Below are 54,008 nucleotides of genomic sequence, written 5' to 3' on the forward strand. Positions count from 1 at the left end.
CTCCCGGCGCGCGCGGAGTTCGACACGAAGGGAGACAATCAGGCTTGCCGCGATAACGGCGCCGATTACACCCAGTGTCATCGCGAGGGCGGTCCAATTTGGCCAGTGCGAGTGCTGGGTAGCGAGGGTCGCGAGATTCCAGACGAAGAGGGCTGCGCAGATGATCGTGCCGAGAATGGCGCCGTTTTCAACAGGACTAAACATAGGTTGCTGATCCGGTTTAAACAATGACTTCGATATCGTCGTCCGAGCCGCGCCAGAAAGAGCCGTCGTCGACGTCCATCACAATGACGATCCCTGCCTGCTCATCGTGCGCCGTTACGATTCCTTCGCCGAAGCTCGTCACATCGGTCCGATAGATGACGCGACGTCGATACAGTGGCGATGTGGTGTTCGGATGATCCGCGGCTTGCGACATAAGATCTGGTTCCTTAACGCGCGGACAGGCGCGCATGTCATTGTCGATCGCGCGTCGAGTGTGGTGTCATCCGAAAGCTGGCCGGTTGCGGCAAGCTTTTGATCTGCGCGGTCGAATGGCCAAAAGCTGTATGGATTTCTGGAGCTTTCTGGGTTAGGTACCTGAGCCGGCTCGGGTGACTCTTTGGTGCCGCTGTCGCGGGCAAACCCGATCAACGCCTCTAGACGCGCAGGCTGCAACGAACTAGTCCACAGGGTTATCCAGAAAATCTGTGGATAAGGTTGCCCGGATATCAGATCACGATCCCGGCAAAAGCCGTACGAATCACGCGCCCATTTCCCGTTGAGCAGGTGTCTGGGGGCGCTAAGATGGTTTCATCAATCGCGTCCATGACGCATCGACCGAACGCCTGCACATGCAGGCGTTTTTATTTACCCCGACGGGTCCCACACCCGACGGGCGTGCTCCCGTCATCTTGACTGGAAGCACACCATGAACAGACAACGCATTCTTCGATTCGGCCTGATGGTCTGGCAGACCTATGGCTTGCCTCATGAGCAGTTGCTGCGGATCGTCAGGGCGAAGAAGCGCCACTCCGCGTATTTCCGTGCGGCAGCGCTTCGTCACCTCGTAGCAGGAGCACCTCTCTCGGTTACTGGCGGCCGCCCGTTTGCCGAGCGCCGCCGGCGGGTGCGTCGGTATTACGGCATCTGAACAGCACCTTCTACCTTCCCATCGGGGCCCGCCCCGCTGGGGGACGCGCCCCGGATCACATTTGGAATCCGGCATGTTTAATCACTTCATCCAAACTTTTATTGATGCACAGACGGCTGCATGGCGTCACTACAGCGCTGTTGCCGCAACCGAAAAGCGTTTGTTCGGCGAGACTCCCGATCCTGCGGTACGCGTTGCTTCAACCGACCAGGTGATCGGCGAACTGCGCCGTACGTATCAGACGCTGGCCACCCGAATCATCTGGAAGGCCCGTGATGAGTTCGCCGCCGGATCGGTGCGACCCGTCGTGGATCGCGCCGCGATATTCCAGCTGGCTGGCTTTGACGTAGAGCGTTCACTGGCGCTGGGAGAGGTACCTGATTTCGACCGGCTGTACGCGGTTCTTCAGGCCCATTTCGGCGCCGGGGAGGATCTGCGGTGAGCCGAAAAGCTGCGCAACGCAAGCATGATCTGACCGCGGACTCTGCACAGAAGGAACTCGTCAAGCTCATCCAGTCGTTTTCCTATGGCCACCATCTGCATACGGTGTTTTCCGAGTTTGTCGAAATAAGCGCGCTGGCGATCAGTAACAGCGTCGATCGCGCGCAGTTCGATGCGCGCGAAAAGCGCTACCTCGAGATCGTCGGGAAATACAAGCGGGAGGAAGTGGAGCGCTTCCCGCAGATGCTCGGTTTTCTCGTTGAATCGTTCGAGCGACGCGTGGCGGTGGTCCGCAAGGAATCCGCAGACGGTCTGCCAGTTAGTGGCGGCCTGACCGATGTCCTCGGCGAAACGTACATGATGTTAGGCCTCGGCAATGAACGGGCAGGGCAGTTCTTCACGCCCTACAGCGTGTCCCGCATGATGTCGATGATGTTGATGGGGGACGTCGGTGCGGAGGTTGAGCGCCGTGGTTTTCTCCGGATGCATGAACCGGCCTGCGGCGCTGGCGGCATGGTGATCGCCGCAGCGGATTCAATCCTCGCTGCAGGTCACAATTTTCAGCAGACGATGCACGCAACCTGCATCGATATAGATCCTTGCTGCGTCCACATGACGTACGTCCAGTTGTTATGTTGATTGTGTGGGCGTCAACACTGGTCCTTTCGCGCTAACCGATCGGGTTTCAGGCCTATCTGCGTAGAATATTCTGTCTCTGTGGTTGGTTCCAGCTTTGCAACGCAGCAGTCGCGGTGAGGCGTGATTGATAGTCCAAGGACGCTGCCCGGCCACGTTGCGGACGTTCGACGTGGGCCCTCAAATCGTCGACAATCTCGAAACCAAGCGTCAAACGGTTCGCGCGACAATCGACGATCAACGAGGGGGCATCCATGCAACGCATCCTTGCCATAGGCGGTGGCGGCTTCATGATGGAAGACTCGCCATCGCCAATCGACACGCATATCACTCGCCTCACAGGAAAGGCGCGGCCGCGTATGTGTTATCTCGCCACGCCCAGCGGAGACCTACCCGCTCACCTCGACAAGTTCGACGCCGCCTACGGCAGTATGGGTTGTAAAACATCTCATCTTGCATTCTTTCGGCAACCCGACTCGAGGTCGATTCTTGTCTCCGACTTCCGCCCAAGACTGCTTGAGCAGGATGCCATTTATGTAGGTGGCGGGAATACCCGATCTGCACTTGCCGTCTGGCGCGAGTGGGGGCTTGATACGACTTTGCGAGAGGCGTGGGAAAGCGGCGTATTGCTGGCGGGCATGAGTGCAGGCGCAATGTGTTGGTTCGAGGCTGGCCTTACAGATTCGTTCTGGGGCTCGGCTCATCGTCCGCTCGATTGCCTGGGATTACTGCCCGGCGGCTGTGCTGTTCATTACAGCAGTGATCCAAAGAGACGCGAAACATTACATGCCGCGCAGCAAGCCTGTACGATCCCACCTTCGATTGCCATTGATGACTTTGCGGCCGCCATGTATTTGGGCACTTCCCTCGACAGAGTGTTTTCGTGGCGAACGGGATCGACCGCGTATCAAGCTTATCGCGACGGCGGCACGGTGATTGAAACACCGTTACCGGCCGAACAAATTGGCCAGTGAGACCAACGATTCAGAGTCCGTTGGGGAAGTCCGAAGGATCAATCGGGCTTGGTCGCTGCCTGCACCGTCGGTCGGCCGTCAACCAGGGCGAAACATTCGGGATCAACTTTCAATTTTGAAATGGAACCGCTCGTCCAATGAACGTTTCGTCATCGTTCGAACACGAGATTCGCCCCGCAACGACCGCTGACGCCAAAGGGGTAGCCACGGTTCACGTGGACACGTGGCGAGAAGCCTACAAGGACATCGTGCCACGCGAATACCTCGCTGCTCTCGATGTGGTCACCCGGGCCGAGAGGTGGCTGAAAACGTTGACGGCTGGAACGCCATGCGTGCTCGTCGCTGTAGTGGATGACGCGGTAGTCGGCTGGATCGCATACGGCCCATCCCGTGATGACGACGTTGAATCGTGTTGCGCAGAGATCGAAGCGATTTACGTGGCACCGGCCTTCTGGAACCGTGGCATCGGGACGGCGTTAATGAGCGAAGCTTCAGAAGGACTCTATGCCGAGGGCTATTCCGAAGTCACGCTATGGGTGTTGAAAGATAACAAGTCGGCGCAGTCCTTCTACGTTCAGCGCGGATTTCGGACCGACGGCTCAGCCAAGGTCATCGAGATTGGTGGCGCTCCCCTGACGGAAGTGCGTCTCAAGAGGCGTATCGCTGTCCGACTGGAAAACGCTCCCAGATGACTGACTGCTATTTTGAAGACTGTCTGTCGGCAATGGGTGGATTATGCCTTTTGCATGAAATCCCGTGCCCGCGACGATCGCTGCACTCGGTCGTCGGACGCTGGTCGGCCAAAAGGCGACCCACGTTTGTTTGAGTACAATCGTCAACAATCGGCAAGGCTGCCCATTGCCGTTTCCGCTCGGCGAGGAGAAAGATGAAGGTAACCATCGCATATATCGAAGAGCCGCCATTCGGATGGACAGATGCGAACGGGGCGGCTACAGGAGCAGACCTTGATTTGGCGGACGCGATCCTTCGTGCGATCGGCGTTACCAGGATCGAGCATCGCATAACCACTTTCAGCGAATTGTTGCCCGGGGTAGCGGCTGGCCGCTGGGACATGAATGTCCCGCTGTTCGTCACCCCGGAACGCGCGCGTCTGGTCGCGTTCAGCATGCCGGTATGGGCGATCAGGGATGGTTTCCTTGTGCGAACAGGAAACTCAAGAGCACTTGATAGCTACGCGCTATTCGCGAAAAGCCGCGACGCGCGCCTCGGCATCATTGCCGGGCAGGTGCAACACGAGTCGGCAAAGGCGGCAGGAGTGCGCGATGAGCAGATAGTCATTTTCGATCAACAGGCCGACGCAATCGAAGCCGTTCGGTCAGGGGCGGTCGACGCTTATGCGAGTACCGCCTTGGGAAACCGCATACTGGCCGATCGAATCGGGGCGCCTTTAGCAGCGGTAGATCACCGACACGAAGCCAACGAAGCGGAGCAACTACCGATCGGGGCATTTTCGTTTAACAGGAACAACCGAGATCTGCTGGTCTCGGTAAACGAGCAGCTTCGCATCTATTTGGGATCCCCCGATCATCGCAGTCGCATGGCGAAGTTTGGATTGACGCCGAAGGAACTCGATCCTGTACTTGTCCGCTGAACTGGGCCACGCCCCCGCTGGGGTCCCGTAGCTTGGCATGCCGGAACCGGCTATGAAGAGACTTTCAAGCTTGTCACTCAAATGAGCGCTTGCTGCAAGCTTTCGGTGAAGGTCGCTGTGCTGCTGTCGTAGGCCTATTCCAGTGACACTTGCCGGGGGATTGTCGGAAGTATCAGCGCGGACGCTGCAAATCCGATTGCACCGACGCTACCGAATATCGTCCATGTTTCGAGCGACGTTCTGTTCAAAATAAGCCAACTACCGGTGTAGTAACCAGCGGCGCCACCCAGTGCCCCTGCGGCACTCAGCATCCCGAAGAACGTTCCTTGGCTTCCGTCGATGGCTAACGATGCTGTCATAGTTTCAAGTGCCGGGAGCATGATTGTTTCGATGATCGTGTATCCGGCGATAAATAAAAGGAACCAACCGAGACTGAGCACAGATCGTCGACGATCCTTAGCCATCGGTTCACAAATCAAATTTAATCTGTCAATATGGCTAGCATGGAACTCCGTAACGTCCCGAACCAATCTCGTCATCATCACGGTCGTCACCAGACGCGCCGTGGTTCGTTACGTCCATAACAGGACATCTGGGATTGCAGTTCCCCTTCCTGTACAAACGACCAAGGCGCCTACGGCGCCTTTTTTTATTTTTGCCCTGAGAGGACTCTCATGACCATGATTCGCGGAACTCGCTTCATCGTTGGCAAGGAAGCCGCACAAATTCGCGCTCTGGAAACCCAATTCCGGAGCTATCTTCATTAACGTTGGAGCAGAGGAGGCGATTGTCCCCGCGCTGTGGTCGCAAGATACATTCATTCAAAAAGCCGGCGGCAGCGAGATCATCGACCAGATGTGGGCCTTTCCCGATAAGAAGGGACGCGCTTGCTGCCTGATTCCTGAGGCAACGGCACTGTTTCAGGAGCGATGCAGTGAGCTGCTGGGCCGACAACGGGAGCGGATGTTGTTTTATATCGCGCGATGCTATCGCTACGAACGACCTCAAGCCGGCCGCTACCGCGAATTCTCCCAGCTTGGATTTGAGTATTTATGCCCCAACCCAGAATTCGCGGTCAAGCGCAGCCAGGAGGTTGCGATCGGCTTCTTCGAATCACTCGGCCTTCGCTATGAAATCGACAATTCGGCCAGCAGAGGCCTCAGCTATTATCTGAACGGTCAGGGCTTCGAAATGCGCTGTACCGAACTCGGAGCACAACAGCAAGTAGTAGGTGGCGGCGCCTATCAAGAGGGAGCCGGTTTCGGCATCGGCGCTGAACGCCTGCTGTTAGCGATGACCGCCCAAGGGCTTGTATAGCGAACTCCAATGCCGACGCGACTTGCGGCTTGAGAGAGTCGCAAGCTCCATATCGCCCGTTACACGTAGCCAAGCGATGGCGCGAACGTCCGCTTTCCGCAGTCTCGACTGTCCCTTGTGGGTCGTCTTATGCCGATTGCATGACGCAGACGCCTGGAACGATTGCAGCGCGTGGTCGTGGGACGCAGTGCGGCCACTTTCGGACGTCGGACGTTGATCCCTAGATTGCTGACAATTGCAGAGTGGCTGGACTCAAAGTCTGCTCTTGGGTGCCGTTATCAACGTAAACAGCCTTGACATCCACTGGATGGATCAGTCAGTCGCAATCAACAATTCCAAAACAATGAAGCTTCCAATCGTTTGCGTGCTTTCGACCCTTCTCGTCGCTGGATGCCAGACTGTCAGCCGACCAATTCGTGGCCAAGATCCGCTATCAGCCATTCCCGCCGACCCGCATCAGATAACTTCTCCACATTGGGTTACTGCGGACAATGCGAAACCCAACCCTTATTTGCCGAAAGAGATGGCTGGCGATGCTTGGATGATCGATGTCAGCTCGATCAGATCCGAATATGGTTGGATATGGGTGTGGGAGCGATTCATCCCGTCACCCGGAATGGCAGCTGCTATTGGCATACAGGTTGCCGACACGTATCGGGGATTTAATTGTGAGACGCGGGAGACAACAGAACGGCTCCATCGCTATCGGAAAATTGACGGAACCCTTATCAGAGAAGGTGAAGCAAATGGAGATTGGGATTTGCACAAGACGCCGGCGGGGACGGCAGGTCCGAAGTCAAGGGAAATCGATATCGTGTGTCAACGTCAGCAACGATCTCCGACGTAACTAGTGAGCGCCTGTCATTTCCGAGTCGACCCGAGCTAGCCGCATCAGACACGAGTCGGCCAACAGCGGCCATCGGGCTCGCGGCCAAAATCGGCGACAATCCAGCTCATGTCAACCATTCAAGGCGCCGAGGATGCTAAAGATCGTTTCTCTAACGCCTGCCGACTTCACGCGTTGGGCAGAACATCTGAACAGGCAGATTGCGGAATCGGGGCGCTGTGGACGCCCGTTCTTCTCGCCGATGGAAGGCGTTGACTTCGCGTCAACGGAGCGTCGCGCTCGCTTCGAAAAAGGTTTGGCAACCCCTTTGCCTCAGCCAACGTGGATGAAAGTGTGGGCGGCGGAAAGTCCCGATTCACGCTTCGTCGCACATCTTGACCTGACCGGCTCCAGCATACCGTCAGAGAAACATCGAGCCAGTCTCGGCATCGGCGTCGAGGAGAGCTTTTATCGGAGAGGCTTGGGGCGGCGGTTGATGCAGGGAGCCATAGAATTCGCTGCGCGTAACAACATCGAATGGATAGATCTATCTGTCTTCAGCGACAACAATGCTGCGATCGGCCTCTATCGATCCTTGGGCTTTGAAGAAGTTGGACGACGCAATGACAGGTTTCGTCTTTCCGGGCGCTCAGTTGACGACCTCACGATGACGTTACGAATCAAGGACTAGCCAGCGGACCGCCGTCAGCCAGATCCGGTCACGTTTTAACGCCTGCCAATCGGCGAACAACATTCCGTTCGGTTTAGCTCGCCATAGAGATATTTGAACACCGTTGACAATGGTTTCCACAATATGCGGATGCATATCAGAATCGCCCGGCCCGTTAGTAATCTTGTCCGCGCTGAACGCATGTACTGCGCAGCGTTCAACTTGGCCGTGCTGGCAAACTTTCAGAATCATCAAGGGTTCGACGGAGTGATGCTTGGACGTCCCGGTATGGACTATCACTTTGAGTTCACCCACTGCGCCGAACATCCAGTGGTGCCGAGCCCAACGAACGAGGACTTGCTGGTGTTCTACATTCCAGATCGACAAGAGTGGCAGCTAACATGTGATCGCATTGTCGACAATGGATTTGTGCACGTGCCGTCGCTTAATCCTTATTGGGAGGTGTCGGGCCGGACGTTCGAGGATCCCGACGGCTACCGAGTCGTCTTGCAAAATGCGGCGTGGAGACCGTAACGGACGCACACAAGCGTCGGCTTTCGGGCGGTCCGAACGTATTTGATGGGTCGCGCGTCGTCAATCGGCACGAAGGAGCAGCGGGCCGCCGAGGCGTTTCGCATTAGACGGCAAGCGGCCAGGAGCGGATCTCCGGGATGGACGCGTGGATTGGTACCAATCGATTCGCGGCGTTATTATTGGCGGCGCCGCATGACCGTTGTCCGGAAGCCGCCCTTCCATGAACATCACCTATTGCCTTACGGCGCAGTCCAATGCCGAAACACTAGTTGCCGTTCGTATCGCCGTTATCGCCGCGATGCGTGAGAGCCTGGAGCGCATCGGTCGTTTCGACCCTCGGCGCGCGCGGGAGCGATTTCTAACGTCGTTCGATCCAGCGTTGTGTCGATTCATCGAGGTCAATAGTGTTCGCTCTGGCTTCATTCTGATTCGCCCGCAAGCAGACCACTGGTTAATCGATCACTTTTATATTTTGCCGGAGCATCAGGGAAAGGGTATCGGCGCGGCCGTCCTACGCGATGTCTTCACGAGCGCGGATGCGCGCAAGGCATGCCGGGCCGTCTCGGCGCCTTGCGCGGCAGTGATTCGAACCGCTTTTACAGACGCCACGCCTTCGTACAGACTAGTGAAGAAGAGTGGGACATCTACTATGCTCGTCAACCGGTGGAGCGAAAGGCAAGCAGCAAGGCTCCATTCATCTTCATAGGGACAGGGGTGGTTTGATCGCGCTAACGGAGCTCTCTGCAAAGCCCCTCCCCCGCACTGAGATTCCCCTTCTCGGTCGCGGCGCACCGACGAGCAGCTCGATAAAGTTGGTCTGAAATCCGACCGACAAACGCCGACGCGTTAGCCACCGCCGCCCATGCCGGCCCAGGCAAGCCTCTGCGAGCGCATCTTGATGTATTCCGGATCAGACGACAACGTCGGGGACAGTTGACTCCAGGTCAACGCGGTGGGTGGTCCAAGATAAAGGATGGCGTCAAACTGCTCCTGCATCACAGGAGAGCGGATAGGGTCGACATAGATCTCTTCGATGCCGTCGTCATGCCTGGTGAAAATGGGGTGCGGATAATATGAGCGAAAGCTCGCCTCCCCGAGCGGCGTGCCGCGAATATGCGCGAGGCTGGGAGTCGGCCAAGAGGTAACGTCGGCCTGTAGGGTTGCCAGATCAACAAATACTGGAACCCAGACAGAAAAAACTTCGATGCCCTGGCTTTGCAGCAACGAAACGATGCCATCGGGTAGTGGGTTAAATTGGTGGTTCACTAGCTCTTGGTTTTTCGCTTGCCAGTAGAGGTTCTTACGCAACAAATGCATGCCACCGTAGATGACCAACGCGCGGCGCCGTTTCGCCAGCACTTCACGTTGGATAATTCTTACTGGCCAGCTATCGCGGTCGCCAGCGGCATTCCGAGCTTCAACGAGATCCTCGGCGCTGCTGATCTTCGACCAATCGATCGGCGGATCTCCCAACAAGATTCGAATCTGACGGTCTTTCGGGAGTGAGGTATTCACTTCGCGGACTTCACGAAAAAGCCCCTCAAAGACAGGCCGATCCCACACGTCGTGGGGTTGTGTCGTGTTTTGCCATGCTTGGCGGAGTGTATCTTCGGGGACGTCTTCCCCTGCAACGAACCGGTCCATCATCTCCTGATAAAGAGAATTGCCACTTTCAACCACGATGTCGTTCACCATGTGAGCAAATCGGGCGTCCCGGATCAGCGAAATCCGAAACGCATAAGCTTGTTCACATCCGTGACCGCCATCGCAAATCGCGACAACGTCGTGGGATGCAAAAGCTTCAAGGACACCGGTGATTGGATCGATAGGACTTGCAGCTGTTGTCATCGTGCGAGCTCCATTGTCTGGTGGCCAATATACAATCCTTGACGACCAAGTCAATTTTCGAAGATCAGACAGACGGTAGTCTTCTACGTGCTTCGTCTTTGAATGTCCGCTTCGTAGAAAGCTGATCGCCCGTTGTGGGTCGCCTGTCGTCGATCAGAACCAACGGACGGGAAGCCGACGATGCGTTTTGCATGAGGCAGTGCGCGGCCACGAACGGTCGGTCGTCGCCGACGCCTAGATCGTGGACAATTTCCGTGTCCGTCTCTTGATGAGCGAGTGGTGAGATAAGGGAAAGCTGATGGGACACAAGTTGGCCGATGATGAACTGGAACTGTACCGACGAGTGGACGAAGTTCTGTTCTATGTTTGGGACCCGATTGGTGTCGCGAACAGCCCGACGGCACGCGAGGAATATTATGGGTACCTCCCCATCGCTTTCTCAATGCTGCAGGATGAGGGAGCGAATGCGTCGATAATCGCGGCATACCTTGACACCATCGCGAGCGAGCGAATGGGGCTGGATGCGAATCCTGAACATTCCAACTGCGTCGCCCAGTTGCTGCTCGACTGGAAAACCGAAGTCCGAACAATTTTTGCACGGCCGAAGTGAGCTCCCGGACCAACTCAAGCCCTCAGCGTCAATGAGACTCAGCTTCCACAAACGGCCTAAACGGTCACTCGACGTCAGTATCTGAATCGGTGACAATCGGGTCGCAGGCTTACGCTACGCATGACTTGGAACGGTGCAAGATCGATAAATGGCTACGAACCGTACAAAAACTCGGCTGGCTGGCGAGCTCAATCGCTTCGTGCAGCAGTACGCGCGCAAGGCTCAGGCCTCAGAGCCAAACGACCGGCAATACGATCGCAAGCTCGAAAGGAAAATGAAGCGCCTCTCCCCGTCCAAGCTATCCGCCCTTCTGTCTCAAGAAGACCAAGAGTTGGATGAGCCGGGGCATGAGAAAGGGTGAGAACGGCCACAACCGGTCGATCGACATCGATGCACGAATAGTCAACAATTCAGGTTACCCCGGCATTCGACAATTACAAGGGAGTTGGTCAATCTATCGATATGCAAAGCGAAAAACAGAGGATCGTTCAGCGTTTCGTAAAGGGATATCTATCGCTACTCGCGATGATGCTGTTTATTTTGACCGTATCGTTGGTCAAGGGCGCGGGCTGGAAAGTTCTTCTGGTTGGTGCGCCTCTCTTTGTTACGCTGTTTATCGGTATAACGTATCAACTAGCCAAAGAAGTGCGCACGCTCAAGCGACAGAATTCAGTGCTTCCGAAGTAGCCGATCTGTACGCGCGATTCCTTCGTCCAGCGTCCGCTTTGGAGATGCCTGAAGGTCGCCTACGGGTCGATCAGGGACGCTCGCGGCGCACGCCCCGAGCGCCTGCCGTACGAGAAATCCCCTTATTGAATGCACCCCTACTCACGCCGCGGGACTATTCTTGGCTTGACTCCACGGCGCAGGTTAGAAAGTTCTCGTTCCCGCCGCCGCAGCATTGAACTCGCCTCCTGCCAGGCGGCGAAATAGTGATCCACAAGCGCCGCGAGTTTGCGCACCTGCGATTGCAACCTCTCGTTCTCGCTGCGAAGCTGTTGTAAAGTCTGGCGTGGATTTGCCCGACGTTGATGCAGCCGACGCTGAAGTAAGTGAAGCTCACCCAGGACGTCGACGTGGTATCGGTAAAGCGCGTTACGCGAGACCCCCGCAAGCTCGCAAAGCGCTGTAGCGGTTGGCACCCCTGCACCCTCGAGCGACGCTAGTTCTTGCAGTGCCCGTCGAAGGCGCTGTGCGGCCGTTGCGGCTGCAGGCTCAGCGTTTGCGCTTGGCATCCTTGACCTCCTTGGGAGCGTCGATCGCACGGACGAGCGAGCGTGCCTCTTCCATCCGTTCGCGGACGACGTGCAGCGTCTGTCGGGGCAATGCGACTTCGTTGAGGAGCTCTTCATGCCGGTGAACCTGTTCGACCCAGTAGGACCGATGCTGATCTGAAACCGCGAAGTTCTTGCAGCGCGCGCAGGTCGATGGCTCTCTGCGCGCGGGGTTGGGGCCGATGGCATTGCCCAGGCAGGCGCTGTGATCCTCACGATAGACGCAGTAGCCCCAGTCACATATTCCGAGAGCGAGACCAGCGTCCACCAGCAAGCGGGCGTAGCTTTTAACGTCCTGCTTGATTCGAGTGCCCCGAAAACGTGGCCGCTTGGCCGTGATCTCAACTCCGGCGCGCCCACCCAGACCCGGCGTGACAAGCATGTGTTCCCACGCCGCGACCGACTGCTCAAGGATCTCAGATTCGATCTCCCGGTTGAGGTGATAGTCGGTGCCTGCATAACCGCTGTCGGTGACAGCGCGCTCGCGGTGTCCGAGATGTTGAGCGAGCGCGAGCAATGCTGATCCATCGCGCAATGCGGCGAATCGTGCAAAGGTCTTGCGGCCTTGATGTGTGGTCAGTAACCAGGCTTTGCCCTCATGCTTTGGCAACATGAGTCGCGCCGCGAAGCGCTGCAGCAGCGAGACTATTCGGGTAGACGAGATGATCTTCAGTGATCCGGGGCACGACAATTGCCATTCGGTGGCACCCGCTGCCTTGCTGCGGCGGAGCCACAGCTTTGGGCTTCCTGTCTGCGCGCGATGTCCTTCCGACAAGGCTTCGAGAACGGCGATGGTGGCGACAACGGGGGGTGGTGCGACCCACTCGTGCGGCCGCCCGTTGTACCCGGCCTCGCCCTTGAAGACGGAGCCGACGATCACAGTGATCTCTTCGTCGACCGCACTGCCGACGCGCCGACGTTGCACGCACCCAGCCTCAAGGTGCAGGATCTCGCTCGCCCGGGGCCCAACCAGGTAGGAAATCACAACAAAGCACGCCGCGTAAAGCGCGTCGATTGACCGCCTGAGGTCGTAGACAGACAGAATCGGGCCCTGCTGACCAGGAACCTCAATGCACGCATCTCGCAACGCGCGAGTCGCCGCAACCGTGCAGGTGTCGAGCTCATAGCCGCGCCGATTGGATGCGGACATGGCCTGCGTATAGACGTCCCTGGCTTGCAGGATGAGCGCTGAGCCGCTGGCTACCAGATCAATGGCGCCTTGGATTAGCGGCACTGCCACGACCTCAGGGGTATACGGCCAGTGACGGCCGGTGGTCCCACGCATGCCCATGACGGTGCGCAGATCACGGCCTGGGAAGGGGTCGATTTGCAAACCGTCGTCAAGCTGATCACGAAAACGGTGCAGGTACGAGAGTGCGTCGAGATAGCTCCGGACCGTGGAAGGAGCAAGCGCGTTCCGCTGAACCCCCGGCCGCTGCACGATCGAGCGTTGAAACTGCCACAGCGCTGTTGCGTCGAGATCGGCGAAGCGCTTGTAGCCGGTCTGTTCCATCCAACGCACAAGTGTCCGCAAGCGCATGAAAAGGGCGAAGGTTGTCGTTGCGCGCTGTGTCAGGCCAGTTCCCAGCGAGCGACTGCGGATGATTGCGACGACCTGCTTGCAGCAGTGTAGTAGCTGCGCAAATTGAGGCTCCACAAAGAGCGCGCCGCTCGGAAGCTTGAAGCGCCAGTCGATGCGCACTGGCCTGCGTTCTTCGAGGGCACTCGTCGGTTTGAAGACCCAGACCGGAGCGCGCCAAAGCGAATCAAGAAACCACGGCCGATCATCGTGTGCAAGTGCCTCAGCTTGAATCGCCGGGATCGGGCTGCCGTTCTGAAGGTCTTCCGTAGGACGCATTGGGGAACCTCAACGAAGATCCGGCAGCGGGGGCAACTGCGCCACCAGGGAGTGCGCTGCCGCCAGTTCCGCAGCCGAAAAGCGAGGGAGGATGTCCTCTTCGAGAATCTGCAACTGCGGTGCGTAGATGGACTGCCAGCGCGCCGGATGCAGCACCGCAGAAGCAGCCCGGATGTGATCGCGTGCCTGAATCAGCCGGGCCAGCGTCGATGGATCAGGCGTGATGATGGCATTCGGACAAGTAAAGCAGCCCATGAAGTTAGTGCAAAGTTCGCCGGGGCGGGTTCCCGCAGCGACTCCGGCGAAGGGATCCGTGCAGTTGAAGCCGAACATCGACACCACCTCGCCGGTCGGTACGCTCGATTTATTGCACGCTGGCTTCGACGAGACGCGTTCAGACGCGCTGTTCGAGCGGACTTGCACGATATGGCCGATGAACGCTTGCTGCAAGGCGGCGATGCGGATGCGGTGCTGTGCCTCGACCTCCGGTGTCTGGACGTAGCGAACGGTAGTCGAAAGGTGTGCGTGGTTGGCAATGGCTTTGACGCGGCGCAGATCGCCTGAAACGCGGTAGAAACTTGCGAGGACGCCGGGACGGATCGATACAAGCGTGAAGATCGGCAGGCGATGCCGCTCGCAGAAAGGCTTGATCATCTTCTTGACGGCGTCACTGGTGAGGGCCATCACTCCGTAGTGGCCCTGGTATAGAAACAGACGATCGCGCATGCAAATCGGCGCCAAGGGCCGCAGTCGGTCGTTCCAAGAAAGTATCTCCTTGACAAGCGCAGGCGGACCGAAGGGATCAGCATTATCGAAAGTTAGCCGTTGGGTGCTGTTAGCACGCGGTTTGAACCAAACGAGCGCCTGACGATCTTCGAGCAACGGCAGGGACTGCAAGCAGTTGCGGCCGAGTTCGGCGATGGGCTCGGGGTTGCCGGCCGCGTGGACCATGATGGCCAAGTAATACGGCAACAGGGACTCCGCACGCGGATAGAGGTATGGCTCAACTTGTCTGCGGCCGCCGAGTCGGTACAGAGCGCTTCGAAGTGCGTATTGACCGGGGCGTCTCAGATCATGCGTGTGGGGCAAGACGCCGCATCGGTCAATGTGATCGAGAAGCCAGCCGAGCGTTCCTGGTTCGCCGGCATTGGCAATGCGCTGCGCCGCGGCGGCCTCACGGTCGGCACGTATGCGCGCGATGTCTGTCTCGCAGGCCCGCAGCAACACTCGTAGTTCAGTTGCACGCATCTTGGTCGACGGTTGAGCATCGCGGTTTCGCCACGGGAAAGGGTTGAAGGGATACTCAATGCATGCGATGACGCCGGGCCTGTAGCGCTCGAGCCACTGCAGCATCTTGCGCAGCGTGAGGTAGGTGCCTGCCCGGGTGCCCTTGGTCCACGGTTGCCCGTCTGGTCCGCGCTGGGCGTTCAACCACTCGATATAACGCAGCAACATGCCGCTGTGAATGTCAGCCAGGCCAGTGACGGCGGCGGATTCGCGGACAAACCTAGCGAAAACTTTTATGTGGTGCCAATGCGTCGAGAAGTCATGTCGAGCCATAGCGCCGAAGTGGCACCAGAAGGCCTCGGCGAGGGCCCGAGCGACGTCGACGGGAAGACCGAGCGAACCAAAGTCAACGACAGTTCGGCGCACGAGACGAGGTGCGTCGTAAGAAATGGGTGACCCACCGACATCAATGACTTCTGCATCGTTTGCGAACTTCCTGGGTATCGATTGGCGAGTGGAGGCCATGGTCATCGCGCACCGGACAACAGTGTCTCCAGAACCTGCTTGAACGCGAACGCTTCTACGGCGATGGCGCGCAGGTAGCGGTCTGTCGTCTCGATGTGCTCGTGCCCCAAGAGCACCTTGACGATCATCAGCGGGTTGATTGCGGCGCCCTCACTGGCCAGCCGTTGGAGCCGCGCCAACAGTATGCACGCGAAGGTTGCTCGCAACAGGTGCGTGGTCGCCCTAAATCCGCAAACTTGTCCAGTGCGGCTGATGACACGCTGGTAAGCGTTCTTGCCAACAGGGGAGCCACGTGAGTTGACGAAAAGCGCTAAGGTCTCAGCGGCGCGTCCTCTGCGGCGTGCGCGCAACAACCAGGCTTGTCGAAGCCCGGACAGGTAGGCTTCCGTCTCATCAAGCAAGCATGCGGGCGCAAGCACATAGCTTGGCTTGCGTCCCTTACGTGTTACTTCGATCCTGTACAGCGACGCTGACGATGACGAGCAATTCGTGACGTCATGGACGCGTAGGCTTAACAGTTCGCTGATGCGTAGCCCCGTGAAAAGTTGCCAACGCCCCATAAGGTCGTAAGGTGGCGGCAACCTGGCCAGAAGTTCGACCGCCTGCTCGGACGTAAGCGGCCGCGGCAGGGACTCAAACTGCCGCAGTATGAAAAAGCTGCGCTCAGGCGCCTGAGCTGAGTAAGTTCTGACTGATCGCGTCGGCCTCGTCAATCTGGAAGTGAGAGGGGCGTCAACCAAAATTGAAGCCTGAAGCCAACTCGTTCCTACAGCCCATTTATAGAACCGTAGCACACCGCGTACACGATGGTTGATCGTCGAAATGCGATATGGTTTGCCTGTGTGGGTACTCGGCTGCGTCAACATGCGGTTGCGATAGGCCACCAAGTCGGCTACGTCAGCGTCGTCCCACGGAATGTTGTTCTGTTCAAGCGTCTCGAACCAGTCGTAGAGTATCTCCGCGTAGGTTCTGAGTGTATCGGCCGTGTGCGCCTGTCGCACGGAGTGGTCATGAAGGAAGGCAACCGCCGGCTCGATCAACAGTCCCTGCGCCGTGAACAGAAGTGGAAAACCTTCGGGCCTTGGTTCGCGCAAAGTCATTGTTAGCGCCTGAGTGGCTGCTGGACGCAGACGGTCGATGACTTCAGAGGGCGTTGGCAACGCCGCCTTACGAATGATTCGGACCATGTTGGCCCTCATTGGCGGCAAGGTGTGTGACCGCATCGACGAACGATAGGCCCAGCAGATGCATGGCCAGATCGATCGATCCGCCTCCACCGATCTGTGCTCGTGTGTCGTACCACTTGCTCCCCGTGATGAGGATCTCGAATTCACCGCGCAATGTCTTTACATGCCAGCGTCGGCTGTGCTTGTCCTTCAACGGCAGGTACGTGGTGTCGGTCTTGGCGTGCACGGAAAGGAACTCCAACGCAACGCTTAAAGGCATCGCGCGAAGTCGTGTCAACGTCGCCGCATCGAATGACCTGCGCACCACCATTGCTAGACTCCCCTTAGGATTGCCGCAGGGAAAGGCGGCAATCCCAAGCTACTCGCCTCTGAAAGAGGCATGGGCTGCTCGGGCAGTGCTCAGTGTTCAGCAAATCGCCAGATCACGCAATCCTGTTGACACGTGCGAATTCAACCTAACAGTTGTCGCTGCTGCACGTTCCCGCAACGGTTGTGCACGGCAACGCGCTGTCGATGGAGGTGTGGGGCACCTGGTACACGCCGGCGCACATTCTTGGCGGCTGGACGTTCAAGCTACGGCGCCGACTCGAGGCGGATCTGTTTCGTGAAGCGGTCGCGTTGGAACAGCAGCCTGTCGTTGATGTGGCTGAAACGCCCGATGTCGTGGAGGAAGTCGCAGTCGCAGCGGAGATCGAAACTGCTGACGTGGAGGTGTTGGAACGCGGAACGTCGCGGACCACGCCAGAACCGTTAGGTCGCGGTGCCTCGCTGGCTGAGCTTTTCGAGCAGTCGCTCGCAAGCGGTGCACGAGAACGCACCGTGTTCGATACGATCGACCAGCTAACGCTTTTCTAAACCGGCGCCTTCCCGATAACGGCAGGCCGCCCTTTGTTGATCCCAACGGGAGCCTGCTCCCGTTGGGGGCAGACTCCCACCTTGGAGAATTTGCCGATGCAACCTCACCCTTCCGAAAGCAACACCTGTCTATGCTCGCAGACCGATAACGGCACTCAAGCCAGCGCGCGAGCGGAGCACGAGTTCAAAAACTTCCATCGACTGCTTTGCGAACGTTTCGGCTATGTCCATGACGACCGGGATTGGAAGCGCGATCAGGCGTCCCTCATTGAATGGATCGCTAATCACGCAACCGGTACAACACCTGTCATCGATGCATTGGCGTTCGTATTGAATGTGCTGGAAGCGCCGGCCGACCAGCGCGAAGTCTCGGTAGCGATGCCGCTTGCGAAGATGATCGCACGTCTCGTCCTCGAACAGCGTCAGCGCGATAGCGTCGCACCGTAACGCGACCTTTGAACCAAGGCCCACCATCGCGGTGGGCCTTTTTTCTTAGCGGCATAGATTTGTGCAGCTTTTCGGGGGATCGCCTTATCTCGGAGGCGTATCTTTAATGAATCAACCGCGTCTCTGACGCATCGAACCGCCGGCCCGCCCGGCATCCATCTTTGACCCCATCGGGAACCACTCCCGACAGGGGGCAGGTTCCCTCCTTGGAGAACCTGCAATGCAACAACAACTTACTGCTCCCCTCAAGCGCATCAAGCTTGGCCGCAACCCCCGTACGTACTTCGATCCGAAGGCGATGGCGGAACTGACCGAGTCGATTCGCGCGCACGGCGTCGATACGCCGATCATCGTCCGCCCGGTAACGGAGGACGATTTCGACTACGAGGTGATCGCAGGCGGCCGCCGCTATCGCGGTGCCATGGACGCTCACGGTGAAGATTTCCCGATGCCCATCGTTGTAAAGGACGTCGACGAAGTCGAAGCGCGCCGTATCGCGCTCACCGAAAACATCCAGCGCGATAACCTGTCCCCCGCCGAAGAAGCTCGCGACGCTGCAGAGCTGCTCGGGTTACACGGTGGCGATCGCGATGTGACGGCCAAGATCCTTGGCTGGTCGCGCGCAACGCTGGACAGTCGTCTCGCGCTGCTGAACTGTTCGACGGCGGTGCTCGATGCGTTGAGCGAGCGCAAGATCAACATCGCTCACGCCGAACTGCTGGCTGCGCTCTCGAAAGAGAATCAGGACAAGGTGCTGCCCGTGGTCGTTGCGGAAAAGCGGTCGGCCGCCGACGTGCGCAAGCTGGTGGAATCGGCTTCGTGTGCGCTGGCTTCGGCCATCTTCGACAAGGCGGATTGCGCGGGTTGCCCGCACAACTCGTCGACGCAGGCGCAGATGTTTGGCGAAGCGATCGGAACGGGCAACTGTACGAACCGCACCTGCTTCAACGAGAAAACGGAGAAGCAGCTTGAAGCGACAGCCACAGGCCTGCGCGATGAGTTCCAGACCGTTCGTATCGTACGGGCCGGGGACAACAACACGCGCGTGCAGCTGGCCGTCGACGGGCCGAAGGGCGTTGGCCTTGAACAGGCGCAAGCCTGTCATGCCTGCACGAACTATGGCGCGGCAGTAAGTGGCCTGCCGGATTCGATCGGCAAGGTCTATCGCGGTCAGTGCTTCGACACCGTCTGCAACATGAAAAAGGTGGCGGCTCGCATCCAGGCTGACAAGGCTGCTTCGCAGCCACAGAAGACTGATGGTGCAAAGTCCACGCCAGCGGCGAAGAGCGCGACCGGGGCCGGCAGCAAGGCCGCCAGTGCTCCAGCGTCGACGAATCCCTCGGTCACGGTCGTCGCCGAGTCCGAGCGGGTGAAGGCGTATCGCGTGAAGCTGTGGCGCAAGGCGCTGCGTGTGGACATCGGCATGAATCACGAACTGGCTCGCCAGTATCTGATTGCAATCGTGCTGAGCGGTCATGCCCGTCAGATTGATGATGGCGCGTTCCGCAAGTTCTTCGAGCGGATCGCTGAAAGCGAAGCACCGTTGGCCAATCTGCCGAAGGCTGTCGACGCCGTGCAAGCGACGGACGAAAGCAAACAGGCGGACCTGATGATTGCGATGCTGTTCGCCGCGATCGAAGGTCTGGAGGTGACCAACCTGACCCAGTTGTGCAAGTCGCACAAGCTGGATCTGAGGAAGCACTGGAAGCTCGACAAGGAGCTTCTGGATCTGATCACGAAGTCCGAAATGATGGTACTCGCCGAGGAGCTTGGCATTCGTGCCGCGCTTGGCGACACCTTCAAGAAAGTCTTCGCGAAATCGAAGCCGGAAGTCATTGAGGCGCTGCTCACGGTCGAAGGTTTCGACTACACGGGCAAGTTGCCGAAGGTGCTGAAGTTCTGAAATCGCGGGGCGCGATCTGCGCCCCGTACCTCTCTTATGTATACGCCGCCACTGCGCGGCGTTTCTCTTTTCTGGAGTAATCCCATGTTTCAGCAACTCGAAGCGCTGGTGCGAACCAGCGGGAAGCTGCAACTCACCCTGAAGATGGACAACGATCGCATGGCGGTCGTGGTCGTGCCTCAAGGTGACGGTAAAGAAGCCGCATTGCGTCAGCCGCTCGTGCTGACCGCAACGCCGGCGGAACTCGATGAGGGTTTCGTGGCCGCGGTGATTTCCTATTCGTCGGCGCACGCTTCCCTGTCCGAACAGGTGGCGGCAACGGCGGCGATCCTGCAGGAAGCGGAAAAGAGCCAGGCGTCGAAGGCACAGAAGGCTCTCGCGAAAGGCACAAAGACGGCCCCGGCGAAAGCCGGTCAGTCGAACGCCAGCAGCGAAGACGAGGGTGACGACGACAACGACGATGACGGCCAGTCAGCGTCCACGTCGGCGGCGCCCGCCGCTGCAACGCCTGCGAGTGCCGGGGGTTCCTCCGCCGGTACTGATCTTCTCTCTCTTCTCGGTTGAGGTTCGCCATGTCCATTTCCATCGCACGTCTGGTTCGCGAGTTCATCTACAACGGCGTGAACTTCGTCGATCCCGGTCCGACCTTTTCTCCCGAAGAGGTGCGAGATCTGTACTCCGCCCAGTATCCCGAGCTGACCACGGCCGCAATCGAGGGCCCGGTCTACGAAGGAGAAATCGCTCGCTACACGTTCATGCGTGCGGCGGGTGCAAAGGGCGGCGATGCGTAAGCGCGCGCTCATGAAATGCATCGCCGACGAGGCGATGCAATCCACCACTGAACCGCCCGAAAGGGCGGTTTTTTTTCATGACAAGGAAATCGAGCAATGTTCTTCGATCCTCGGCCTGCTGATGCGGACGTCGCTCTCGAGGGCGTCAGCTGGCAACCGGCGCAGCGTGCCGTTGCCCGACGTCGACCTGCCAATGATCTTCTGACTCTTCCCGAGCTGTCGCGCGCTGTTGTGGCGCGACCGTCGCTGAAGTGGCCGGCAGATCGCGATGTGACCACCCTTGTAGGGGAGCACTTTACGTCGGGACCCGTCAGGGCGGCCGACGTGAAGACTTTTGCAAGTGCTGGCGACGCGATGGCACAGGCGCTGTTCGCCTGGATCCGTCGCGAATGTGGCGCGATGAAACGTCTGTTGTTTCGACCGTATCTGCTGGACACGAATGCGGTCCAGGAACAGATCATGTATCAGACGGACGCTTCCGATTTCGAGCCCACCTCTGCGCTGTATCTGGGCATCGAAACCCCGGAGGACCATGTCTATGTGATCGAGGAGCGCGCGGCGCCACTCAGGAAAGCGCACCCGCGCCTTCTTGCCACGGCGCTGATTCTCATCAACCGGGCATCGTTCCGGACGCTGGTCATGCGCACGCCGGACGATTTTCTGTCCCTGTTCGCACAATGGAACTGGGACGGTGATCCGTGGTGTGACGATGAAGACGCGATCAAGCTCTTGCAAGATCGCTTTGGCGATGATCCGGACGAGTTTCAGCATTACCTGCCCTCAGTGGTTCGGGACGACGTCTGCCCGCCCAGCATGGAAATCGGCCGCTGGAACGCCAAACGTCGGTGCTGGCGCAATGATCCCGCGCTTGGTATCGAAGCGTTACGACGTCTTCAGTGGACGCAGACCGGCTGGGTCCGCATGTTGTGCGCGGAGCTCGAACGTCTGACAGTCCTGCTTACCCGTGCTGGTCCTCGCGCCCTGTTCGACTGGTCTTTCAGACCGGAAGTGATTTACGGGGCAACCTCGATCGCGGCGTGTGATGACGTCTACACCGGCGACATCCTGGACACACACTACGAGTACTTCAACAGCGGCGGTGATGGCTCGTTGTTCCACGGGTTCATCGCTCTCGCTCAATCTCCCAATGACATCCGCAAGCAGTACGCCGACTGGTCGTTGGGCTTTTCCATTCTTCGACAGGTCGATCGCGTGGCAGCTTTGCTCACGCGTAGTGCCTAAGGAAACAGCAAATGAAAAATCTGCTTCTCTCGACGGGGCATTCGACCGACCTGGTGATGAGTGGCGCAATCCTGCTCTATTCCCAATCACGTGACTCGCAAAGCCCGATCTACGCTACCGCGCATCCCGTCTCGAATACCGGCAAACGGCCGGTGATTGGCGCGGGGCGACCGGTTGACCGTGAGGCGCTGTTCACGGCGCTCGACTCGCTGGCCGAACGCTGTGCGGCCAATGCGGAGTTCCTGCCTGAGACGGTGCTCGCGATCGACCGGACGGCAGTGACCTGGTGGTGTCGGCCGACAATGCGTCGTGTTTTTTTCGACTGCGCCGAGCTTGGCACCGTCACCGCGGTGGTCCCGCATCCGGGACTGATCTTTCAGGCGCGTACCAACGGCTTCTTCGTTTATGCGCTCGACGGCGCTGCCCGGCCGAGACCGGACACGCCGTTGTTTGAACCGCCGTACTTCAACACGTGGGACCACGGTTCCATCTGTATCGGTTCCGCGCGCGTACCCGCCCGCATCGACGTTGCGTCGCTTGATGGGTGGGAGAGCGGCTTTTTCGAATCTGCGTTTACCCATCCCAACGCGGGTGGAAAACGTGTCAATCACCCACGAGGCGAATTTGCGTTCTGGAAGGAAATGCTGGCCGGTAAGTACGGCGAGCAATTCCCCCTGGAATGTCTCGTGCCCATGAAACGGACCCTCGGCGAACTGATCGCGCGGGGCCCCAAAGGCTGAAAATGAGCATGAATATTCTTGATATGACACTGCAACGGTCGTTTCCGACCGTCATGGTCCCGCGCAACGAAGCCGTCGCAGAGATGCAGGCGGCGGGCGAGCGGTTGCTGGTCGCTGAAGACGGCGTTTTCATCGAGATCCGGCGTTCCTGGCTTTCGCTGGTGCGCAAGGTCGCGGAGTTCAGCGTTCGCACGGCCATACCGTACGGTCGGGTCACCCCGACAACCCGGCTGCTGTGCGAAACCATCCCCGCAGATCTCGTTGGTGCATTTGCCGAGATGGCCCGCAAGGCGCATCCAAAGGAAACGGGTGCCTGGATTGTGTGGAGTCCGTCGACGCAGGCCTTCCGGCTAGCGCCAGTGGGCATCGTTACCCATACCGGCGGCTCGTTGAAGTATCAGCCGCCGGCGCTGTCGGGTGACGAAGTGCTGGTGGTGGACTGCCATTCGCACGGCAGGCATCCCGCGTACTTTTCGTCGACCGATAACGATGATGATCGCCATGACGTGAAGATGGCGCTTGTCATCGGCAACTGTGACCGTCCAAACCCGAGTATTGCCCTGCGTCTTTGTGCAAAGGGCATTTTCGAGGAGACGGAGCACGCCCCCCTGACGTGGTATCAGGCCATACGCGAACCGGAGGCAGTATGACAGACGCGATCAGCCATGAAATACCGGCGCACATGGTACAGCGCCCCTGGAGAGTCATCGTCGTTGGTGCGGGAGGGACGGGCAGTGCAGTTTTGCCCTCGCTCGCGCGCCTGCACCACGCCATGATCGAACTGGGACACCCCGGGGGGATCGAGTGCACGGTGTACGACGACGATACTGTCAGTCCGACCAACGTCGGACGACAGGGGTTTTATCCGAATGACGTCGGCAGCTACAAGGCGTCGCTGATCGTCAACCGGCTGAATATGCTGATGGGCACCAACTGGCGGGCGGTCACGCAACGCCTGAGCGGTCGCACGGCGCTTTTCAATGTCGATCTCGTTATCGGGTGCGTCGATACGCGTGCAGCCCGAAAGGCAATCCTCGACTCAATCGGGGAGACGGCTGCGTATTACCTCGACTGCGGGAACGACACGGATCGGGGGCAGGTGGTGCTCGGACAGACCATGCCCCGGGCGAAAAGGAAGACCAGTCCGGCGCGGTTGCCACACGTAGGTGAGCTGTTTCCGGACCTGGTTGACCCGTCGAAAGACGCTGACGACGATACGCCGTCGTGCTCGATGGCCGACGCGCTGCGCAAGCAGTCGCTGGTCATCAACTCTGCGATCGCGGTTCAGGCGTTCAATCTTCTGTGGACGCTGTTCCGCACCAGGTCGTTGAAGTATTCCGGCGTCTTTGTGAATCTGGCGACGGGTCGTACCAATCCGATTCCGATTGACCCTGCTGCGTGGGCGCGCTTCGGATACGAGGCACCCAAACCCAAGGAAAAGAAGGCTCGAAAGAGCCGGAAATCTACCGTAGCTGATTGACATGCCGCTTCCTTCGGGAAGCGGTTTTTTTGGTTCTGGAAATACTGCTGACAGGACCACTCTGTCACGGCTTCTCCGACACCATCTCATCGTTTCGTGGAGGGAATTATGAAAGATGCGATTGTCGCCGGCTTCGCACTGCACGGCTGGCGCAAGGATCGATTGGTCGATGCTTTCAGCAAGATATTTGAGACCGCTGTTGCGCCGAAACAGGCCAGTATCTGGCTCAGTTTCGATAAAGAATGCGACCGGTGGTGGCTCGCCAATGGGGACTTCACCAGCGCTGGCGAGAACGTACTTGCGGGAACCTATGCGATTTTCCCGGTCGGGATGTCTCAAGCCTCGATCGAGCAAACCGTTGCAGCCCTTGTAGGCGAGATGGAGCGGAAGATCGCCAAAGCCTATTCGGTTCGATTGCTTGGTTATTCGGCTGAGAATGTATCGAAGACTTCCGAGTTGGGCGACCTGTAACCAACGCCGTTTCCTTCGAGGACCGGCGCTTTTTTTCCGTGAAAGCGCTAGGGATTTCGAAAGGTTTTGGGCCAGATCTGCCCGACGGCAACCGTAGACTGAAAGTTCTTCAGCGCTTTCGCGCATCGACATTGCGTTCAGGTTGGCAAGTCTATCTGACGCTCTGGACGGCTCGTTCCGTCCCATCTAAAGCCGCTTCCCTACAGGAAGTGGCTTTTTCTCTTTTTGGAGGCTTCATTTCGCTATACCGATGAGCAGCGCAGGTCGCTGCGAACCATGCAACATCCTTTCTAACCTCGGAGGTTACTCTCATGCTGAAAAAACTGTTCAGCCCTTTTCTGCTTGCACGTACCGCAAGCAATCCGCACACGCACGCCGGTGCGTTCGTTATCACTCTGCTGGCGCTCTTCGTAGCGGCGTTTCATCGCTTCGAAGGCTTCGCGGAGCCGTATCAGGTGTGGTTCCGCTACGACGAGGTCCACTACCTCGGCTCGTGGGCGCCGTCGTTTGCTGAACATCTGGCCGGAGCATTCGCGCTCTGCTCGTTGTTCACGCTGTTCTGGGGCGTATTCGTGAAGCCGACAGCTCGCAACCGCACGTTGCTCGCCGGGCTGTTTGCCGTTGTGTACTTCGTTTTCTCGACGGTAATGCACGACGGTGCGCAGCTTCTGGCCACTCGCGACATTGACCAGCTGCTGCAAATGGTGGCGGACGTTGTCGGGCTTGGAACATCGCTGCTGTGGCTGGCGTGGCCAGCTGCGCCCGACAACGAGCCTGCTTTCGCGTAGGCCTTCACTGACGCCGCGTCTTTGGCGTGGCGTCCTCATGCAACCTCCCGCGCGGGCAAGTGACCCGTGCGGGTTGCTCCGTGCGGCATCTCAATGGAGCAACCAGATGGCGGACAATCAACAACCGATGTGTGACGCAGATCTTCCACACGCAGTTATCCGGTTCACACGCGCTGTGACCACGCTTCAGCATGGAAAAAGGTGAGCGCTGGGGCTTTGTGGTCTACGGGAAAAACGCAGATCGCGTGGCCGCGATAAAGGCCGGAGAGCGCTTCGATTTCGCCGGCGGGCAATGCCTCGCGCAGGACGTCGAGTTGATCTACGAAGGCCCGGGTGACCTTGAATGGAGTCGTGCCGCCGGTTATCTGAAAGAGCCGGTCGTGAGCACTTAGCTGAACCATCTGATATCGAAGCCAGCGCCGTTCCCGAAGGGAGCGGCGCTTTTTTATTTGCAGTTCGGTTACCAGTAGCGACGGCGACGATATTCATGGAACACGGCGAGGCAGAGCAAAGCGACGAAGATCACTTCAAGGCCCCAGGTCATCCACGCGCTGTCAATGAAAGACTGCTCATGCCACGGCCGGAACGAGGATTCTGATTCGTTGCCGCCGTTCGCAATGCTGGTCAGGACCGGCCAGATAGTCGGCCAGCCAAGCGCGGGGAAGGCGGCAAGAATTTGCAACCCGAAGTCGTCCAGAAATCGCCAAATGATGGCGAGCGCCACAATAACAACGACAAGTGACGCCGCCGTCGAACAGACGGATGCGAAGCTGGCCCCAATCGCATGGGAGATCCACAGGATCACCGCAACAACAAGAATGCATGGAATCAGAATGGCCATCATCAGGCCGTCGTTTCGGTTTTGCATCTTTAAAGACCTCAAAGGTTTAGGGGGCCGATAGCCGGTGTAACGGCACGAGACGGCAGCGTCTGTAGGGACTGTGACTGGCGCCGCCATTCGTCGGGCAGGCAAACACCTGCGCGGGACCGGTGATTCATGTTCGCAGCTATATAGGGAAGTCAAGCGCGTGCGACCAGCACTACGCGGCGAAAGAGGGGCGGTTTTCTCGATGTTTCCGACCAACCGCGAGTGGTCGCGGTCCTAAAATCAACGTATCACCCGCGCTCTTGCGCATCGAAAGAACACTCCGGCTTGCTGGAGTGCCTTACCTTTGACCGGCAACTGCCGGTCGTCCACGACGGGCACCCCCGTCTGTCAACCCTGTTGGGAGCCATCCCAACGGGACCGGCTCCCGTTTTTTTAGGAGCCGCACCATGCTGCAGCAAGTCACTCAGTCCGCAGAGCTCGTCAAGTTCCTGGCAATCGCCAACGACCCTGAACGTATCTCGGAAAAGTGGGGCTTTCGTGAGAACCAACGCGTTTTCGCGCAAGCTGTTGCAACCTTGCCCATCCGGCAGTTCCAAGGCTCCATTCTGTATCTGTGGAGCGACGGAACGGCCACTGTAAAGTTTGATTTTCAAATCCCCTTTGATGCCGAGCGCGAGCTCGTCAAAAGCGGTCGCGTCGATTTGCATTACCTCACTCGCATTTCGTCGTAACCAGCAATTGTTCAATGCGTCAGGCACCTCCGCCTGACGCAACAATCTTTCTCTCGTTGGGAGCCAATCCCACCGGGAACCGGCTCCCGCATTTTCAAGGAGCTGTTCCATGTCGAATCGCAATCGCACGGCCATGGCCGTTTCGTTCAAGTTCGTCCTGATCGTTGCCGCTGTTCTCGCCGCGATCGGCTGCATATTGGTCTTTTCAGGTTGCGCTTTCGAAGCGCAGAGCCAACTCAATCTGCTTCGTGCGTCCGGTCCGGCGGCTCTCGATGCCTATCTGGCGCACGTCGATTCACATCAACTGTCGTTCGCCGCGTACATGTTCGAGTCCGTATCGGGACACGGATACGCATATGGCTCTTTCCTGCAGGGCGTCGGTTTCTGGTTCGTCTTCGTTCTCGCACCGCTGTCGGCTGCACTGCTTGTCGCAGTGCGCTGGTTGGCCTCGCGTGATCGAAGCGTGAGCCTGCGTCATCGCCTGGCTGCTGCTCACTGATTCAAAAATCTCTTTCCCGTCAGGGCAACCACCCTGACGGGATGGTTGCCCCTCATCTCGTTGAGGCAATCAAATGTTCAAGATCATCTTCAGTCTCGTTCTCGCGTCCATGCTGTCGGCTTGCGCCGGTGTCGACTTCGGTTCGCCGAATACATACCAACGTTATGACGTCCAGCGTTCGGGCACGCTCGAAGAAGGCACGGTTCTCTGCACCCGCGCGATCACGATCGAAGCCAGCCAGGATAACTCCGGGCTGACGTCGCTCATCAGCGCAGGTGTCGGTGCTTTCCTCGGTTCACGCACGATCGGCAATGGCACAGGCCGCTACATCGCTGGTGCCTTGACGGGTGCTGCGTCGGGCTTTGTTACGCAGAAGGTTTCGCAGGTGCTGTCGCATCACTCGGGCCTCGAAATCATCGTACGCACGAACACCGGTCGCAACGTCGTCGTCGCTCAACCGGACGATCAACAGTTCGCGCCGGGCGATCACGTGCTTCTCGTCACCACCAACTCAGGTCTGCGTGTCACGCACTGATCCGCTCTTCCAAAGCCGGCGTTGCCGGCCCATTCCTTCATCGCGAGGCGTCCCGAAAGGGACCCTCGCTTTTTCTTTTCTGAGGCAGCAATGTTGAAAGTTCCGAAGGTGTTCTATGCCGACCGCCGCAGTGCGGGTGCGGCTGCTGACGCCGCTATCACCCACCATGCGACGCAGATGCTGCGTCGTGTCGCACGCGATCTTCGTCTTCGCTCCGGCGAGCACGAAATCGTCGCCGAACCGGCTCGCCGCAATCGCGGTTGCCGTGTCACCCTCCATACCCCCGCCGTCATGCTGGAAGTCGCTGACACACCGACCCGCCAGAAGGTCGCCGTGTCGTTCCGCACGCGTCGCGGCCGCTCCGATCTGTCGGGCGGTGGCGACAATGCGGTCGCACTTGAGCAGCTGACGTCCCGCGATGGGTACGACGCGTTGCTTACGGGCTTGCGCCTTGCCGCAGGTCTGGACCGCGAACGCCGATAGGAGGCCGGATGGAAATCGTCGAAATCTTCGTCGAGTACCCGTCCGGGATGACCATCACCGATCGCGCCAGCTATTCATGTGAGGCCGATCAGGTCTATCCGTCGGAACGTCTGCAGGCAGTGCTGCGGGAGTTCAGCATCACCGAAGCGCCGCCCGCCGTGTCGGCTGTTATAAATGGCGTGAACGTGCAACTGGATAGCAGGATCGACGGTAGTTTCTCGGTGGGTGAGACGATGCAGTCGCGCAGCCCGGAAAGTGCGCTCGCTCGTCTGTTGCGTCTCTTTACTGAACCCACAAAAGAGCAGCGGCAGCAGTTCGGCCGCTTCTGTCACACCATAGCAGCCGCTGCGTTTCTCGGGGCGGTCGGCGTGTGGCATTCAACCGAGGCCTGGACGGCCGAAAGCGTCAAGCTGGAGGCGAGTCTGATACTGAGTTTTGTGATAACGTTTGTCCGAGGCATGCATTCTTTCAGAGGAGAGTAAGCATGGACGTCAGTTTTCTGATTGTTGGCGCCGCATTGGCGCTATACGGTCTGGGTGCGCTGATGGATCGCAATGCTGAAAAGGCACTGCGTGAACGCCGGTACCCGCGCATTCCCCGTTAGTCATTTATCTCAGATCGGCGCAGTCGCCGGTCCACCATTCATCAAAGGCTGCACCCATCCGGGTGTGGCCTTTTTTGCTTTCTGAATCCTATGTCCGAATTACTTGAACGCCCGGCCTTGCAAGCCAGCACGCCGTTTCATCCTGCCGGCAAAACAATCCGGCAGGTTGTCGGCCACATCGAATGTGCCCTTCGCCAGTCGGAAATCGAACCCGAATGGATTGATGCTGCCAATCTCGTCAACGATCCGAACGAAGACTACTTCGGGCTGGTCGATACCCGCGACTGGCCAGATGACGGCGGACCGCGTCGGCGTCTGGTGCTGTCGGTCGCGCGCGGATACTCCGAAGGCTGGATGATCCAGATCGACTTCATGCAGTTCTTTGAGGTCGAGGAGGCTGGCCACTGGAAGAGCCAGCCCGTTCTGCGCATCAAGACTTTGTCGCGCACGCAAGCGTGGGCGGTAGCCGCTGTTGTATCGCGGATGCTCGACATCGACTGACCACACCCGCGTTTCATCAACATCAAACCCATTCGGGGCCAACGTCCCCAGATGGGGTGTTGGTCCCGCTTCCTTTTACGGAGCCAACTCCCTATGTACAAACTGACGATTCCCGGTGAAACCTTCATTGTCGCCACGTTGGCCGGTGTGCTGTCCCTGTTCCGTGATGAGCGCGTACAGGCAACTGCAACGGCGCTTATCGGGCTGCAGAGCGACAGCGCTGCCGCAAGCGTGACTCGCTACAACGGCAAGCTGGCGATCCGCCGCGCTGGTTCGGCGGCCGAAGTAATCGCATCCCTCTTTGACGAGGTCCGCGCGCACTGGCTCGGCCAATATGGTGCGCAGCCGAAGCCGTGGCAGATCCGCCAGGCGCACTGGGACGAACTGTTCGGCCTGTTCGAGCTTTCTCGCGCACCGGAATGCTTCCTTTCCAGTAGCCAGATTGATGCGGAACGTGCAGCAGCGCGCAACGCCCGCCAATTCTTCGACCTGTCGCCGTTGTTCCATCGCGCTGCCGTTGAGCGCTTTGGCTTTGGCGCTGGCGGCCCGCCCGCCCCGGGCGGCGGCGTGAACGCCAGGCATGAGGTACACGTAGCGTACGCGCTGTTGCGCAACGAACCTGTGCCCGATGCGGTACTCGACGACTATCGCAGGATGGAGCGGGCCTTTCGCTACGACCTTGAATGGGCGGAGCCGCTGCTCAACGTCGTCGAGCTACGTGGGCGCATGCCGGCGGAGAAACATCGATGGGTGGCGTCGGTGATGCGAGGCGCGAAGCAGCCGATTACCGCTCAGAACGTCGACGCGATCGTGGCGGCCGTCGAAGGCGTACCGGCTGCCTGTGATTTCGTCACGATCGACGATGCCCTGTTCGCTGCCGGTATCCTGTGCGCGGAATCGCTGCCTCCGATGTTCGACGAGCCTGTCACGTTGGGCACGCCGGTGAATGCCTTCGCCGAACGTCTGCGCCAGATTCTGGCCGACTCGAAGCGGGACAAATCTCTGGACAGAGCCGATATGGAGCGCACCCAGGGGCGCACGACTGCGCGCCGGCATAAGCTGGAGCGTGACATGGCGTTGCTTTCGCATGGCCGGGAGACCTTCGAATGGGCAAACCGCATGGCTCTCGCCTTCGAGCAGCGTGACCTGTCGCTGTTGCTTCAGGTGCTCGACAGTCCCGACACCCGCAACCGCAGCAGCAAGCGGGCGGTGGAAGATCACTACGGCGTCAAGCTGCGTGGAGGGAACTCGAAGGGCCGTCGTCGTGCGATCTTCGCCTTGTGCGGGATGGATGAGGCGGAGCAGGCGGCGTGGGAAGCGGCGGATGCTGAACGCAAGGAGGCTGCCCGCAAAGCTGCTGATGCGCAACACGCGAAGGAAGTTGCGCAACGTGCCCAGTATCAGCGTGCCGATGGCGTTGTCATTGATGGCGCAGCGCACGTCGAAGCGGCGATCGAGGAGGGCTTTCGCGAGATACGCGACTGGCGCAAGGGAGCAAGCAAGCAGTACGCTCTTGTGAATGTGGAACTGGGTCAGGCGCGAACGCTACGTGCAAAGGATGGCACGCTGGACTATGCGCGTGCGATGCTCGAGCGTCTTGCCGCTTAACGGGGGTGATCATGCGATTCGATCGTTACCCCCGGTACGAAGGCTATCGCTGGACGTCGCGCATGGAAGCGCTGCACCTGCGGCGGCAGGATCGTGCGGCAGAGAAGATCGCTCAGGCGTATCCGCTGTTCGCCGACCAGATTGCAACGCCTCGCGCGCTGTCGGTCGACGAAGAGAAGGAGCGTCGCGAGCGCATGTACGACCGCAGTGAGCAACGCATGCGAGACCTGTTCGCGCGCCAGTGGCGTGACGCGCGACGCGAGTACTTCGCGTGTGCCGTCGAAGTGCGGGAGCGGATCATGGTCGAGTGGAAGGCGTGGCACGGTCCGGCCAATCCTGTGTGCTTCTCGTATGTCATGGAAAAGCACAATGGCGTGGCTGCGGAAAAGTCACGCGTGTTCCGCGAGAGGGAAGCCGCGATGGTTGCCCGGATTGACGGCGCACGCCTCGCGCAGACCTCGCTACTCTGAAGTAATTTTCCTGAAACACAGCCGGCGCTCAGCGCCGGCTTTTTTTTCGTGCGCCCGGCAGGGCGCACTCACTCGGAGGTGAAAGTCCTCTACACACCCGGCAAGGGGAAGTGTTAGCCAGAGGCAAGGGTTTCGCGGGCGACTGCGAGTCTGAAGGAAGTCCGAGGCAAAGCGCTGGCCTGACGAACAGGAAGCGGATATGAGGCGACGCGTTGGGGCGAGGCAGCGAAAAAGGCCAAATCCAATACTTGCACGGAACGACGCGGCGTAAATCCGACGGGCATAAGCGTGAAGGTGGGTGCGTCATACCCGGGGAGATCTGCACGGCTGCCATAGGCTACCGGCGTCGAGAGGCGGCGGGATGGCTGTGCAGAAGTCAGCAGAGGGCATAGTAGGCCGAGAGGCTGAAGGCCCGAACATGAAGGACCACGATTAGGACGGTGGAGACTCGATGCGAACCGACGAAGCACAAGCCCGTGAGAGCGGGGCCATGACGCAGGAACCGGGGCGGAACCTCGGAGTGGGCATACATGGTGCGGAGGCAGGCACGGCGGCTACCGGGCAAACGAAAGTGGAGGAACCATCGCTGATGGACGCGGTGGTTGAACGTAGCAACCTATGGGCAGCGTATCGACGTGTAGTCAGCAACCGCGGTGCACCGGGGGTCGATGGCCTGCCGGTGGATCAATTCGCGGACTGGCTGAAGATGCACTGGCCAAGCGTGAAGGTGGCGCTGCTGGAAGGACGGTACATGCCTGAGGTGATACGCGCGGTGGATATACCGAAGCCTGCGGGCGGGGTACGGACACTGGGCATTCCGACGGTGCTGGATCGGCTGATACAGCAAGCGCTGCACCAGGTACTCCAGCCGATCTTCGAGCCGGGGTTCTCCGAGTCGAGCTACGGCTTCAGGCCGGAGCGCAGCGCGCAGCAGGCGGTACTGAGGGCACAGCAGTATGTGCAGGAAGGCCGCCGCTGGGTGGTGGACATCGACCTGGAGAAATTCTTCGATCGGGTGAACCACGACATCCTGATGTCGCGGATTGCCCGGCAGGTGAAGGATGATCGGGTGCTCAAGCTGATCCGGCGGTATCTGGAGGCGGGTCTGATGCGAGAAGGGATGGCGCAGCAACGACGGGAAGGGACGCCGCAAGGCGGTCCCCTGTCGCCACTGCTGTCGAACATCCTGCTGACGGATTGGGACCGCGAGCTTGAGCGACGTGGGCATGCGTTCTGCCGCTACGCGGACGACTGCAACATCTACGTCCGAAGCAGGGCGGCGGGCGAGCGACTGTTGATCGGCATGACTGCGTTTCTTGCGAAACGCCTGAAACTGAAGGTCAACGAAGCGAAAAGCGCATGTGACCGACCGTGGAAACGCAAATTCCTTGGCTACAGCATGACGGTACATCGTCAGACGAGGCTCCGCATTGCACCTGACAGCCTGAAACGGCTTACGGGGCGGGTGAAGACATTGCTGAGGAAGGGGCGCGGAAGAAGTCTGAGCCACACCATCGAAACACTGAATCCGGTGCTTCGCGGATGGATCAACTACTTCCGGTTCACGCAAAGCAAGCGCGTGCTGGAAGAACTGGATGGTTGGATCAGACGGCGCCTGCGTTGTCTGCTCTGGCGGCAGGCCAAACACCGCCAGGGCCGTACCACCATGCTACGTCGGCAGGGGTTGCCGGAAGATCGCGCATGGCGCTCGGCGCACAACGGCCAGGGGCCGTGGTGGAACGCTGGCGCGTCACACATGGGCACAGCCTTCCCGAAACGCTTCTTCGACCGACAAGGGCTTGTTTCGATGCTGGACACCCAGCAACGCCTCCAGCGTTCTTGATGAACCGCCGTATGCGGAACCGCACGTACGGTGGTGTGGGAGGGCTGAGGGGGTGACCCCTCACCCTACCCGATGCCGTCAGTTTTCCGCTCGCGGTCAAAGCGGGGTTGTTTTGCGCATGATTCGGGCAACTTGCGGTACTTTCAAAGCATAGACTTTCATCATCACCCGCGTCACTGACGCATCGAACCGCCGGATTCCGGCAACAAGTCTGCCCTGGGGGACGTCCTCCCTTTTCGGGCGACACCGGGGTACTACATTCTGAGGACCCCATGACTCAACACGACACTTCCGATCCTGATTGCGTTTCGATCCCGCAGATCGAAGCTGCGATCAACGTGTGGCGCAACCGCAATCCGTCTATGTTTGAAACGGATGTGCTGGTGCTGTGTGCTGAAGCACGTTGTCTCGCCGATCTGTACGGCGAGCTGATTTTCACGCGTGAAACCTCGGTGTCGCGCGAGTCGCTCACGCAGGCGCAACTGGCTGCATTGGCCGACGCGCTGACGTAACGCAGGACCGCTTTTTTCCAGCGTCAACCGACGCATCGACCTGCCGCGCAAGCGGCACACTCAACTCGCCCCATAGGGACCACGTCCCATGGGGCGTTGTTTCGTGGGGCTTTTCCTTTTCAGGTACCCCATGAAAGTCAATCCCAGCCAACTCCTTGCCCTGCTTTGTGCCTTCATCCCGCAGGGTCTCCCGGTGTTGATCACCGGCCCCGCGGGCGTCGGCAAGAGCGATATCGTTGCCCAGGCTGCGAAGGCAACCGGTCACGACCTGCTCATCAGTCATCCCGTCGTTGAAGATCCGACAGACTCCAAAGGTCTGCCGTTTCCGAAAGGCGACATTGCCCGCTTCCTTCCGTTTGGCGACCTTGAACGCGCGCTGAGCGCGACCAAGCCTCTGATCTGGTTCCTCGACGATCTCGGGCAGGCCTCGCCGGCGGTGCAGGCGGCGAAGATGCAACTGCTGCTTGCACGCCGCATTGGCGAACACGTGTTGTCTGACTGCGTCACATTCGTTGCGGCCACCAACCGGCGCGGTGACAACGCAGGCGTGACGGGCATTCTCGATCCCGTCATCTCGCGTTTTGCGACAGTGGTCGAGCTGGAGCCGACCATCGAAGCGTGGACCGACTGGGCTGTACGCCAAAACGTGCCCACGGAACTGATCTCCTTCCTGCGCTTTCGGCCGGATCTCCTGTACGTGCAGAAGAAGTCGCGCGACATCGAGAACTCGGCAAGCCCTCGCACCTGGGGGTTCGTCGCGAAGACGATGGGCGTCGTGCCGAAGGATCTTGAACTGATCTCGTACGCGGGGTCGGTCGGAGAGGGGGCCGCTGGTGAACTGATGGGCTTTCTTGGCATCTACCGCCAGTTGCCGTCGCCTGACTCCATCTTGCTCACGCCCGATACGGCCCCGATCCCGGAGTCGCCTGCGGCGCTCTGTGCGATCAGTACGGCACTTGCCGCCTATTCGACCGAAGACAACTTCGATCGTGTGCTGACGTATCACGACAGGATGTTCGATGCGGGCTACCGCGAATTCGCCGCGCTGCTCGGTCGTGACGCGATCCGGCGTAAGCCGGAGTTGCAGAACACGCCAGCGTTTGTCCGCGCACAGGCGGGTCCGCTCGGTCAGATCATCCGCGGCCAGTAAGCGCGCGTTCTTCCTGCATCACCTGAGTCTCCTGTTGCCACGACCCGCCATGCGCGGCCCGTGGCCTTTTTCTTTTTGCTGAATCCATTCCCTATCTTTTCTGGAGTTATCCATGAACATCACCGAACTGAAGTCGAAAGTCATGCTCTCGTCTGTCACCGTCTCCGCCTGGCAGGGACGTCGATTCGACATGAAAGCGACTGCAGCCGTCGAGGCGAAGCACCATACCAAGGGCATCGGTCGTTTCAACAAGCGTCTGTTGCCTGAACACGCGCCGAGCTATCACGAAGTGATCTCGATCGGCAATCGCATCCGCTCCTACTACTACGCCCACACGCTGCAGTACGACCAGCTGGGCGTGCGTCTTCTGCCGACGATGATCTACATGGACGTCGCCGATCAGTTGCGCAAGATGAAAGACGAGTTCGAGCTGGCCGTGTCGGTCTTCCTGACGGACTATCTGGACCTGAAGGAACAGGCACGCGAAGAGCAAAAGGACCTGTACAACGAGGCGGACTATCCGACACTGGCCCAGATGTCGGGCAAGTTCGGCGTCAAGCTCGCGGTGCTGCCGTTCCCTGACGCCAGCCAGTTCGGGGTGGATCTGCCGCCCGACGTGCTGACCGGTCTGCGTACTGAAATCGATCAGCACGTGCTGGCCTCGATCTCGACGGCCAACAACGATCTGGTCGGCCGTCTGTATGAGGCGGTCTCGAAGCTTGCTGACCGCCTCTACGGCGCCACGAACGTTCGCCTGGACGTCACGAACAACGTGCGCGAACTGTGCGATCTGCTGCCGAAGCTCAATTTCTCGAATGATCCGAAGCTCAATCACATCCTCGAGCAGGCGAAGCGCCATCTCGCCGTGCACAAGGGTGCGGATCTGAAGGAGTCGAACGTGCTGCGTTCGCAGGTCGCTGCCAAGGCTTCGGAAATCGAGGGGCTGATGGCAGCGTTCATGGGAGGGGCGCCCGATCCGATGGTCGATCGCGACCCGGCATTTGCGCCGGTCGAAACGATCATCCAGCCGGAGCAGACGCCGCTTCTTCGTCTCGTTGCCTGAGGTGGACATGGACCCGCGAATCTCGAAACAGCGTACCGCACTCGTACTTGATCAGCCGTTCTTCGGTGTACTCGCGCTTCGACTGAAGGTGGTCGAAGACGCGTCATGCAAGACGTTCTGGACTGACGGGGAATCGCTGGGCTACAACCCGGCGTATCTTGGCGGTCTGAACGACCTTGAAACGCGCGGCGTGCTGGCCCATGAGGTTCTGCATGTGGCCAATGGTCACTGCTGGCGTCAGGGCGATCGCGATCCGAAGCTCTGGAATGACGCATGTGACTATGCGATCAATCCGATCGTGCTTGAGGCAGGTATGCTGCTACCAAAGGGTGTGCTCGTCGACACGCGGTTCAAGGGCAAGTCGGCCGAAGAGATCTATGGAATCCTCGCGCAGGAGAAGCGGCAGAAGGAGAAGCAGCAAAAGCAGCAAGGGAAGGGAAAGCAGGACGGTTCGAAACCGGATGCGCAGTCTTGGCAGCAATCGGCTTCACAGCCGAAGCAGCAGCCTGACAGTACACCCGGGGGCAGTAGCGCGCCGCAGTCCTCAAACGCGAACGGCGCGAACACACCGTCCGCCAATCCCGAACCCACTGCGACTCCCGACGCCGCGCCCTCCTGTGGCGAGGTCCGCCAGTACACCGGCGACGACAAGGCGTTGAAGGAAGCTGACTGGAAGGTGGCCGTATTGCAGGCTGCGAAAGCAGCCAAAATGCGCGGCGCACTGCCTGGTGCTCTGGAGGCGATGGCGACGGATGCCGTCGAGCCTGTTGTCGACTGGCGGCCGATCCTGCATCGCTTTGCGCAGGAATCGTCGCCGACTGACTACAGCTTCGCGATGCCGAATCGTCGCTATCTGCACATGGGCCTGTATCTGCCATCGTTGAACGAACCGGCAGTTGGCGATGCGGTGTTCGTTCGCGATTCGAGTGGCTCCGTGTGGGATGAAACGCAGGCGCAGTTCGCTGCGGAAATCATCGCGGTGAATGCCGGCGTGCAACCTCGACGCCTGATCGTGATGGATTGCAACACGCGCGTGACTCAGGTGCAGATCTTCGAGCGCGGCGACGCGGTCGAGCTCGACCTGCTGCCGGTGCGCGGCGGCGGCGGCACCTCGTTCGTCGAGCCATTTGAACGGCTGGAGAAAGAGGGCATCCGTCCCGCGTTCCTGGTCTATCTGACCGACATGGATGGCCCGTTTCCGGACGAGGCACCGGATTACCCTGTCCTGTGGGCGTCGACGACGCCCCTCAAGCGGGCGAGGAAGGCGCCATTCGGCGAGATGGTCGAAGTGATCTGTTAGACGACGATGCAGTATTTCCTTGACCCAAACCCCGGCCGTGCGCTGGGGTTTTTTTTCGGCCAGCGAGTCCAAGCCCGAAATTTCACGATTTCACATGCGGTCTGCGGTCGAAAGAGGTGGTTTTCATCCGAAACTATCCCGAAAAATCAGTACCTTGGCGGCGGATCGGGACGTTGACAGCGCGCTCAAATGCGAAAAGTGACCTGATCCGGCTCAGGTACCTCTTGCGAAAAGGGAAACAATGCGAGATCCAGGACGGCGATCTATCCACATTAATTTCAAAATCGGAATCAATGTGCGGGGGCGGATCCTTCGGGCGAGCGAAAACGCCTGATGCAAGGGGGCCCTGTTGGCGCCAGCTTTTTACGTTCTATACGCGCAAAATGCTGGCTAATCCCAATCAAGTGAACAGATCCAACTGGCGAGGATCGATCCTCTGGCTTTCGTCACCCGCTTTAGTATTCGGCGCGATGCGGAAGAAATCCGGATCGACGCCAGCGCTTTGTGCCGCGCGCAGCCAGTGCGGCGTGTCCCCCAAGCCGTTCCATTCGTTGCCCCGCGCATCGCGGTAGAGCGGCGTGTGATCGAGATCGTGCTGGATTGAATCAGCGAGCGCTTGCGGCGTGATGCGAAACTCTTCCATACGTCGGCGAATCCAGATGATGAGCCGGTCACGCGCTTCGCCGTCGGCGATTTTTCCCTTCATGGACGAGGACTTCTCGTAGTTGTCGTGGTGCGGAGTATAACGGTGCTCGGGAATGCCGATCGCAGGTCGTCCCTTGGCCCCGGCAAACAGGCGCTCAACGTGCCTTTTGGCGGGCGAGCTGCTTGCTACGCTCTATTGAACGGGTTTCGACGAAGGGGGACGGCAGATGTTCTTGTCCTATCTCATTGATCCGCGCCATCGTACCGTCGAAAAGGTAAGCGACGGCTTTGACCGCGCATCGGAACTGCTCGAGAGCGACGCGACAGTGATGCATTCGCTCTGGCAAAGCATGTCGGACCGGGACTCGTCGGTCGATGTGGTGTCTTCAGCCAGCGCGGCGGGCGGGCCGTGGTTTCGCGTACGTCTCGTCCATTCCGGCAGAACGATCGAGCTCGTCGTCGCGGGCAGGGGCGTGCTCATCGTGTGCGGCAGTGTCCCCGGCGAAATCGGGCAACAACTCGCCGACGCATATGCCGTTGAATCTTGCATTGAATATCTGGAGGGTCACCCGACAGCCGCCGTCGACTGGCTCAAGAGTGAGCTTGGCCCAACCCGGCGAATCTCCGCTAAGCGCGCTGCAGGGAAAGGCAGGCGACCGCGTCGCCACCATGCATCCCCGGGACATTGACGCCTAGGCGCGCTTGCGCGCCACCTGTTCGAACGACTCGCCCCCCCGGAACCGTTCAAGCCGGTCGCTCGCATCAGCGACAGCCGCGAGCGGCGCCCGATGTAACTGCCTGTCATAGGTCGAGACGATCACCGCGAATTGCTGGAATCCTTGCTCGTCGAGCGACCACACGCCGGAGTCCTGGCCGCGATCGAAGGCCGCTGAGATGACGTCTTCGGCATTGCGCATCTGCTCGAACGTGGCTTCGCCGTAGCCCGCTTCGGCCAGTAGGCCGGTGAGAATCATTGCCTGGCAAAGTGTCTGCGCCGCGCTGGCGGTCCCAGTTCCACGCCGCATCGCGTCCAGCGCGATGTGAACCTGCAGACAGATCCGGTCGGCTTCGGTGCGGGGCATCGGTAGCAGGAGGGTCTTGTTTCGACGCGCACGCGCTGCTGCTGCGGTTCGCGCAAACGGAATCGTTCTGGCCATCGTGTCAATAGTTGAGAAAGCGTCGTGGGCGAATCCTACACCACACACCGGACCGCATCGTTACCCGGAAAGCTATACGTTTTACTGCACCATTTCGGGTTAGTGACCTGAGCCGGCTCGGGTGAGCGAACGCGGTATCGCCGCGCCGCACGACATCTTCAGGTAGTGCCACGCGCAACGAATCGGCAAAAGCTCATTGATTTGATCGGTCTTTCGGTCTGCTACAGGTCACCGCAGCCTGAAAAATAGCAGCATGTCCGAAGCTACCGAAAATCCCCTGCTCAAGGTGCGCCCGCTTGAAGAAAGTGCGGTGCAGATGTTCTTCGCGTCCGTTAGCCCGCTGCGTGAATACTTCGAAGCGCACGACGTCGCCGAAATCATGGTGAACAACTTCGACAATGTCTGGATCGAGCGACGCGGGCAGATGCATCGCCTCAATCTCACGCTGAATCAGGCAACGCTTAACGGCGCGATTCTTTCGCTCGCAGCATCTGTCGAGAAGTCGGCGAAGGCCGGCACTGCACAGGGCATCATTAATGCCGGCCACAAGGGCTTGCGTATCGCGGCCGTCATGCGACCAACGGCGATCGATGGTCACGCGATGTCGATCCGCAAGCACAGTGACAAGCAACTCAGCCTCACCGATTACGTCGCAATGGGTGCGTTCTCGCGCGTGAACGCGCGACACGAGCACAACGACGAGAAGCTCTTCTATCCCGGCATCGAAAACGAAGGGCTGATGGCTGCGGTCAGCGAACTGATCATTCGTCGCAAGAACGTGCTCGTGGCAGGCGGCACCTCAACGGGCAAAACCACGTTCCTCAACGCGCTCGCCGCGCAGGTGCCCGAAGACCAGCGTGTCATTACCATCGAAGACACGATGGAACTGAAACTGCGCGTGCCTAATCTTGTGCGCTTCCTGTCGAACCCGGACAAGGGCGTCACGACACAAGCCCTTGTTGCGCTCTGTCTGCGCTTCCGTCCTGACCGGATCATCGTTGGCGAAGTGCGCGGTGGCGAAGCGTTCGACTTCATTCAGGCACTGAGCACCGGTCACGACGGCGGCCTGGGCTCGATTCACTCAAACGATGCACGCGGCGGCCTCAGCCGTCTGGAGAGCCTCGCGATGCTGGGTATTCCGCCTGGCAGCCGGTGGGATCTTGTCGACATGCGCAAGGCCATCGCCGATTGCTTTCATTACGTCATCCATCTGCGCCGTACCGGCGAGCTGCGCCACGTTTCCGAGATCGTCGAGATCAAGGGGTTCAAGGATGGGGACTATGTCCTCAACCGTGTTTTTTAAGCAAACAGGAGCTGTCCATGAAGAAGTGCCTCAAGTCTGTCCAGTCGCGACTGCGTGCCGTTGGCGCCGCTGCATATCATCGCTTTTTGAGCCGTCGCGAGATCAAGTCGACGATTGTCGCCGCCTGCCTCGCGTTTTTCGCACCGTTCGCATCGGCCGTTAGTGTGAGCGACCTTGGCCCGGCAACCGATGTGATCTGCCTTATCTCCGCATATATCAGCGGTCCTTGGCTGTACGGCATAGGCATCGTCCTGATCATCGTAGGCGCTGTCGCGATCGCGAGTTCGGAAAGCACCATCGGCAAGCTGATTTCTTCCGTGTTCGTAGGACTGGGCCTCGCTGCCTGTGCAATACCTATCGTCAAAAACCACCTCAACATCCAGTACACCTGTGCGTAAGCAAACAAAGGTAAGCCGCGGGCTGTCGCTGCCGCGCCAGATGGGCGGCGCGGACCGTGGCCTTGCGATCGCTAACGGCACGCTCACGATGCTGCTGTGCTATTCGAGCATGACCTTTGCGTTTTTCGGCGTGGGCATCGTAATCCATTGGATCCTGCGCTGGAAAAGCAGCCGCGATCCGTGGTGGCGCGACGTGATGCTCGTCTACAACCACTACCCCGACCTGCATGAGCCGCTTCCATCGACGAAATTTTCTGCGCGATTCAAGCGGCCGTACGGTTTCGATCAGGATCTTCCATGCTGAAACGAATTGTGCGCCGGCCGGTACAGGAGATTGCGCCATGGGCAACCATGGTGACGCCAGAACTCATCCTCGACAAGGACGGGTCACTCCTGACCTGCTTTACCTTCGAAGGAGTCGATGCTGACTCGCCGAACGCCGACGATATTTCGTCTGTACGTACGAATCTGGATAACGCGTGCAAGAACTTTGATCACCGGATTACCGCGTGGTGGCGCCTCTCGCATCGTCGCGTGCGGGGGGCAATCGACGGGGCATTCACAGCGGACATCGATGCCTACGTAGACAAGATCAACCGCAACCATGTGAGCAGCGGAAAGTTCTTCCGTAACACGCATTCTTTCTCACTGGCGTACACGCCGGAAACCGGTATCAACAAGGTCTTCGAGAAGGTCGCGTATCACATGACGGTTGGCGGCAGATCGATGCTGCCTGCGCTCATCGAAACGGCCAAAGACACGTTCTTTGCCCGGAGCGCGTTCGCCTTTGATCTCGAGCGCATGACGTCGGATATAAAGCGCTTCGAGTCGATTCTCGACGCGTTCAAGGGTGGGGTGACGCGTCTGAAGGCGAAGCGGCTGGAGCTGCAGAATGCGCTCGCATATCTGCATCAGACGGCTAACCCATCGGTGCCGCCACGCCGCGTGCGGTATCCCGTCACGATGCTCGATACGCACCTGACGGAAAGCACGGTTGTTTATGGGGCTGAACACATCATGTTCGAATCGGCCTACGGAGTCCGTTATGCCAAGATCGTGGCGGTCAAGGAATGGATGGGGTTCCAGGAAGCGGCGCTCGACGTGCTGTCTGAAGTCGATGCTGAGCTCGATATCTGCGTGATGTTCCGCTTTCTGGATACCAGCAAGGCCAAGCAGTACATCGAAAAGATCCGCAGCTTTTACAAGATCGCCGCGTTCAGCCCGTGGGCCATCATCAAGGGATTTCTGGCGAAGGAGGAACAGAAAAACGAGAAAGGCCGGATGATGCTCGCGGAGGAGGCCGAAGACGCGCTCGCGAAGATCACGGCAGAGGGGCAGCAGTACGGATTCGCCAACATATCCGTGATCGTCTATGGCAACACGGTCGAAGAGTCCGACGATGCAGCCCGAGAAGTCGTCGGCCGGATCGGCAACGCCGGTTTCGGGGTGGTTCTTGAGCGCGATAACCTCGCGGCTGCTTGGAATACCACGCTCCCGGGTCGCTGGGACAAGCAAAAGCGCCTTCAATTTGTCGAGACGCCAGCCGTCTCCGACATCGCACCCGTTCGCAGCGTGGCTGAAGGTAGCGCTGTCAACGCATGGCTGACACAACAATCGGGCCAGAAGACGGGGCCGCTGACCATGCTACCCACGCGCCACAAGACGTTGCAGCGTGTGAATCTCCACCGACCGGGCGGCGCTTCGCACCTGCTCGTGCTGGGGCCGATCGGCATGGGCAAGTCGATCATGCTCAACTTCCTCATGTCGCAGACGGGCCGCCACGGCGCCCGCCGTGTGCGCTTCGACAAGGACCGCTCAACGCGCATTCCGACCGTGCTCGCCGGGGGACGCTTCATTGATGCGACGGGACGCTTTGAGGCGGCGACGTCGGTTAATCCGTTGTCCCTGCTCTGCGACCAGCAGCATTACCCGTATGTCGCTGAATGGGTGCAGATGGCGATCGAAGACGATACCTTCCGCTGCAGCAAGAATCAGGAGCGGGAGATCTTCGATGCGGTCACCACGCTGGGTGACGGCTACGGACGTGAGTTCTGGACGCTCTCCTATCTGAGCACGATGCTTGGGATCGAGCTGCGTGAACGGCTCGCCGTGTGGACGAAGGGCGAAAAGAACGGCCGGTTCTTCGATCACGTCGACGACGCGTTCACGCTGTCGGACGACCTCTCCATCGAGATGGGTGATCTGTTCAACAACTTCCCGGTCGCGGCCGCGCTGTTCATGGATTACGCGTTCTACCGCATCGCGCAGTGGTTGGACGGCAAGCGCTACACCGTGATCGAGGTCGAGGAGGCCGGCTTTTTCTTCCAGAACGAACGCTTCTACAAGCGCCTGGAAATCTGGGCTGTGACGATCCGGAAGCTGAATGCGACGTTGATGATGGCGACGCAGTCGCTCGCACAGGTCGCACGTATCGCGGACTTCGAGGTGCTCAAGGAAAACATCCCGAACATCATCTACCTGCCCAATCCCGATGCGAAGAACAACCTGCATCTATATCGCGACAAGTTCGGCCTGACGCTCGACCAGATCCAGATGATCGTTGAGGCCGCGCCCAACCGGGATTACCTGTGGGTGACACCGGACCAGACACGCATGCTGCAGGCGAGCTTCCCCAAGGAGACGCTCGCGGTGCTGCGCTCAGACGGCCGCGCCCAGGCCGTCCTCGACCGGCACGTGAAGTCAGGCGCTCCGGATTTTGCCAAAGGGTACCTCGCCGAAATGATGACTCTCGATTGAACCGTTACGGGAACAAACCATGAAAACGCTCCTGACACGTCTCGCCCTCACAGTGGGCATGATCCTTTGCGCTTCGTACGCCGCGTACGCGCAATGGGTGGTGATTGACCCCTCGAACCTTATCCAGAACACAATCACGGCCCTCAAGGCTGTGAAGACGGAGGTTTATCAGGACACCAACATCGCCTATCAGTATCAGATGATGGCGAACCAGATACTTCAGGCGACCAACCTCGACCCCACGGCGATGAAGGCGCAGTACGACCAGATCACCGGCGACATCTCGAAATACAAGCAACTTGCCGATAACGCAACCAGCCTGTATGGCGATCTGCAGAACGGAAACCAGTGGCTTTCGCACGTGCAGACCATGATCTCCCGTTCAGGCAAATCGAATGCGCAATGGTTTGCCGATATGGGCACGCTTTATAGCCAGCGCGACAACCAGGCAACCCAGTTGATGCAGACGGGTAACAACGTCGTCCAGCATATTCAGGCACTCACGAAGCGGCGACAGGAGTTGCAATCGCAAATGTCGCTGACGCCAACCGCGCAGGCTACAGCGGAACTCACGACGCACTATCTCGACGTGGTGTCGAGCCAGATGAGCGACATGCTTCAAATGATGGCGAACAAGACGCAGAAAGATGCGCAGCAGCAGTCGGCGGATAACGCCGACGACAAGGCACGGTCAGCGAACGCAAAGGCCTTCCTCGATCAGCAGGCCGCCGAGCGCGCGGCATACGGCTACTAGGAGCTGGGAAGGCGACATGTTGCTGCGAGACATAAAACACCTGGTCATTGCCTGTTTGGTGGCACTGTTTGCGATCGGCGCGGCGCCGGCGTTCGCTGACGACACATCAGCGCCCGCGTCAGCCAGTGGTACGGCTGCCAATCCCTACGTGAGTGCTGGCGAAACGGCCGCGGGCAATGCCCGTGCGATCGACAAGATTACCGCCATGTTCTCGTCGGTCATGAATACCGCAGTCGAGGCGTCCCAGAGTATCCAGAAGGAATCGGACAAGTTCGCCAGCGGACTGGCGGTCATCACGATCGTTCTCGCCGCCGTGCGCTTTGCCGCAACAAAAGACCCGGTGATGGCGTGGGTGGCGCTGCTCGAAGAACTGGGCATTCTCGGCATCTTCGCGTCGATCTATGTCGGCTTTGCAAGCTGGGCACCGAACTTTTATAAGTGGTTTGTCTCGCTCGCCAACGACATTGGGGGCGCGGATATGACCAGTGCGCTCAGTATCATGGGCAATGCGGCGGGCCAGGTCTTTGACTCCGCCGTCCAGGCGTGGTCCGGCATCGGTTTCAAGCTAACGATGATCCCGGACGTGATTGTCGCGACAATCCCGCTGTTTCTGGCCTGGGCGCTGCTTTCGGTCACCGCGATCATCTTCGTCTTCTTCATCAATATCGGGCAATTGCAGTTTGCCGCAGGCGTTGTGATGGGCCAGATCGCGTTCGCGCTCGGCTTTTCTTCATTTACGCGCGGCTACTTCAAGACGTGGCTCGACTACATGATCAGCGCGGGCATGTATATCGTCGTCGCCGCTATCCTGTTGCGGCTCGTGACGCACAACATGGTCAACGCCGTCCAGGACGCCGCGAGGTTGGGGCTGACGACGTCTGGTGCGGCTGCCCAGGTATTCGATCTTGCGTTCTTCGTGTTCCTTGTCTCATTCGAGATTCCTAAAATCGCGGGCATGTTCGGTGGCGGCGCGAATGCCAGCGGCGCAATCATCGGCAAAGTCGCGAAGACCGCGACGGCGGGTGTGGTATGACGCTGCACACGCCTCTGACGAACGACGCGCTGCTCACGCAGCACGAACGACGCGTCGACCTGATTGCCCAATGTGCAAACGAAGTCAGCAAGGCCGATTTCGAGCGCAAATGGATGAGTGTCCTGCGGTCGTGCGCTGGCTGGTTTTCTTCGTTGCCGCTTCGGCCCGACCTGTATCGCGAGCCCGGCGGCGCATTTCGTTGCACGGTCGAGACCGCCTTCTACGCGATGCGGCTCGCCGGCGGACAGAAATTCGGCACGAGCCTGCCCTCGGAAAAGCGCCGCCGCGTCGAGCCGCAATACAACTACGCGGTGTTTTTAGCGGCCGTCTGTTCCCGGCTTGACGAACCGTACCGGCATTTCGTGATCGAGCGCGACAGGGACCAGCAGGCGTGGAACCCGTCGGTGCATGGTGCGGCGGGCACATGGCTGGCAGGATCCGACTATCGTGTCTCGCGTCGGGAACAACCGCTGCCCGTCGAGCGTATGCGCACGGGGATGCTGGCGCAGGTTCTCGTGGGTTCGGACCTGCTGTCCGGGCTGGATGGTGAGGTGCTATCGGACCTTTTCGGCGCGATCAATCCGAACATGCAGCCGCTCGGGGCCGAGTCGGTGCTGCATAAGGTCGTCCGCCAGGGAGTGAGCACCGCCGACGAATTCGACCGCAAGGCGCAACGCGCCGTATTCGCGCCTGTGCAATTCGATGTGCCGTCAGCCGTGCATGTAGCGGCCGAGCTGGAGCCCGTGATTACGCCAGCGCCCGCCGCGCACCAGACGGCACCCGCGGCGGCGCCCGCAGCCGCGCCTGTTGACCCGCCCGTCGACGCCGCTTCATCGCCGGAAAGCACGACAATGCCGCAGCCCACATCCCCGCCCGTTGACACGTCTTCAATGGCGCAGTCGCAACCGTCGACGGCCTCAGCGGTAGATGGCAAGCCGTCGCCGCAGACGCTACACGAGGCGGTGGGCATCCCGCCCGCGACGCAGATCACCGTGGCCACACCCGCGCCTGCAGCCGTCGACCCGAGCGCCATGAAGGCTCCGGCGCAGTCGACCGGCGCCCTTCGCGATCCGGCGCCGCCGGCGGCCTTCGATGAAGTGCTGAAGGGCGTGCCGAATCTCGTACGCGAGCTGTTTCAGGCGCTGCGCGAGGACGTCGCAGCAGGAAAAGCAGCGGTGCAATGGAACGACAAGGGTCTCGTGCTCCCGAAGCGCCTTGTCGGCGGATACGGTGTCAGCAGCAGCACCCTCGTCGAGCATATGCGCAAGCGCAGCCTGATGGTCGCCGATGAAGCGACCCAGATCACGCTCACGCCCCGCGCTGGCCAACTCATACTCGATAGACCCGCATGATCACCCATTACATCAACCATTTCAGGCCCATATACGAGTTTCGCGCGGCCTTGTTCTGGCTCGCGGCACTCGTCATGCTGCCCCTGTCTGGAATGCCCTTCGCGTGGGTATTCGTACTGGTGGCGCTCGCGTTTCTCACGTTGCGTTCATTCCAGATATGGCGCGCATTGAAATTCCGGATGGCCATTTCAACGAAGTGGCTGACGACGCTGCAGATCCCCAAGCTGCTGCAAATCCAGAAGCGCATGAAGGAAGAGGCGAACTCGATGTACCTTGGCATCGGGTTCGAGTGGACGCAGAAGCATTGTCAGATTGCGCATGACATCCTGCGTATGCCGACCACGGATATTCCCGGGTTACCGAAATGGCTGAACAAGACGAAGAGGGGCCGCAAGATCGAGGCCGCTATCGAAAATCTGTTCGCGCCAAAGGACAGCACCCGCGATCGGATGCCACAGGGTGCGTCGTGGATACACGGGATCGAGCCGAATAAGGGGCTCGTGCCGTTCCACTACAAGTCGATGGGCGGACATACTGCCGTTGGCGGCACAACAGGTTCCGGCAAGACCCGCACCTATGAGGTCATCTCGACGCAGGTCATCCACCTTGGTGACGTGCTGATAAACGTCGATCCGAAGAACGACAAGGACTGGAAGTTGCGAGCGGAAAAGGAAGCTGCGCGCACCGGCCGTAAATTCCTGTACTTCAATCAGGCCAAGCCGTCCGAGTCCGTCCGGCTGGAGCCACTCGACAGCTGGTCGCAGCCGTCTGAGATTCCGAGCCGCATCGCACAATTGATGGAGGAGGGGCCGTTCCGTGACTTCGCCTATCTGTTCATCAGCCGCTCGGTCAACGGCGAACTGTACATCGGCGACAAGCCCAATCTCCGCTCGATCCTGAAGTATGCGCAGGGCGGTATTGCGCCGCTCCTCGAAAAGGCGCTGCGGCGATTCTTCGCAGAAAAGGGACTGACGGACTGGGAGCAGCAGGTCGCGACGGAAACGACGCGACAGGGACAGCGGAACAATGCCGTCTCGCTCGTTGACGGAATGATCGGGTTATATAACGCACGGTTCGCCTCCCAGGAACAGGGTCATGAAGCGATCGACGGCCTGATCGCCACGCACACGCACGACCGCGAGCACTACATGCGGATCATCGCGTCGGCGCTCCCGTTGCTCCAGATGCTGGCGACGGGTGAAACGGGACTGATGCTCGCGCCGAAGGTCGACGACTTCGAGGACGAGCGCGAGGTATGGACCATCGAGAAGGTGATCCGCCAGAAAGCGATCCTCCATATCGGTCTCGATTCGCTCTCGAACAGCATCGTGGCGAAGGCCATTGCGTCAATGCTGCTGGCTGACGTGTCAGCCGTCTGCGGTTCGATCTACAACTTTTACGAGACGCCACCCGACGTGGTGCTCATCATCGACGAGGTGGCCGAAGCCATCAACGAACAGGTGATCCAGATTCTCAACAAGGGTCGCGGCGCGGGCTTCAAGGCGTTCGTCGCCTTCCAGACGCGCGCCGACCTCGAGGCGAAACTTGGAAACGCCGCCAAAATGCTGCAGGTTTTGGGCAATCTCAATAATCAGATCATCCTTAGACTCGAAGACACTGACACGGCGCAGTGGTTCTCCGACAAGGTCGGAGAAACTGCGATCCGAAACATCACGATCACTGGCAGTACGAGTACCGGGACCGAAGCGCACATCGGGGAATTTACTGGTGGTGTTTCGCGATCACTTCAACTGGAGAAAGCCCCGCTGATTCCAACCCGCCTGATTCACAGCCTGCCCAACCTGCAGTATTTCATGCGCATTTCGGGCGCTGCCGTGTACCAGGGCCGCATTCCAATCCTTCAAGGCTGAAAACCTACGCATGTCTGCCGTATTCAAAAAAATTATTCGCGAACACAAGCTGTCGTCCCGCCTGATTCCTGTCTTCACGCTGGCGCCGGAACTGGAGCTCGCCTGCGCACGCGTGGCCGATTTCATCGGGGAAAAGTTCATGGGCGAGTCCGAGCCCCTCATCAAGGAAATGCTCGACACTGCGATCGCGGCCTACAAACGCACGCGCAAGACGGGCAACCCGCACATCGCGTTCATGCAGGGGCTCTTCTGCCACGCGAACCTGCTGTACGCAAAACGCTATGTTGCGCGCGACGGCGAGCGGTACTACGTCTGGCCGCCGATGCTTGAACCGGTCACTGAATTTGAAGCGCGGCACGAAGCGCGCGGCACCGAAATGGTTGAGGAGCGTTGCCCGGAAGTGATCACGCAGCGTTCGGCGGCTTTTCAGCTGGCCGCACGCGCACTGACGGGCGAGAACTTCCGCCTTTACTTCGAGGACTACGATGTCGCTCACACCTATTCTGATTGCGAAGCTGTCGAGGGTTGATCTGGACGTCGCGCGCCGCGCGCTGAGCACAGCGAACTCGCAGGACACGCTGGATGAGTCGCGACCGGCTGAGTTTTCGCGCGGCGCAGGCGCACGGGCGTATGGGATGGCGCTTTTCATTTCACGACGTCCCGTCCACTTTTACGCTGGCATGTTCGGCCTCATCCTCTTTCCGTTGTACATGCTGTCGCGGTTCGTACCTGCCCTGATCGAGTGGGGGGTGCAAGCCTATGGCCGGTAGCCGCTTCGCCTCTCACGTCAAGTGGTGGTTCTTTCTTGTGCCGCTGCTCGCACTTTTTGTCATGCCCGCGCTTCCCGACCGGTCGCTGTTTTCCGTGCCGCCCGAAGAAGCGGAGTCGGTCCAGAACGTCGTGGGCGTTGAGCGTGCCGATGACGTTGTGACTTTGACCAACGACCGGTTCCGCCGCTGGTTCGTTGATACAGGGATCATCCGCGCAACCCTCGACGCGTCCGGCTCGGGCGAAATCGGCGAGGCGGGTGTGTCGGAATTTGCTCACGGATGGGTCCACAATTTCTGGCTCGAGGTGTATCGGGTGATTTATCGCGCGAGCGTCATGAAGTTGTGGATCTTCGGCACACTCGTCTTCTGTGCAGCAGCATTCGTTGACGGTTCCGTACGACGCAAGATCAAGGCGTCAGCCGCCGGCTTCGCCAGCCCGCTCTCATTCCACCTCGCCGGGCACGGAATCCTCCTCGTTTTCGGGATGACGTTTGCCGTTCTCGCGGCACCGTTCCCCGTGCTCGCGCAGTACTGGATCGCAGTCGCCGCGGTGCTCGGCGCGCTGTTGTGGAAGGCAGCCTCCTCGTTTCAGTAACACTTTTCCCGGAAAGCTGTTGGAAACAGGCTAGCTTTCCGGGTTAAGCACCTGAGCCGGCTCGGCTCACGCCACTACGCGCTGTCGCCGTACGCGATGCGTATCTCCTCACACCCACCGCAAATCCTTCCCCAGCGCGACCGGTTCGCGTCCGCTCTGTCCGCGCACGCCGTGAGCGCCTGCGTCTTAGCCGCACTCTCCCCCAAAAGCGAATTGAAATCGACCATGTTTTGGCCGTATTCCGGTCCGTAGCGTCGTAACAATAAGGTCGTACCACGCGCGTTTGGGCGCACTTTCCACAGGACTGAATCCACTATGACCATCATCACGGAAGAGACGAACCTCGACGCTGTTAGCACTCCCGCGGCCGCGCATGCCAACACGGCTGGCGCGCCGGAACACGTCGTGGGCGCTGGGGCCCCGGTAACCGGCAGCGCCGGGCCGGCGACGACCGACGGCGCCGATAACGGCGAGATCGAACTCGAACTGCAGCAGATGGAGGACGCCCCGACCACCCTTCAGAAAGAAGGGATGATCAGCGAGACGGAAGCAGATGAGAAGCGTGAGCAGGTCGCGCGTACGCGCAAGATGTTCCGCGAACTGTCGCCAGCGGAACGCGCAGCGATCGTGAAGCGCCGCCGCGAAATTGGTCGCGAACTGATGGATCGGCAGCTGTCGGGCGCAGCGGTGGTCCAGGCAGCCGTGCGCCTGAATCACACGCGTCTCAAGCCCCTGTTCGAACAATGGTGGCCGTACCTGAACCGGATGAGCATCAACCTGCAGCGTTTCGGCCGATCGACCTTCGGGGCGGAAGATCAGGGCATAGTCACGGCGTTCTTCGAAAAACAGGTCGGCGACCTGGAGGCCTATGTCGACGAGCAGTTGAGCGTCGCCCAGGGTTTCCGCGAAAAGACCGAAGCGCGCCTGAAGGAACAGGGCGATATCGTGTTTGCGCCGAGCGTGACCAAGCCGTCGCTGGAGATCGGTGTCGAAGCATACTCGCGGTTCTCGATGCGCCTGCTGTCGTTGCTGATGAAGTTCGACAAGGTGATGGATCATTTCGATTTCCTCGTCTGGAACGGTGTGCGCGACCAGTCGGACGTCGACGAGGAAACGACCCGCTTCCTGCGCAAGTTCCATCCGATCGGCGTGCGCGGCTACATGACTCACCTGCGCCTGATGACCACGGTGCGCGGCCGGTAACGGACTGCCATCATGCTCGACGGGCTCAATCCGCAGCAGCGTGAGGTAGCGGAACTGCGCCAGCACTGTGTTGCGATCGCGTGCCCAGGTGCTGGCAAGACCAAGACCATCGCGGCGAAGGCGGCTCATTTGCTGGCCGACCCCGCCGCAATCGTCGGCGCTGTCACCTTCAGCAAGGACGCGGCAGTCGAGCTGCGCGACCGGATTCTGGCGCTTGCCGGTGACGGTGCCAGGAAGCGGCTTATCGCGGGGACGTTTCACTCGCTCGCATTCAGGCAACTGGGCAAGCGCGATATCGCGACGGACGGCGACCGCATGGGCCTCATTGCGCGTGTCATTGCGGAACTCGGGCTCGCGTGGAAGCCCGAAGAGGTCATACCCACCATCGAGAGGATCAAGACCAATTTCGGCCGGGTACAGGCGGGCACCGAAGATGCGCAGATCTACGCCGCCTATCAGGCCGCGCTTGAGCGCAATGGCAAGATCGATTTTCAGGACATGCTGCGCCTTGCCGTCGCGGGAATGGAAGCGGGCGACATCGCGCCCTACCGCTTCACCGATCTGCTCGTTGACGAATTCCAGGACACGGACCCGCTGCAATACCGGTGGGTTGAGCTGCACGCAAAGGCCAATGCAAGGGTAACCGTGGTGGGTGATGACGACCAGAGCATCTACGGATTCCGCGCGGCACTTGGTTATCGCGGCATGGAAGACTTCGCGTCCTCCTTTAACGCGCAGAAAGTGGTGCTCGGTAGCAACTATCGCTGCCATGGCGAGATTCTTTCAGCGGCGGACCGCGTGATCCGGAACAACACCGACCGGATCGCGAAGCTTCTGCATGCCGAGCGTGGACCGGGTGGTTCCGTTGCAATAAAGAGGTCCGACGACGAATATGCGGACGCGGTTGCGGCCGTCGAGACGTTGCATCCGCTTCTGAAAGCGGGCAAGTCGTGTGCAATCCTCGCGCGCACGAACCGGATTCTGGACCCGATCGAGGCAGTCTGCCGCTCGCACGGCGTTCCATATTTCCGTGCGTCCGGCAGTTCCGTGCTCAATCGCCCGGAGGGCGCACTCATGTGCAACCTGCTCGGCATCGCGGAAGGGCGCAAGCAGAACGGGCTGGATGCGGTTTTCGGCTACATGGGCGTGAGCACACCACTTCTTGCCGTGCTGCACAGTGACATGGGGCCAGAGCTTGTTCAACGTCTCAAGAAGGATCTTGTCGCGCTTGGTCTGCCCGAAGACACCGCGACGGTCTATCGAAGTTTCATGAAGCGCCTTTCCGAATGGCAGGCGATGTGCGAACGCAGTTTCTACTCGCTCGTGCTCGACGGCGTGCATGAGCTGATGATGACGTACGCAAAGAAGGACCAGTCCATCCGCGCGATCCAGGGCACCTACGACGTGATATCGCGGCTTTCTGGCACCTTCGCTGAGCGGATCGAATACCTCCGCCGCGACAACAACAAGCCAACCGATGGCGCACTCGTCTTGACAACGATGCACAGTTCGAAAGGGCTGGAATGGGATCACGTGTGGATCTCGCGGGCGGAAGAGGGCGTCGTGCCGGACGAAAAGAGCACCGAGTCTGAAGAGCGCCGCCTTTTCTATGTTGCGATGACCCGTGCGCGCGACGGCCTGACCATCGCGACCATCAAAAAGAATCCCGTCTCCCGGTTCCTCATCGAATCGTCTATCCAGTAACTGCTGATTCGTTTCCTCGGAGTGATCATGCTAGACCGCGTGTTTCGCAGATTCGGCTATGTGCCGATCTCCACGTTAAGCCTTGTGCCGCATAGCGAGGCGCTCCCTTTGCGTGAGCCCTTGCATCGCCTGCACGCGGACGGGTTCGAGATGGCGAGAGCGAGTACGGATGCGCTATTCGCGTGGCACGAAGAGGGTGAGGGCTCGCACTTTGCCATCGGACGGGATGACTGGGCACCACTCGCGGCCGCCGGCTTCTGCCTTACCGACAATGCCCAGTGCCGGGCGTGGCTGGACGAGGCTTTGCGCACGCGCGCATGGATTCCCCACGACATGCTGGCGTCGTGGCATGACGCTAACCGGTATGTGATGCGGGGCTTCGGAACCCGGCTGGACGAGCGCAGCGCGCAACAGCAGGCGCCATCGGTCGCTGGCTCGGAGCACGAGATTGCTCCGCTCGTCAAAGCGAATGAAATGGCGGAACTCTTCGCGCTCACGTGGAAGCGATACTATCAGTCCTCTCCGTTCCAGCGGCTTGGCAACTCGGCCGCGTTCAACAGGCTCGCCGTCCATCACACGCTGCGGCTCGCTGCTCAAACGAACGAGCACGCGCTTGAGCGGGTGCTCGAATGGTTGGCGTTGTGGCTGGACGCGCGAGGTCTGACGGTCGATCGGCGAGAGCAGCTAGTGTATATGCCCGGCTACCAGGCCCTCTATTTCCGCAGTGACGCAGAGCAGTGGCCCTGACCCGACAGCAACCCAACGAAAAAGGGGCGCCCTCAGGCGCCCCTTTGCATTTATGCGCGCGATGGTTAGAGATCTGCGTTGTGAAGCTTGAGCGCGAGACGATAGTGAGTGTCGCCGAGCGGAACATCGATGCTTTGGCCGTCTGCAATGTCGACAATAACCTTGTTGACCTTCAGACCCTTCGTGCTGACGGTTTCGGATCC

At 59.5% G+C, this 54,008-nt stretch carries 65 protein-coding genes and 1 pseudogene (2 of these 66 only partly in view); 53 read left to right on the plus strand and 13 right to left on the minus strand.

Annotation, left to right across the window (positions count from 1 at the left end):
• Together PPGU16_RS41400 and PPGU16_RS41405 are read right to left on the minus strand one after the other, a co-directional pair.
• Positions 1-204 carry the 5' portion of a hypothetical protein gene (locus PPGU16_RS41400; protein ID WP_180727368.1) on the minus strand. The gene continues 126 nt to the left of window position 1, outside the view, so only the first 204 of its 330 coding nucleotides appear in the window; the start codon lies at positions 202-204; the stop codon falls past the left edge of the window.
• Between the two features lie 16 nt (positions 205-220).
• Positions 221-418, minus strand: coding sequence for a hypothetical protein (locus PPGU16_RS41405; RefSeq protein WP_180727369.1), 198 nt, complete (start codon positions 416-418; stop codon positions 221-223).
• 492 nt (positions 419-910) lie between these two features.
• Here PPGU16_RS41405 and PPGU16_RS41410 point away from each other — a divergent pair, with 492 nt between their 5' ends.
• The 6 genes from PPGU16_RS41410 to PPGU16_RS41435 all read left to right on the plus strand — a co-directional run bounded on the left by PPGU16_RS41410 (position 911) and on the right by PPGU16_RS41435 (position 4,795).
• Positions 911-1,132 (plus strand): hypothetical protein, encoded by a 222-nt coding sequence (locus tag PPGU16_RS41410; protein ID WP_180727371.1) that lies wholly within the window; start codon positions 911-913, stop codon positions 1,130-1,132.
• Between the two features lie 73 nt (positions 1,133-1,205).
• Positions 1,206-1,574, plus strand: coding sequence for a hypothetical protein (locus tag PPGU16_RS41415; RefSeq protein ID WP_180727372.1), 369 nt, complete (start codon positions 1,206-1,208; stop codon positions 1,572-1,574).
• Positions 1,571-2,212 (plus strand): N-6 DNA methylase, encoded by a 642-nt coding sequence (locus tag PPGU16_RS41420; RefSeq protein WP_180727374.1) that lies wholly within the window; start codon positions 1,571-1,573, stop codon positions 2,210-2,212. The genes PPGU16_RS41415 and PPGU16_RS41420 overlap by 4 nt, the downstream gene beginning before the upstream one ends.
• A 251-nt stretch (positions 2,213-2,463) precedes the next feature.
• The gene (locus PPGU16_RS41425; protein WP_180727376.1) at positions 2,464-3,183 is read left to right on the plus strand and encodes a Type 1 glutamine amidotransferase-like domain-containing protein; all 720 of its coding nucleotides are present in this window, start codon (positions 2,464-2,466) and stop codon (positions 3,181-3,183) included.
• Positions 3,184-3,320: 137 nt separating this feature from the next.
• A complete protein-coding gene (locus PPGU16_RS41430; RefSeq protein WP_180727377.1) occupies positions 3,321-3,875 on the plus strand; it encodes a GNAT family N-acetyltransferase in 555 nt (184 codons plus the stop codon).
• A 194-nt stretch (positions 3,876-4,069) separates the two neighbouring features.
• Positions 4,070-4,795: a transporter substrate-binding domain-containing protein gene (locus PPGU16_RS41435; protein WP_180727378.1), complete on the plus strand. Its 726-nt coding sequence runs from the start codon at positions 4,070-4,072 to the stop codon at positions 4,793-4,795.
• A gap of 134 nt (positions 4,796-4,929) precedes the next feature.
• Here the strand turns inward: PPGU16_RS41435 and PPGU16_RS41440 are convergent, their stop codons facing one another.
• The gene (locus tag PPGU16_RS41440) at positions 4,930-5,349 is read right to left on the minus strand and encodes an MFS transporter (RefSeq protein ID WP_180727379.1); all 420 of its coding nucleotides are present in this window, start codon (positions 5,347-5,349) and stop codon (positions 4,930-4,932) included.
• Positions 5,350-5,500: 151 nt separating this feature from the next.
• On the opposite strand from PPGU16_RS41440, the gene PPGU16_RS41445 reads away from it, so the two are divergent.
• The 3 genes from PPGU16_RS41445 to PPGU16_RS41455 all read left to right on the plus strand — a co-directional run bounded on the left by PPGU16_RS41445 (position 5,501) and on the right by PPGU16_RS41455 (position 7,629).
• Positions 5,501-6,112, plus strand: coding sequence for an ATP phosphoribosyltransferase regulatory subunit (locus PPGU16_RS41445; protein WP_180727380.1), 612 nt, complete (start codon positions 5,501-5,503; stop codon positions 6,110-6,112).
• A gap of 307 nt (positions 6,113-6,419) precedes the next feature.
• Positions 6,420-6,959, plus strand: coding sequence for a hypothetical protein (locus PPGU16_RS41450; RefSeq protein ID WP_180727381.1), 540 nt, complete (start codon positions 6,420-6,422; stop codon positions 6,957-6,959).
• Positions 6,960-7,092: 133 nt separating this feature from the next.
• Positions 7,093-7,629 (plus strand): GNAT family N-acetyltransferase, encoded by a 537-nt coding sequence (locus PPGU16_RS41455; protein ID WP_180727382.1) that lies wholly within the window; start codon positions 7,093-7,095, stop codon positions 7,627-7,629.
• Here the strand turns inward: PPGU16_RS41455 and PPGU16_RS41460 are convergent.
• Positions 7,612-7,860: a hypothetical protein gene (locus PPGU16_RS41460; protein ID WP_180727383.1), complete on the minus strand. Its 249-nt coding sequence runs from the start codon at positions 7,858-7,860 to the stop codon at positions 7,612-7,614. The genes PPGU16_RS41455 and PPGU16_RS41460 overlap by 18 nt on opposite strands.
• On the opposite strand from PPGU16_RS41460, the gene PPGU16_RS43260 reads away from it, so the two are divergent.
• Complete coding sequence (locus PPGU16_RS43260; RefSeq protein ID WP_345961208.1) at positions 7,810-8,142, plus strand: VOC family protein; 333 nt, start codon at positions 7,810-7,812, stop codon at positions 8,140-8,142. The two genes, PPGU16_RS41460 and PPGU16_RS43260, sit on opposite strands and share 51 nt — an antisense overlap.
• A gap of 220 nt (positions 8,143-8,362) precedes the next feature.
• Positions 8,363-8,865 (plus strand): annotated as a pseudogene (locus PPGU16_RS41465) (GNAT family N-acetyltransferase).
• Positions 8,866-8,988: 123 nt separating this feature from the next.
• On the opposite strand, the gene PPGU16_RS41470 reads toward PPGU16_RS41465, so the two are convergent.
• Positions 8,989-9,990 carry a hypothetical protein gene (locus tag PPGU16_RS41470; protein WP_180727384.1) on the minus strand — a complete coding sequence of 334 codons (1,002 nt, stop codon included), beginning with the start codon at positions 9,988-9,990 and terminating at the stop codon, positions 8,989-8,991.
• A 298-nt stretch (positions 9,991-10,288) separates the two neighbouring features.
• Here PPGU16_RS41470 and PPGU16_RS41475 point away from each other — a divergent pair, with 298 nt between their 5' ends.
• Positions 10,289-10,600: a hypothetical protein gene (locus PPGU16_RS41475; protein ID WP_180727385.1), complete on the plus strand. Its 312-nt coding sequence runs from the start codon at positions 10,289-10,291 to the stop codon at positions 10,598-10,600.
• Between the two features lie 148 nt (positions 10,601-10,748).
• On the plus strand, positions 10,749-10,961 hold the full coding sequence (locus PPGU16_RS41480; protein WP_180727386.1) for a hypothetical protein: 213 nt from the start codon (positions 10,749-10,751) through the stop codon (positions 10,959-10,961).
• Between the two features lie 854 nt (positions 10,962-11,815).
• On the opposite strand, the gene PPGU16_RS41485 is transcribed toward PPGU16_RS41480, so the two are convergent.
• Genes PPGU16_RS41485 through PPGU16_RS41500 form a run of 4 tightly spaced genes read right to left on the minus strand, consistent with a single transcriptional unit; the run spans position 11,816 to position 16,897 of the window.
• Positions 11,816-13,732: a site-specific integrase gene (locus PPGU16_RS41485; protein WP_180727387.1), complete on the minus strand. Its 1,917-nt coding sequence runs from the start codon at positions 13,730-13,732 to the stop codon at positions 11,816-11,818.
• 9 nt (positions 13,733-13,741) lie between these two features.
• A complete protein-coding gene (locus tag PPGU16_RS41490; RefSeq protein ID WP_180727388.1) occupies positions 13,742-15,484 on the minus strand; it encodes a hypothetical protein in 1,743 nt (580 codons plus the stop codon).
• A gap of 2 nt (positions 15,485-15,486) precedes the next feature.
• The gene (locus tag PPGU16_RS41495) at positions 15,487-16,671 is read right to left on the minus strand and encodes a tyrosine-type recombinase/integrase (RefSeq protein WP_180727389.1); all 1,185 of its coding nucleotides are present in this window, start codon (positions 16,669-16,671) and stop codon (positions 15,487-15,489) included.
• Positions 16,652-16,897: a hypothetical protein gene (locus PPGU16_RS41500; protein WP_345961200.1), complete on the minus strand. Its 246-nt coding sequence runs from the start codon at positions 16,895-16,897 to the stop codon at positions 16,652-16,654. Before PPGU16_RS41500 ends, PPGU16_RS41495 begins: the two co-directional genes overlap by 20 nt.
• 236 nt (positions 16,898-17,133) lie before the next feature.
• Between PPGU16_RS41500 and PPGU16_RS41505 the strand changes: the two genes are divergently transcribed.
• The 12 genes from PPGU16_RS41505 (at position 17,134) to PPGU16_RS41560 (ending at position 25,780) form a co-directional block, all read left to right on the plus strand.
• The gene (locus PPGU16_RS41505; RefSeq protein WP_180727391.1) at positions 17,134-17,526 is read left to right on the plus strand and encodes a hypothetical protein; all 393 of its coding nucleotides are present in this window, start codon (positions 17,134-17,136) and stop codon (positions 17,524-17,526) included.
• A gap of 96 nt (positions 17,527-17,622) precedes the next feature.
• Positions 17,623-17,973: a hypothetical protein gene (locus PPGU16_RS41510; protein WP_180727237.1), complete on the plus strand. Its 351-nt coding sequence runs from the start codon at positions 17,623-17,625 to the stop codon at positions 17,971-17,973.
• A gap of 220 nt (positions 17,974-18,193) precedes the next feature.
• On the plus strand, positions 18,194-19,876 hold the full coding sequence (locus PPGU16_RS41515; protein ID WP_180727392.1) for a PRTRC system ParB family protein: 1,683 nt from the start codon (positions 18,194-18,196) through the stop codon (positions 19,874-19,876).
• An 84-nt stretch (positions 19,877-19,960) separates the two neighbouring features.
• Positions 19,961-20,440 carry a PRTRC system protein E gene (locus PPGU16_RS41520; protein WP_180727393.1) on the plus strand — a complete coding sequence of 160 codons (480 nt, stop codon included), beginning with the start codon at positions 19,961-19,963 and terminating at the stop codon, positions 20,438-20,440.
• Positions 20,441-20,448: 8 nt separating this feature from the next.
• Positions 20,449-20,667 (plus strand): PRTRC system protein C, encoded by a 219-nt coding sequence (locus tag PPGU16_RS41525; RefSeq protein ID WP_180727394.1) that lies wholly within the window; start codon positions 20,449-20,451, stop codon positions 20,665-20,667.
• A 96-nt stretch (positions 20,668-20,763) separates the two neighbouring features.
• Positions 20,764-21,909: a PRTRC system protein F gene (locus PPGU16_RS41530; protein ID WP_180727395.1), complete on the plus strand. Its 1,146-nt coding sequence runs from the start codon at positions 20,764-20,766 to the stop codon at positions 21,907-21,909.
• A gap of 11 nt (positions 21,910-21,920) precedes the next feature.
• Positions 21,921-22,649, plus strand: coding sequence for a PRTRC system protein B (locus tag PPGU16_RS41535; RefSeq protein WP_180727396.1), 729 nt, complete (start codon positions 21,921-21,923; stop codon positions 22,647-22,649).
• Between the two features lie 8 nt (positions 22,650-22,657).
• On the plus strand, positions 22,658-23,299 hold the full coding sequence (locus tag PPGU16_RS41540) for a PRTRC system protein A (RefSeq protein ID WP_180727397.1): 642 nt from the start codon (positions 22,658-22,660) through the stop codon (positions 23,297-23,299).
• Complete coding sequence (locus PPGU16_RS41545) at positions 23,296-24,129, plus strand: PRTRC system ThiF family protein (protein ID WP_180727398.1); 834 nt, start codon at positions 23,296-23,298, stop codon at positions 24,127-24,129. The genes PPGU16_RS41540 and PPGU16_RS41545 overlap by 4 nt, the downstream gene beginning before the upstream one ends.
• 108 nt (positions 24,130-24,237) lie before the next feature.
• The gene (locus tag PPGU16_RS41550) at positions 24,238-24,600 is read left to right on the plus strand and encodes a hypothetical protein (RefSeq protein WP_180727399.1); all 363 of its coding nucleotides are present in this window, start codon (positions 24,238-24,240) and stop codon (positions 24,598-24,600) included.
• A 311-nt stretch (positions 24,601-24,911) separates the two neighbouring features.
• Entirely contained in the window at positions 24,912-25,388 is a 477-nt protein-coding gene (locus PPGU16_RS41555) for a hypothetical protein (protein WP_180727400.1), read from the plus strand.
• Between the two features lie 191 nt (positions 25,389-25,579).
• Complete coding sequence (locus PPGU16_RS41560; RefSeq protein ID WP_243460791.1) at positions 25,580-25,780, plus strand: hypothetical protein; 201 nt, start codon at positions 25,580-25,582, stop codon at positions 25,778-25,780.
• Positions 25,781-25,848: 68 nt separating this feature from the next.
• On the opposite strand, the gene PPGU16_RS41565 is transcribed toward PPGU16_RS41560, so the two are convergent.
• Positions 25,849-26,232, minus strand: coding sequence for a hypothetical protein (locus PPGU16_RS41565; protein WP_180727401.1), 384 nt, complete (start codon positions 26,230-26,232; stop codon positions 25,849-25,851).
• 431 nt (positions 26,233-26,663) lie between these two features.
• On the opposite strand from PPGU16_RS41565, the gene PPGU16_RS41570 reads away from it, so the two are divergent.
• From PPGU16_RS41570 to PPGU16_RS41630, 13 genes are all read left to right on the plus strand, one after another.
• Complete coding sequence (locus PPGU16_RS41570) at positions 26,664-26,948, plus strand: hypothetical protein (protein ID WP_180727402.1); 285 nt, start codon at positions 26,664-26,666, stop codon at positions 26,946-26,948.
• 109 nt (positions 26,949-27,057) lie between these two features.
• The gene (locus PPGU16_RS41575) at positions 27,058-27,447 is read left to right on the plus strand and encodes a hypothetical protein (protein ID WP_180727403.1); all 390 of its coding nucleotides are present in this window, start codon (positions 27,058-27,060) and stop codon (positions 27,445-27,447) included.
• 73 nt (positions 27,448-27,520) lie between these two features.
• A complete protein-coding gene (locus tag PPGU16_RS41580) occupies positions 27,521-27,982 on the plus strand; it encodes an outer membrane lipoprotein (RefSeq protein WP_180727404.1) in 462 nt (153 codons plus the stop codon).
• Between the two features lie 90 nt (positions 27,983-28,072).
• Positions 28,073-28,465 (plus strand): hypothetical protein, encoded by a 393-nt coding sequence (locus PPGU16_RS41585; protein WP_054924198.1) that lies wholly within the window; start codon positions 28,073-28,075, stop codon positions 28,463-28,465.
• An 8-nt stretch (positions 28,466-28,473) separates the two neighbouring features.
• Positions 28,474-28,947, plus strand: a complete 474-nt coding sequence (locus PPGU16_RS41590) for a hypothetical protein (RefSeq protein ID WP_180727405.1) — start codon at positions 28,474-28,476, stop codon at positions 28,945-28,947.
• A 212-nt stretch (positions 28,948-29,159) separates the two neighbouring features.
• Complete coding sequence (locus PPGU16_RS41595; RefSeq protein ID WP_180727406.1) at positions 29,160-29,570, plus strand: hypothetical protein; 411 nt, start codon at positions 29,160-29,162, stop codon at positions 29,568-29,570.
• 93 nt (positions 29,571-29,663) lie between these two features.
• The gene (locus PPGU16_RS41600; RefSeq protein ID WP_180727407.1) at positions 29,664-31,178 is read left to right on the plus strand and encodes a hypothetical protein; all 1,515 of its coding nucleotides are present in this window, start codon (positions 29,664-29,666) and stop codon (positions 31,176-31,178) included.
• Positions 31,179-31,189: 11 nt separating this feature from the next.
• Entirely contained in the window at positions 31,190-31,648 is a 459-nt protein-coding gene (locus tag PPGU16_RS41605; protein WP_180727408.1) for a hypothetical protein, read from the plus strand.
• 451 nt (positions 31,649-32,099) lie between these two features.
• On the plus strand, positions 32,100-33,491 hold the full coding sequence (gene ltrA, locus PPGU16_RS41610) for a group II intron reverse transcriptase/maturase (protein ID WP_180727409.1): 1,392 nt from the start codon (positions 32,100-32,102) through the stop codon (positions 33,489-33,491).
• Positions 33,492-33,763: 272 nt separating this feature from the next.
• Positions 33,764-34,003 carry a DUF3717 domain-containing protein gene (locus tag PPGU16_RS41615; protein WP_180727410.1) on the plus strand — a complete coding sequence of 80 codons (240 nt, stop codon included), beginning with the start codon at positions 33,764-33,766 and terminating at the stop codon, positions 34,001-34,003.
• 130 nt (positions 34,004-34,133) lie between these two features.
• Entirely contained in the window at positions 34,134-35,153 is a 1,020-nt protein-coding gene (locus tag PPGU16_RS41620) for an ATP-binding protein (RefSeq protein ID WP_180727411.1), read from the plus strand.
• 112 nt (positions 35,154-35,265) lie between these two features.
• Positions 35,266-36,216 (plus strand): hypothetical protein, encoded by a 951-nt coding sequence (locus PPGU16_RS41625; RefSeq protein ID WP_180727412.1) that lies wholly within the window; start codon positions 35,266-35,268, stop codon positions 36,214-36,216.
• Between the two features lie 7 nt (positions 36,217-36,223).
• Positions 36,224-37,516, plus strand: coding sequence for a vWA domain-containing protein (locus PPGU16_RS41630; RefSeq protein ID WP_180727413.1), 1,293 nt, complete (start codon positions 36,224-36,226; stop codon positions 37,514-37,516).
• A 400-nt stretch (positions 37,517-37,916) separates the two neighbouring features.
• Here PPGU16_RS41630 and PPGU16_RS41635 read toward each other — a convergent pair whose 3' ends face one another.
• Positions 37,917-38,222 carry an H-NS histone family protein gene (locus PPGU16_RS41635; protein ID WP_180727414.1) on the minus strand — a complete coding sequence of 102 codons (306 nt, stop codon included), beginning with the start codon at positions 38,220-38,222 and terminating at the stop codon, positions 37,917-37,919.
• Between the two features lie 166 nt (positions 38,223-38,388).
• On the opposite strand from PPGU16_RS41635, the gene PPGU16_RS41640 reads away from it, so the two are divergent.
• Positions 38,389-38,850, plus strand: a complete 462-nt coding sequence (locus PPGU16_RS41640) for a hypothetical protein (protein ID WP_180727415.1) — start codon at positions 38,389-38,391, stop codon at positions 38,848-38,850.
• A 3-nt stretch (positions 38,851-38,853) separates the two neighbouring features.
• Here the strand turns inward: PPGU16_RS41640 and PPGU16_RS41645 are convergent, their stop codons facing one another.
• Positions 38,854-39,318, minus strand: a complete 465-nt coding sequence (locus tag PPGU16_RS41645; RefSeq protein WP_180727416.1) for a hypothetical protein — start codon at positions 39,316-39,318, stop codon at positions 38,854-38,856.
• A 253-nt stretch (positions 39,319-39,571) separates the two neighbouring features.
• On the opposite strand from PPGU16_RS41645, the gene PPGU16_RS41650 reads away from it, so the two are divergent.
• The 14 genes from PPGU16_RS41650 (at position 39,572) to PPGU16_RS41715 (ending at position 53,805) form a co-directional block, all read left to right on the plus strand.
• Positions 39,572-40,621: a TadA family conjugal transfer-associated ATPase gene (locus PPGU16_RS41650; RefSeq protein WP_180727417.1), complete on the plus strand. Its 1,050-nt coding sequence runs from the start codon at positions 39,572-39,574 to the stop codon at positions 40,619-40,621.
• 17 nt (positions 40,622-40,638) lie between these two features.
• Positions 40,639-41,019 carry a TrbC/VirB2 family protein gene (locus PPGU16_RS41655; protein ID WP_180727418.1) on the plus strand — a complete coding sequence of 127 codons (381 nt, stop codon included), beginning with the start codon at positions 40,639-40,641 and terminating at the stop codon, positions 41,017-41,019.
• A 40-nt stretch (positions 41,020-41,059) separates the two neighbouring features.
• Positions 41,060-41,323, plus strand: coding sequence for a VirB3 family type IV secretion system protein (locus tag PPGU16_RS41660; RefSeq protein ID WP_243460835.1), 264 nt, complete (start codon positions 41,060-41,062; stop codon positions 41,321-41,323).
• On the plus strand, positions 41,317-43,776 hold the full coding sequence (locus tag PPGU16_RS41665; RefSeq protein ID WP_180727420.1) for a VirB4 family type IV secretion system protein: 2,460 nt from the start codon (positions 41,317-41,319) through the stop codon (positions 43,774-43,776). The genes PPGU16_RS41660 and PPGU16_RS41665 overlap by 7 nt, the downstream gene beginning before the upstream one ends.
• Before the next feature lie 19 nt (positions 43,777-43,795).
• A complete protein-coding gene (locus tag PPGU16_RS41670; protein ID WP_180727421.1) occupies positions 43,796-44,530 on the plus strand; it encodes a DUF4141 domain-containing protein in 735 nt (244 codons plus the stop codon).
• A gap of 16 nt (positions 44,531-44,546) precedes the next feature.
• A complete protein-coding gene (locus PPGU16_RS41675; protein ID WP_180727422.1) occupies positions 44,547-45,563 on the plus strand; it encodes a type IV secretion system protein in 1,017 nt (338 codons plus the stop codon).
• Positions 45,560-46,915, plus strand: a complete 1,356-nt coding sequence (locus PPGU16_RS41680) for a TraI domain-containing protein (RefSeq protein WP_180727423.1) — start codon at positions 45,560-45,562, stop codon at positions 46,913-46,915. Before PPGU16_RS41675 ends, PPGU16_RS41680 begins: the two co-directional genes overlap by 4 nt.
• Complete coding sequence (gene traD, locus PPGU16_RS41685) at positions 46,915-48,786, plus strand: conjugative transfer system coupling protein TraD (RefSeq protein ID WP_180727746.1); 1,872 nt, start codon at positions 46,915-46,917, stop codon at positions 48,784-48,786. Before PPGU16_RS41680 ends, traD begins: the two co-directional genes overlap by 1 nt.
• Before the next feature lie 10 nt (positions 48,787-48,796).
• On the plus strand, positions 48,797-49,315 hold the full coding sequence (locus PPGU16_RS41690) for a hypothetical protein (RefSeq protein ID WP_180727424.1): 519 nt from the start codon (positions 48,797-48,799) through the stop codon (positions 49,313-49,315).
• The gene (locus tag PPGU16_RS41695) at positions 49,272-49,556 is read left to right on the plus strand and encodes a hypothetical protein (RefSeq protein ID WP_180727425.1); all 285 of its coding nucleotides are present in this window, start codon (positions 49,272-49,274) and stop codon (positions 49,554-49,556) included. The genes PPGU16_RS41690 and PPGU16_RS41695 overlap by 44 nt, the downstream gene beginning before the upstream one ends.
• Complete coding sequence (locus tag PPGU16_RS41700; RefSeq protein WP_180727426.1) at positions 49,546-50,151, plus strand: IncC plasmid conjugative DNA transfer DtrJ family protein; 606 nt, start codon at positions 49,546-49,548, stop codon at positions 50,149-50,151. Before PPGU16_RS41695 ends, PPGU16_RS41700 begins: the two co-directional genes overlap by 11 nt.
• Before the next feature lie 315 nt (positions 50,152-50,466).
• Positions 50,467-51,354, plus strand: coding sequence for an ATPase (locus PPGU16_RS41705; protein WP_180727427.1), 888 nt, complete (start codon positions 50,467-50,469; stop codon positions 51,352-51,354).
• A 12-nt stretch (positions 51,355-51,366) separates the two neighbouring features.
• Positions 51,367-53,058 carry an ATP-dependent helicase gene (locus tag PPGU16_RS41710; RefSeq protein WP_180727428.1) on the plus strand — a complete coding sequence of 564 codons (1,692 nt, stop codon included), beginning with the start codon at positions 51,367-51,369 and terminating at the stop codon, positions 53,056-53,058.
• 27 nt (positions 53,059-53,085) lie between these two features.
• Complete coding sequence (locus PPGU16_RS41715; RefSeq protein WP_180727429.1) at positions 53,086-53,805, plus strand: hypothetical protein; 720 nt, start codon at positions 53,086-53,088, stop codon at positions 53,803-53,805.
• A 65-nt stretch (positions 53,806-53,870) separates the two neighbouring features.
• Here the strand turns inward: PPGU16_RS41715 and PPGU16_RS41720 are convergent, their stop codons facing one another.
• Positions 53,871-54,008, minus strand: the final stretch of a protein-coding gene (locus tag PPGU16_RS41720) for a hypothetical protein (protein ID WP_180727430.1). 381 nt of this gene lie beyond the right edge of the window; the window shows 138 of its 519 coding nt (coding positions 382-519); the start codon falls outside the window, past its right edge; the stop codon is at positions 53,871-53,873.

This window comes from Paraburkholderia largidicola (assembly GCF_013426895.1).
GTDB lineage: Bacteria > Pseudomonadota > Gammaproteobacteria > Burkholderiales > Burkholderiaceae > Paraburkholderia > Paraburkholderia largidicola.

Excerpts from the sequence above, each read along its gene's own strand:
- PPGU16_RS41485 (WP_180727387.1), bottom strand. The coding sequence starts at position 13,732 with ATGCGTCCTACGGAAGACCTTCAGAACGGCAGCCCGATCCCGGCGATT.
- PPGU16_RS41655 (WP_180727418.1), top strand. The coding sequence starts at position 40,639 with ATGAAGAAGTGCCTCAAGTCTGTCCAGTCGCGACTGCGTGCCGTTGGC.
- PPGU16_RS41530 (WP_180727395.1), top strand. The coding sequence starts at position 20,764 with ATGTTCTTCGATCCTCGGCCTGCTGATGCGGACGTCGCTCTCGAGGGC.
- PPGU16_RS41680 (WP_180727423.1), top strand. The coding sequence starts at position 45,560 with ATGACGCTGCACACGCCTCTGACGAACGACGCGCTGCTCACGCAGCAC.
- PPGU16_RS41410 (WP_180727371.1), top strand. The coding sequence starts at position 911 with ATGAACAGACAACGCATTCTTCGATTCGGCCTGATGGTCTGGCAGACC.
- PPGU16_RS41585 (WP_054924198.1), top strand. The coding sequence starts at position 28,073 with ATGTTGAAAGTTCCGAAGGTGTTCTATGCCGACCGCCGCAGTGCGGGT.
- PPGU16_RS41550 (WP_180727399.1), top strand. The coding sequence starts at position 24,238 with ATGAAAGATGCGATTGTCGCCGGCTTCGCACTGCACGGCTGGCGCAAG.
- PPGU16_RS41575 (WP_180727403.1), top strand. The coding sequence starts at position 27,058 with ATGTCGAATCGCAATCGCACGGCCATGGCCGTTTCGTTCAAGTTCGTC.
- PPGU16_RS41525 (WP_180727394.1), top strand. The coding sequence starts at position 20,449 with ATGTCCATTTCCATCGCACGTCTGGTTCGCGAGTTCATCTACAACGGC.
- PPGU16_RS41625 (WP_180727412.1), top strand. The coding sequence starts at position 35,266 with ATGAACATCACCGAACTGAAGTCGAAAGTCATGCTCTCGTCTGTCACC.
- PPGU16_RS41450 (WP_180727381.1), top strand. The coding sequence starts at position 6,420 with ATGGATCAGTCAGTCGCAATCAACAATTCCAAAACAATGAAGCTTCCA.
- PPGU16_RS41430 (WP_180727377.1), top strand. The coding sequence starts at position 3,321 with ATGAACGTTTCGTCATCGTTCGAACACGAGATTCGCCCCGCAACGACC.
- PPGU16_RS41710 (WP_180727428.1), top strand. The coding sequence starts at position 51,367 with ATGCTCGACGGGCTCAATCCGCAGCAGCGTGAGGTAGCGGAACTGCGC.
- PPGU16_RS41715 (WP_180727429.1), top strand. The coding sequence starts at position 53,086 with ATGCTAGACCGCGTGTTTCGCAGATTCGGCTATGTGCCGATCTCCACG.
- PPGU16_RS41435 (WP_180727378.1), top strand. The coding sequence starts at position 4,070 with ATGAAGGTAACCATCGCATATATCGAAGAGCCGCCATTCGGATGGACA.
- PPGU16_RS41660 (WP_243460835.1), top strand. The coding sequence starts at position 41,060 with ATGGGCGGCGCGGACCGTGGCCTTGCGATCGCTAACGGCACGCTCACG.
- PPGU16_RS41580 (WP_180727404.1), top strand. The coding sequence starts at position 27,521 with ATGTTCAAGATCATCTTCAGTCTCGTTCTCGCGTCCATGCTGTCGGCT.
- PPGU16_RS41545 (WP_180727398.1), top strand. The coding sequence starts at position 23,296 with ATGACAGACGCGATCAGCCATGAAATACCGGCGCACATGGTACAGCGC.
- PPGU16_RS41600 (WP_180727407.1), top strand. The coding sequence starts at position 29,664 with ATGTACAAACTGACGATTCCCGGTGAAACCTTCATTGTCGCCACGTTG.
- PPGU16_RS43260 (WP_345961208.1), top strand. The coding sequence starts at position 7,810 with ATGTACTGCGCAGCGTTCAACTTGGCCGTGCTGGCAAACTTTCAGAAT.
- PPGU16_RS41670 (WP_180727421.1), top strand. The coding sequence starts at position 43,796 with ATGAAAACGCTCCTGACACGTCTCGCCCTCACAGTGGGCATGATCCTT.
- PPGU16_RS41675 (WP_180727422.1), top strand. The coding sequence starts at position 44,547 with ATGTTGCTGCGAGACATAAAACACCTGGTCATTGCCTGTTTGGTGGCA.
- PPGU16_RS41700 (WP_180727426.1), top strand. The coding sequence starts at position 49,546 with ATGGCCGGTAGCCGCTTCGCCTCTCACGTCAAGTGGTGGTTCTTTCTT.
- PPGU16_RS41695 (WP_180727425.1), top strand. The coding sequence starts at position 49,272 with ATGTCGCTCACACCTATTCTGATTGCGAAGCTGTCGAGGGTTGATCTG.
- PPGU16_RS41645 (WP_180727416.1), bottom strand. The coding sequence starts at position 39,318 with ATGGCCAGAACGATTCCGTTTGCGCGAACCGCAGCAGCAGCGCGTGCG.
- PPGU16_RS41490 (WP_180727388.1), bottom strand. The coding sequence starts at position 15,484 with ATGGCCTCCACTCGCCAATCGATACCCAGGAAGTTCGCAAACGATGCA.
- PPGU16_RS41650 (WP_180727417.1), top strand. The coding sequence starts at position 39,572 with ATGTCCGAAGCTACCGAAAATCCCCTGCTCAAGGTGCGCCCGCTTGAA.
- PPGU16_RS41560 (WP_243460791.1), top strand. The coding sequence starts at position 25,580 with ATGGAAAAAGGTGAGCGCTGGGGCTTTGTGGTCTACGGGAAAAACGCA.
- PPGU16_RS41590 (WP_180727405.1), top strand. The coding sequence starts at position 28,474 with ATGGAAATCGTCGAAATCTTCGTCGAGTACCCGTCCGGGATGACCATC.
- PPGU16_RS41565 (WP_180727401.1), bottom strand. The coding sequence starts at position 26,232 with ATGATGGCCATTCTGATTCCATGCATTCTTGTTGTTGCGGTGATCCTG.
- PPGU16_RS41630 (WP_180727413.1), top strand. The coding sequence starts at position 36,224 with ATGGACCCGCGAATCTCGAAACAGCGTACCGCACTCGTACTTGATCAG.
- PPGU16_RS41640 (WP_180727415.1), top strand. The coding sequence starts at position 38,389 with ATGTTCTTGTCCTATCTCATTGATCCGCGCCATCGTACCGTCGAAAAG.
- PPGU16_RS41515 (WP_180727392.1), top strand. The coding sequence starts at position 18,194 with ATGCAACAACAACTTACTGCTCCCCTCAAGCGCATCAAGCTTGGCCGC.
- PPGU16_RS41635 (WP_180727414.1), bottom strand. The coding sequence starts at position 38,222 with ATGAAGGGAAAAATCGCCGACGGCGAAGCGCGTGACCGGCTCATCATC.
- PPGU16_RS41615 (WP_180727410.1), top strand. The coding sequence starts at position 33,764 with ATGACTCAACACGACACTTCCGATCCTGATTGCGTTTCGATCCCGCAG.
- PPGU16_RS41535 (WP_180727396.1), top strand. The coding sequence starts at position 21,921 with ATGAAAAATCTGCTTCTCTCGACGGGGCATTCGACCGACCTGGTGATG.
- PPGU16_RS41540 (WP_180727397.1), top strand. The coding sequence starts at position 22,658 with ATGAATATTCTTGATATGACACTGCAACGGTCGTTTCCGACCGTCATG.
- PPGU16_RS41595 (WP_180727406.1), top strand. The coding sequence starts at position 29,160 with ATGTCCGAATTACTTGAACGCCCGGCCTTGCAAGCCAGCACGCCGTTT.
- PPGU16_RS41460 (WP_180727383.1), bottom strand. The coding sequence starts at position 7,860 with ATGATTCTGAAAGTTTGCCAGCACGGCCAAGTTGAACGCTGCGCAGTA.
- PPGU16_RS41495 (WP_180727389.1), bottom strand. The coding sequence starts at position 16,671 with ATGGTCCGAATCATTCGTAAGGCGGCGTTGCCAACGCCCTCTGAAGTC.
- PPGU16_RS41705 (WP_180727427.1), top strand. The coding sequence starts at position 50,467 with ATGACCATCATCACGGAAGAGACGAACCTCGACGCTGTTAGCACTCCC.
- ltrA (WP_180727409.1), top strand. The coding sequence starts at position 32,100 with ATGCGAACCGACGAAGCACAAGCCCGTGAGAGCGGGGCCATGACGCAG.
- PPGU16_RS41405 (WP_180727369.1), bottom strand. The coding sequence starts at position 418 with ATGTCGCAAGCCGCGGATCATCCGAACACCACATCGCCACTGTATCGA.
- PPGU16_RS41620 (WP_180727411.1), top strand. The coding sequence starts at position 34,134 with ATGAAAGTCAATCCCAGCCAACTCCTTGCCCTGCTTTGTGCCTTCATC.
- PPGU16_RS41425 (WP_180727376.1), top strand. The coding sequence starts at position 2,464 with ATGCAACGCATCCTTGCCATAGGCGGTGGCGGCTTCATGATGGAAGAC.
- PPGU16_RS41455 (WP_180727382.1), top strand. The coding sequence starts at position 7,093 with ATGCTAAAGATCGTTTCTCTAACGCCTGCCGACTTCACGCGTTGGGCA.
- PPGU16_RS41415 (WP_180727372.1), top strand. The coding sequence starts at position 1,206 with ATGTTTAATCACTTCATCCAAACTTTTATTGATGCACAGACGGCTGCA.
- PPGU16_RS41480 (WP_180727386.1), top strand. The coding sequence starts at position 10,749 with ATGGCTACGAACCGTACAAAAACTCGGCTGGCTGGCGAGCTCAATCGC.
- PPGU16_RS41605 (WP_180727408.1), top strand. The coding sequence starts at position 31,190 with ATGCGATTCGATCGTTACCCCCGGTACGAAGGCTATCGCTGGACGTCG.
- PPGU16_RS41510 (WP_180727237.1), top strand. The coding sequence starts at position 17,623 with ATGCAACCTCACCCTTCCGAAAGCAACACCTGTCTATGCTCGCAGACC.
- PPGU16_RS41520 (WP_180727393.1), top strand. The coding sequence starts at position 19,961 with ATGTTTCAGCAACTCGAAGCGCTGGTGCGAACCAGCGGGAAGCTGCAA.
- PPGU16_RS41470 (WP_180727384.1), bottom strand. The coding sequence starts at position 9,990 with ATGACAACAGCTGCAAGTCCTATCGATCCAATCACCGGTGTCCTTGAA.
- PPGU16_RS41665 (WP_180727420.1), top strand. The coding sequence starts at position 41,317 with ATGCTGAAACGAATTGTGCGCCGGCCGGTACAGGAGATTGCGCCATGG.
- PPGU16_RS41690 (WP_180727424.1), top strand. The coding sequence starts at position 48,797 with ATGTCTGCCGTATTCAAAAAAATTATTCGCGAACACAAGCTGTCGTCC.
- PPGU16_RS41570 (WP_180727402.1), top strand. The coding sequence starts at position 26,664 with ATGCTGCAGCAAGTCACTCAGTCCGCAGAGCTCGTCAAGTTCCTGGCA.
- PPGU16_RS41475 (WP_180727385.1), top strand. The coding sequence starts at position 10,289 with ATGGGACACAAGTTGGCCGATGATGAACTGGAACTGTACCGACGAGTG.
- PPGU16_RS41555 (WP_180727400.1), top strand. The coding sequence starts at position 24,912 with ATGCTGAAAAAACTGTTCAGCCCTTTTCTGCTTGCACGTACCGCAAGC.